Origin of the sequence: Microcoleus sp. PH2017_08_TRC_O_A, assembly GCF_020738665.1 — a bacterium.
Taxonomy (GTDB): Bacteria; Cyanobacteriota; Cyanobacteriia; order Cyanobacteriales; family Microcoleaceae; genus Microcoleus.
In genome coordinates this window covers 57,672-103,766 of the sequence record NZ_JAEQCE010000003.1, presented here as the reverse complement: position 1 = coordinate 103,766, position 46,095 = coordinate 57,672, and the positions used below count along the sequence as shown (strand labels likewise).

The 46,095-nt window shown below is 46.5% G+C and carries 43 protein-coding genes and 1 tRNA gene (1 of these 44 cut by a window edge); 18 read left to right on the top strand and 26 right to left on the bottom strand.

The window, feature by feature from the left end; translation table 11 throughout:
- Positions 1–119: 119 nt before the first annotated feature.
- The 3 genes from bioD to JGK22_RS01740 form a co-directional block, all read right to left on the bottom strand.
- Entirely contained in the window at positions 120–827 is a 708-nt protein-coding gene (bioD, locus tag JGK22_RS01750) for a dethiobiotin synthase (RefSeq protein ID WP_293312212.1), read from the bottom strand.
- Positions 828–884: 57 nt separating this feature from the next.
- Complete coding sequence (locus JGK22_RS01745; protein WP_293312210.1) at positions 885–2,558, bottom strand: serine/threonine-protein kinase; 1,674 nt, start codon at positions 2,556–2,558, stop codon at positions 885–887.
- 383 nt (positions 2,559–2,941) lie between these two features.
- On the bottom strand, positions 2,942–3,400 hold the full coding sequence (locus tag JGK22_RS01740) for a GatB/YqeY domain-containing protein (protein ID WP_293175804.1): 459 nt from the start codon (positions 3,398–3,400) through the stop codon (positions 2,942–2,944).
- 529 nt (positions 3,401–3,929) lie between these two features.
- Between JGK22_RS01740 and JGK22_RS01735 the strand changes: the two genes are divergently transcribed.
- Together JGK22_RS01735 and JGK22_RS01730 are read left to right on the top strand one after the other, a co-directional pair.
- On the top strand, positions 3,930–4,922 hold the full coding sequence (locus JGK22_RS01735; RefSeq protein ID WP_293175802.1) for a ribose-phosphate pyrophosphokinase: 993 nt from the start codon (positions 3,930–3,932) through the stop codon (positions 4,920–4,922).
- A 439-nt stretch (positions 4,923–5,361) separates the two neighbouring features.
- Positions 5,362–6,618, top strand: coding sequence for a DUF3747 domain-containing protein (locus JGK22_RS01730; RefSeq protein WP_293175800.1), 1,257 nt, complete (start codon positions 5,362–5,364; stop codon positions 6,616–6,618).
- A gap of 246 nt (positions 6,619–6,864) precedes the next feature.
- Here JGK22_RS01730 and JGK22_RS01725 read toward each other — a convergent pair whose 3' ends face one another.
- The 4 genes from JGK22_RS01725 to JGK22_RS01710 all read right to left on the bottom strand — a co-directional run bounded on the left by JGK22_RS01725 (position 6,865) and on the right by JGK22_RS01710 (position 12,939).
- Positions 6,865–7,200 carry a XisI protein gene (locus tag JGK22_RS01725; RefSeq protein ID WP_293175798.1) on the bottom strand — a complete coding sequence of 112 codons (336 nt, stop codon included), beginning with the start codon at positions 7,198–7,200 and terminating at the stop codon, positions 6,865–6,867.
- Between the two features lie 195 nt (positions 7,201–7,395).
- Positions 7,396–8,331 (bottom strand): hypothetical protein, encoded by a 936-nt coding sequence (locus tag JGK22_RS01720; protein ID WP_293175796.1) that lies wholly within the window; start codon positions 8,329–8,331, stop codon positions 7,396–7,398.
- On the bottom strand, positions 8,309–12,637 hold the full coding sequence (locus JGK22_RS01715; protein WP_293312208.1) for an AAA domain-containing protein: 4,329 nt from the start codon (positions 12,635–12,637) through the stop codon (positions 8,309–8,311). Before JGK22_RS01715 ends, JGK22_RS01720 begins: the two co-directional genes overlap by 23 nt.
- A 229-nt stretch (positions 12,638–12,866) precedes the next feature.
- Positions 12,867–12,939 (bottom strand) — tRNA-His (locus JGK22_RS01710).
- 624 nt (positions 12,940–13,563) lie between these two features.
- On the opposite strand from JGK22_RS01710, the gene JGK22_RS01705 reads away from it, so the two are divergent.
- The 4 genes from JGK22_RS01705 (at position 13,564) to cobA (ending at position 17,826) form a co-directional block, all read left to right on the top strand.
- On the top strand, positions 13,564–15,075 hold the full coding sequence (locus JGK22_RS01705; RefSeq protein WP_293175792.1) for a serine/threonine-protein kinase: 1,512 nt from the start codon (positions 13,564–13,566) through the stop codon (positions 15,073–15,075).
- Between the two features lie 347 nt (positions 15,076–15,422).
- Positions 15,423–16,106 carry a manganese catalase family protein gene (locus JGK22_RS01700; RefSeq protein WP_293175790.1) on the top strand — a complete coding sequence of 228 codons (684 nt, stop codon included), beginning with the start codon at positions 15,423–15,425 and terminating at the stop codon, positions 16,104–16,106.
- 143 nt (positions 16,107–16,249) lie between these two features.
- Positions 16,250–16,984: a sirohydrochlorin chelatase gene (locus JGK22_RS01695; protein WP_293211129.1), complete on the top strand. Its 735-nt coding sequence runs from the start codon at positions 16,250–16,252 to the stop codon at positions 16,982–16,984.
- On the top strand, positions 16,981–17,826 hold the full coding sequence (gene cobA, locus JGK22_RS01690; RefSeq protein WP_293175788.1) for a uroporphyrinogen-III C-methyltransferase: 846 nt from the start codon (positions 16,981–16,983) through the stop codon (positions 17,824–17,826). Before JGK22_RS01695 ends, cobA begins: the two co-directional genes overlap by 4 nt.
- A gap of 104 nt (positions 17,827–17,930) precedes the next feature.
- On the opposite strand, the gene JGK22_RS01685 is transcribed toward cobA, so the two are convergent.
- The 7 genes from JGK22_RS01685 to JGK22_RS01655 all read right to left on the bottom strand — a co-directional run bounded on the left by JGK22_RS01685 (position 17,931) and on the right by JGK22_RS01655 (position 22,942).
- Positions 17,931–20,183, bottom strand: coding sequence for a transglycosylase domain-containing protein (locus tag JGK22_RS01685; protein WP_293175786.1), 2,253 nt, complete (start codon positions 20,181–20,183; stop codon positions 17,931–17,933).
- A gap of 636 nt (positions 20,184–20,819) precedes the next feature.
- Positions 20,820–20,942, bottom strand: coding sequence for a photosystem II reaction center protein J (locus JGK22_RS01680; RefSeq protein ID WP_293175784.1), 123 nt, complete (start codon positions 20,940–20,942; stop codon positions 20,820–20,822).
- A gap of 69 nt (positions 20,943–21,011) precedes the next feature.
- A complete protein-coding gene (locus JGK22_RS01675) occupies positions 21,012–21,134 on the bottom strand; it encodes a photosystem II reaction center protein L (RefSeq protein WP_293175782.1) in 123 nt (40 codons plus the stop codon).
- Between the two features lie 9 nt (positions 21,135–21,143).
- Positions 21,144–21,281: a cytochrome b559 subunit beta gene (gene psbF / locus JGK22_RS01670; RefSeq protein WP_006635504.1), complete on the bottom strand. Its 138-nt coding sequence runs from the start codon at positions 21,279–21,281 to the stop codon at positions 21,144–21,146.
- A gap of 20 nt (positions 21,282–21,301) precedes the next feature.
- Positions 21,302–21,550, bottom strand: coding sequence for a cytochrome b559 subunit alpha (psbE, locus tag JGK22_RS01665; RefSeq protein ID WP_293144446.1), 249 nt, complete (start codon positions 21,548–21,550; stop codon positions 21,302–21,304).
- 56 nt (positions 21,551–21,606) lie between these two features.
- Positions 21,607–22,620: a photosynthesis system II assembly factor Ycf48 gene (locus JGK22_RS01660; protein WP_293175780.1), complete on the bottom strand. Its 1,014-nt coding sequence runs from the start codon at positions 22,618–22,620 to the stop codon at positions 21,607–21,609.
- Positions 22,607–22,942: a rubredoxin gene (locus JGK22_RS01655; RefSeq protein ID WP_293175778.1), complete on the bottom strand. Its 336-nt coding sequence runs from the start codon at positions 22,940–22,942 to the stop codon at positions 22,607–22,609. Before JGK22_RS01655 ends, JGK22_RS01660 begins: the two co-directional genes overlap by 14 nt.
- 522 nt (positions 22,943–23,464) lie before the next feature.
- On the opposite strand from JGK22_RS01655, the gene JGK22_RS01650 reads away from it, so the two are divergent.
- The 8 genes from JGK22_RS01650 (at position 23,465) to JGK22_RS01615 (ending at position 28,618) form a co-directional block, all read left to right on the top strand.
- Entirely contained in the window at positions 23,465–23,614 is a 150-nt protein-coding gene (locus tag JGK22_RS01650; protein ID WP_293175776.1) for a hypothetical protein, read from the top strand.
- A 277-nt stretch (positions 23,615–23,891) separates the two neighbouring features.
- Complete coding sequence (gene ndhC / locus JGK22_RS01645; RefSeq protein WP_006635500.1) at positions 23,892–24,254, top strand: photosynthetic/respiratory NAD(P)H-quinone oxidoreductase subunit C; 363 nt, start codon at positions 23,892–23,894, stop codon at positions 24,252–24,254.
- Positions 24,245–24,970, top strand: a complete 726-nt coding sequence (gene ndhK, locus JGK22_RS01640) for a photosynthetic/respiratory NAD(P)H-quinone oxidoreductase subunit K (RefSeq protein ID WP_265233759.1) — start codon at positions 24,245–24,247, stop codon at positions 24,968–24,970. The genes ndhC and ndhK overlap by 10 nt, the downstream gene beginning before the upstream one ends.
- Entirely contained in the window at positions 24,963–25,466 is a 504-nt protein-coding gene (locus JGK22_RS01635) for an NAD(P)H-quinone oxidoreductase subunit J (protein WP_293175773.1), read from the top strand. Before ndhK ends, JGK22_RS01635 begins: the two co-directional genes overlap by 8 nt.
- Positions 25,467–25,571: 105 nt before the next feature.
- A complete protein-coding gene (locus JGK22_RS01630) occupies positions 25,572–25,904 on the top strand; it encodes a DUF6883 domain-containing protein (protein WP_293197849.1) in 333 nt (110 codons plus the stop codon).
- 18 nt (positions 25,905–25,922) lie between these two features.
- A complete protein-coding gene (locus tag JGK22_RS01625; protein ID WP_293197847.1) occupies positions 25,923–26,171 on the top strand; it encodes a DUF4926 domain-containing protein in 249 nt (82 codons plus the stop codon).
- 160 nt (positions 26,172–26,331) lie between these two features.
- Positions 26,332–27,030 (top strand): hypothetical protein, encoded by a 699-nt coding sequence (locus JGK22_RS01620; protein WP_293197844.1) that lies wholly within the window; start codon positions 26,332–26,334, stop codon positions 27,028–27,030.
- Between the two features lie 124 nt (positions 27,031–27,154).
- Positions 27,155–28,618, top strand: coding sequence for a class I SAM-dependent methyltransferase (locus JGK22_RS01615; RefSeq protein ID WP_293312206.1), 1,464 nt, complete (start codon positions 27,155–27,157; stop codon positions 28,616–28,618).
- An 11-nt stretch (positions 28,619–28,629) separates the two neighbouring features.
- Here JGK22_RS01615 and JGK22_RS01610 read toward each other — a convergent pair whose 3' ends face one another.
- The 6 genes from JGK22_RS01610 to JGK22_RS01585 all read right to left on the bottom strand — a co-directional run bounded on the left by JGK22_RS01610 (position 28,630) and on the right by JGK22_RS01585 (position 33,903).
- Positions 28,630–29,457: a methyltransferase domain-containing protein gene (locus JGK22_RS01610; RefSeq protein WP_293312204.1), complete on the bottom strand. Its 828-nt coding sequence runs from the start codon at positions 29,455–29,457 to the stop codon at positions 28,630–28,632.
- Positions 29,454–29,750 carry a DUF2442 domain-containing protein gene (locus tag JGK22_RS01605; RefSeq protein ID WP_293312202.1) on the bottom strand — a complete coding sequence of 99 codons (297 nt, stop codon included), beginning with the start codon at positions 29,748–29,750 and terminating at the stop codon, positions 29,454–29,456. The genes JGK22_RS01610 and JGK22_RS01605 overlap by 4 nt, the downstream gene beginning before the upstream one ends.
- 56 nt (positions 29,751–29,806) lie before the next feature.
- A complete protein-coding gene (locus JGK22_RS01600; protein WP_293197840.1) occupies positions 29,807–31,072 on the bottom strand; it encodes an ABC transporter permease in 1,266 nt (421 codons plus the stop codon).
- A 286-nt stretch (positions 31,073–31,358) separates the two neighbouring features.
- Positions 31,359–33,179: an efflux RND transporter periplasmic adaptor subunit gene (locus JGK22_RS01595; protein WP_293204544.1), complete on the bottom strand. Its 1,821-nt coding sequence runs from the start codon at positions 33,177–33,179 to the stop codon at positions 31,359–31,361.
- A gap of 409 nt (positions 33,180–33,588) precedes the next feature.
- A complete protein-coding gene (locus JGK22_RS01590) occupies positions 33,589–33,753 on the bottom strand; it encodes a helix-turn-helix transcriptional regulator (protein ID WP_293175755.1) in 165 nt (54 codons plus the stop codon).
- A 15-nt stretch (positions 33,754–33,768) separates the two neighbouring features.
- Positions 33,769–33,903, bottom strand: a complete 135-nt coding sequence (locus tag JGK22_RS01585) for a hypothetical protein (protein WP_293175753.1) — start codon at positions 33,901–33,903, stop codon at positions 33,769–33,771.
- An 84-nt stretch (positions 33,904–33,987) separates the two neighbouring features.
- Here JGK22_RS01585 and JGK22_RS01580 point away from each other — a divergent pair, with 84 nt between their 5' ends.
- Together JGK22_RS01580 and JGK22_RS01575 are read left to right on the top strand one after the other, a co-directional pair.
- Positions 33,988–34,368 (top strand): hypothetical protein, encoded by a 381-nt coding sequence (locus JGK22_RS01580; RefSeq protein WP_293175751.1) that lies wholly within the window; start codon positions 33,988–33,990, stop codon positions 34,366–34,368.
- 35 nt (positions 34,369–34,403) lie between these two features.
- Positions 34,404–34,715, top strand: a complete 312-nt coding sequence (locus tag JGK22_RS01575; protein ID WP_293175749.1) for a DUF1272 domain-containing protein — start codon at positions 34,404–34,406, stop codon at positions 34,713–34,715.
- A gap of 14 nt (positions 34,716–34,729) precedes the next feature.
- On the opposite strand, the gene JGK22_RS01570 is transcribed toward JGK22_RS01575, so the two are convergent.
- The 4 genes from JGK22_RS01570 to JGK22_RS01555 form a co-directional block, all read right to left on the bottom strand.
- Entirely contained in the window at positions 34,730–35,356 is a 627-nt protein-coding gene (locus tag JGK22_RS01570; protein ID WP_293175747.1) for a Uma2 family endonuclease, read from the bottom strand.
- A gap of 96 nt (positions 35,357–35,452) precedes the next feature.
- Entirely contained in the window at positions 35,453–36,721 is a 1,269-nt protein-coding gene (locus tag JGK22_RS01565; RefSeq protein WP_293175853.1) for a pitrilysin family protein, read from the bottom strand.
- A gap of 7 nt (positions 36,722–36,728) precedes the next feature.
- A complete protein-coding gene (locus tag JGK22_RS01560) occupies positions 36,729–36,860 on the bottom strand; it encodes a hypothetical protein (RefSeq protein ID WP_293175745.1) in 132 nt (43 codons plus the stop codon).
- A gap of 243 nt (positions 36,861–37,103) precedes the next feature.
- Complete coding sequence (locus JGK22_RS01555) at positions 37,104–38,369, bottom strand: pitrilysin family protein (RefSeq protein WP_293175744.1); 1,266 nt, start codon at positions 38,367–38,369, stop codon at positions 37,104–37,106.
- Positions 38,370–38,688: 319 nt separating this feature from the next.
- Here JGK22_RS01555 and JGK22_RS01550 point away from each other — a divergent pair, with 319 nt between their 5' ends.
- On the top strand, positions 38,689–39,717 hold the full coding sequence (locus tag JGK22_RS01550; protein ID WP_293175742.1) for a hemerythrin domain-containing protein: 1,029 nt from the start codon (positions 38,689–38,691) through the stop codon (positions 39,715–39,717).
- Between the two features lie 582 nt (positions 39,718–40,299).
- On the opposite strand, the gene JGK22_RS01545 is transcribed toward JGK22_RS01550, so the two are convergent.
- The gene (locus JGK22_RS01545) at positions 40,300–42,819 is read right to left on the bottom strand and encodes an SdrD B-like domain-containing protein (protein ID WP_293197834.1); all 2,520 of its coding nucleotides are present in this window, start codon (positions 42,817–42,819) and stop codon (positions 40,300–40,302) included.
- A 1,054-nt stretch (positions 42,820–43,873) separates the two neighbouring features.
- The gene (locus tag JGK22_RS01540) at positions 43,874–45,793 is read right to left on the bottom strand and encodes an SdrD B-like domain-containing protein (protein ID WP_293175738.1); all 1,920 of its coding nucleotides are present in this window, start codon (positions 45,791–45,793) and stop codon (positions 43,874–43,876) included.
- Positions 45,794–45,921: 128 nt separating this feature from the next.
- On the opposite strand from JGK22_RS01540, the gene JGK22_RS01535 reads away from it, so the two are divergent.
- Positions 45,922–46,095, top strand: partial view of a peptidoglycan-binding protein gene (locus tag JGK22_RS01535; RefSeq protein ID WP_293312200.1) — the start only. It continues 651 nt past the right edge of the window; the window shows 174 of its 825 coding nt (coding positions 1–174); its start codon is at positions 45,922–45,924; its stop codon lies off the right edge, out of view.

Here is a 46,095-nt window from a genome sequence, read left to right as displayed (position 1 = left end):
CCTTCTCTGCGCTCTCTGCGCTCTCTGCGGTTAAAATAAAATCTAAGATGTTTTACCACAGAGGGCGCAGAGTACACAGAGAAAGAGAAGATTGAGCAAGAGAGGTGTTGAGAATGGGGTTATTTAGCAGTCTGAGGAAGCAAATTAACTCCATGTAACAACCGCTCTAAATCTAATTCTGATGCTGATGCCGCTAATTTTATCAGGTCATTTGGATCGTCTAAATGTGGCAAAGTACCCAACACTGGAATTTGAGTCAGAGACTCGATTAAATCGATCGGCGCAAAATCGGCAATTTCTTGTTCGGAACAAGCTTGAGGGCAATTAAGGACAATGCCTCTAAGCTGAAAGCCCGTGTGTCTGGCGAGGGCAACATTCGCTACAGCTTGCCCGATCGCACCTAACCTCACAGGTACCACCAAAACGCCCCTCAGCCGCCAATCTCGGGCAATATCCGCCACCGTCAGTTCCCGCGTTACAGGGGAACCCAGCCCTCCCAAAGCCTCCACCAGCACAAAATTCTTGCGCTCAGTGAGGCTTTGCAGCGCCGTCCAGACCTTTTCGAGTTCGATCGCTCTCCCCTCGCGTTCGGCAGAAATCGGTGGTGCTAGAGGCGCGCTAAAGTGCAGCGGATTGAGTTCTTCGGGGGATTGGTCGAGGCTAAATAAACGGGTGTAGAGTTCTCGATCGCCCGTGCCGGTTTGCAACAGCTTCATAATTCCCAAACTGCGATCGGGAAAATACATTTGCCAATAAGCAGCCAGAGCACTGGTCAAAACAGTTTTGCCCGCGTCAGTATCAGTTCCAGCAATCAGCAGCGAGTTCATTGGCAAAAGCTAGTAAGTAATTGGCTTCAACTTAAGTCTAGAGGAATTTTGCCAGAACTAGGGTGAAGGCGCAGGAGTCGGTGCGGGTTCCGGTGAAGGCGCAGGAGTCGGTGCGGGTTCCGGCGCAGGAGTTGGTTCCGGCGCAGGAGTTGGTGACGGCGCAGGAGTTGGTGACGGCGCAGGAGTTGGTGCAGGAGTTGGTGCGGGAGTTGGTGCGGGAGTCGGTTTGGGTGCGGGAGTCGGTGCGGGAGTCGGTTTGGGTGCGGGAGTCGGCGCGGGTGTCGGTTTCGGCGCGGGAGTTGGCGCGGGTGTCGGTTTCGGCGCGGGAGTTGGCGCAGGTGTCGATTCAGGTGTTGGCGTGGGTTCTGGCGCTGGCGTTGGTTCAGGTGGTAGCGATGGTGTGATTTCCGGCGAAGGTTCTGGGGTGATTTCCGGCGAAGGTTCTGGTGTGATTTCCGGCGAAGGTTCTGGAGTTGGGCTTGGCGAAGGTTCTGGAGTTGGGCTTGGTAAAGGTTCCGGGGTTGGAGTTGGCAAAGGTTCCGGGGTTGGAAGCGGAGTTAGTCTCGGCGTCGGAGTTATGACTGATGGCGCTGTCGGAGTGGCTGTGGGCTTCGGTTTGCTGTTGAGAAATGAGCCTACTAATGCCCAGGAACCGAAGCCTGTCAAGATGACTAAGCCTGTTAGCAGTCCGATCGCAGCAACCGGATTATCCCACAAAGAGCCACCAGCAGGCTCAATTAGCGGATCTGGCTGGTTTTGCGGGCCGGGACTTAGGGGCACCACCGGCTCGGATTCGAGTGGTCTCCCCACGGCTACCGTTGCGATTAGCGAAGGATTTGACTGGACGACTGCTGATGCTGGTGGTGCAGTTGGCGCGTTAGATTGAGGGTTAGAATTAGTTTGGGTGTCGAGTGCTTGAGCGACTTCGCTGACAGATTGATATCGATCGCCCGGAGAGCGATTTAACATCCGATTCAGCACCACAGCCAAACCAGCGCTCACCTGTACTTGCTGCTGCCAATTCCACTGTAGCGTTGTTTGATCCAGCAATTCCTGCGGTTCTTTGCCCGTCAGCAGGACGATCGCCGTTACAGCTAAAGCATACAGGTCACTGCTGGCCGTTGCGCGCCCGCTTTGCAATTGTTCCATCGGCGCGTAGCCAATTTTACCCACAGTTGTCGCGTGGGCTGTTCCTTCGGGAGACTGAACTTTGGTAGCGAGTTCTTTCACCACTCCAAAGTCAATCAGTACCGGCAACTTATCGTTTTCACGGAGGATGATATTTTCTGGCGAGATGTCGCGGTGGATGATGCCCCGGGCGTGAATATGAGCCAGTACCGGCAGCATTTGTCGGATAAATACTAAGACTTCTGCTTCACTGAAAGTGCGGCTTGTAGAAGGATCTAGCAACAATTCGCGGTAAGTCATCCCTTCCACGTAATCCTGCACTAAAAACAAACGTTGATTCTCTTCAAATATTGCCCGAAACTGGGGAATTTGCGGGTGGGCAATTTGGTAAAGTATTGCCGCCTCTCTTTGAAACAATTCCTTCGATTTTTCCAAAACGTAAGGCCCGCTTTGCATCGGAATCAATTCCTTGAGGGCGCAGCGTTCTTTAAACCGCCCCTCGTCTTCTACTAAATAAGTCCGGCCAAATCCCCCTTGACCTAAAATATTCACCAAGCGGTAGCGGTTTTGTAGGAGAGTTCCAATAGAAATAGGTGGCTGCATAAGTTTTAAGTAGAAATTGTTAAAAAATAGACGATCGCTGGCAGACTTAGAATGTTAAATCTTTAATGCTCAAGATCGTACTTCACTGTCTGTAGTTCCCAGTCCCGATGAAAGTTAGCATTTTACTTCTTTTTGAGCAACTTTGAGAAATTAGGCGCAAGCGGGCGATCGAAAATCAGGGGTTCCCCCGGAGGGGTTTGCCCCATAGTTGCGGTTTTTTTGGGCGATCGCAAAGGCGAAAAATTAGCAGGCTGCTACATTCTTCCTAATGACCGCTGACCGCTGACTGTTGACTGTTGACTGTTGACTGTTGACTGCTGACTGCTGACTGCTGACTGTTGACTAATGACTTCTACCAACTGTCAACTGTCCACTGTCAACTGTCAACTGTTAAGCTTTGCTTTTACCATCTCTTGAATTCTGTTACCGTCTGCTTTGCCTTTAAGCTGCTGCATAGCCTTGCCCATCACCTTGCCCATATCTTTGGCAGAAGTAGCGCCCACCGAAGCAATCACCTCGTCAACCACTTGACTTACCTCTTCGTCAGACATCTGCGCCGGCAAATACTCTTCCAGAATTGCCAACTCCGCCTCCTCTTGTGCCACTAAGTCCTCGCGGCCACCTTTGCGGTATTGGTCGATCGAATCCCGGCGCTGTTTCGCTATCTGCATCAAAATTTCCAATTCTTGAGCTTCTGTCAGCGTCTCTTGCCCCGAGGGACGGAGGCTGACTTCTTTTTCCAGAATAACTTTCTTGATGCCACGAACAGTTTCCAAGCGAACTTTGTCCTTGGACTTCATCGCTGCTTTGATTTCTGCGTCAATCCGTTCTCTTAAGCTCATCGATTTTTACCTTGCTTTGCTATATCAAAAATCAGGAGTATGCTTCCGATTCTTAACTTTTTTTACAGTATTTTGCAAGTTTATTGCCTGTTGGTGGCATTTTTATCACCTTGAAGCCGGTGGCTTTCGGCCTTTGACCGAATTTTGAGCGGCTGCACTTCAAGTCTGGGCCCCAAATAGACTGTCGGCACAATTTTGAGACGCACAGACAGAAGTCAATACGGTTCACTGATAGTCCACGGGGAAAAAGAATGTGACAAACAGACGCGCTCGTTTGCGTCGCGAGGACAGCAATGACAAACAAACCTTAAGTGAACCGTATTGAGACAGAAGTGCGATCGCGCTTCTGCCTGCACACAGCCAGCCATAAACCCTGTTTATCCGACATATTTGTGCAACTTCTATTCAGTTCGCCTAAGTTAACACTTGCGGCCGCCCCGAAAGTTAAATCTCTCCAAATATTGGCTGAACATTTCTAATTTCCGATGGTAAGATGGCGGTTAAATAAACGTCTTGCAAGAGGCCTGCTGTGATCCGTTCTGCTACTTTACCGCTTCCGTTTCCCGAGCCGCCGGTTTCCGCTCACGACCGTCTGCGGCTGTTCTCCGGTTCTGCTAATGTTCCCCTCGCCCAAGAGGTGGCTCGCTATTTGGGGATCGATTTGGGGCCGATGGTTCGCAAGCGGTTCGCTGATGGGGAACTCTACGTTCAAATTCAAGAATCGATTCGGGGTTGCGATGTTTACTTGATTCAGCCTACTTGCTGTCCGGTGAACGATCGACTCATGGAATTATTAATTATGATCGATGCTTGTCGCCGCGCTTCAGCAAGACAAGTTACTGCTGTGATTCCTTACTACGGCTATGCTAGAGCCGATCGCAAAACAGCCGGCAGAGAGTCAATTACTGCAAAGTTGGTAGCTAATTTGATTACTGAAGCTGGAGCAAATCGCATTTTAGGGATGGATTTGCACTCAGCTCAGATTCAAGGTTATTTTGACATTCCTTTCGATCATGTTTACGGTTCGCCAGTGCTGTTGGATTATCTCGCGAGCAAGAAGTTGACAGATATTGTCGTCGTTTCGCCGGATGTGGGCGGAGTCGCCAGGGCGAGATCTTTTGCGAAAAAGCTTGGCGATGCTCCCCTAGCAATTATTGACAAGCGCCGCCAAGCTCACAACGTCGCTGAAGTGATGAACGTCATCGGGGATGTCAAAGGCAAAACTGCCGTGTTGGTGGACGACATGATCGATACTGCGGGGACGATTACCGAAGGCGCGAGATTGTTGCGCCGCCAGGGTGCGAGACAGGTATATGCTTGTGCTACTCATGCGGTTTTTTCACCTCCGGCGATCGAGCGTTTGTCTAGCGGAGTTTTGGAAGAGGTAATTGTTACAAATACAATTCCCGTACCTGAAGAGAACCGATTCAAGCAGTTGACGGTGCTTTCGGTAGCGAATTTGCTGGGCGAAACTATTTGGCGGATTCACGAAGATAGTTCTGTTAGCAGTATGTTCCGCTAGCTAGAGAAAGCACGTTTTCAATATTTGTTTTAGGGTGCGTTACAGGCTTGTTAACGCACCGTTTTTTTTGTATGTTGCGCTCTTTCTGGCAATAAATATCGTTTCCACAGGCATCCGAATAATAATATGTTTCCTATAGTGCGAGCTTAAGAGCTCGCGATCGTAACACCGCATTAACGATCGCATTGCAGTATCATATCAAATCCGGTAGCATCGTCCTGTATTAATCTCTCTATTCTCTCTCTGTGCCCTCTGCGCCCTCTGCGGTTAAATCATTCCGATGCAACCGGAAACGATATCATCCGATCTAACCGGAGTCGATCGCACTTGAGATCGCTGGAACAACAAATGGTAAAATTCTATCTTGTTGTCTTAAGACCGCGACCTTTTCATCTTCTAGAGATGTCTGACCAAAATAAGGGGTAAATAGGGAAAAACTATGAAACATTCACTGGTACGAGCAGCGGCCGCCTTTGTCGGTTCAGCAATTTTAACACTCGGGGCGATCGCTCCGGCGAAAGCATATACTTTTGACGAAACCGAAATTAACCAAGATCGAGTAATTGCGATCGCCCAACCGGGCGGTTTGACCGGCTACCAATTGCTTATTGTAGAACAAGTCACAGACAGACGGAAGTGCTGGAGCGAAAGCGGTTCTAATCCCGTGACAGTCGATCCGTTATTAGCTACTTTTGACTTCACCGGCATTTGCGGCCGCGCCACAGACAGCAACGGCTTTTCCATTCGCATGGCCGGCACCGATTTAGCATTAAAATACAGCCTAATATTGCAAAATGTTGATGGCAATGTGGTATTAATGGGAATTCCCAGCGATCCTAACGCTCAACCGATAATTATCGGCCGCACCAACGGCAATACTAACGGCTTTATGAAAATCACTCTCGATCCCGCTTGGCGCTTTAGTAAAAGAACTTATCAAGGGAAAGTATTAGGTCACTTTTATTTCACTAGCAGTCAAGCCGCACCGGGACAAATCGGAAATACTGGCGGAAATACTGGCGGAAATACTGGCGGAAATACCGGAGGTAATACTGGCGGAAATACCGGAGGAAATACCGGAGGCAATACTGGCTCTTCTACATTCGGAGATATTGCTAGCGATATCTACGCTTCCGAAATTAAAGAAGCTGTGGGCCTTGGGTTTGTCGCCGGCTTTGCTCAAGATAATACATTTCGGCCGCAGCTTGCCGTTACGCGAGAGCAATTGGTATCTTTAGTATTGGAATCATTGAAAGGAATCCAAGGTGCTAACATCACATTTCCTAACAATGTTTCTACTCGTCCTTATAGCGACGTTGATAGCACGCGCTGGAGTGCCGGAAAAGTGCAATTTGCGCGGGACAATAAAATAGTTAGTGGCTATCAAGATGGAACTTTTAAACCCATGCAGTCAGTGACTCGCGCTGAATTGATGGCGGTGCTGCGGAGAGCATCAGAATTTGGTTTGTCGGCGCGGGGAATGCAGCCAAATTTAGTTGGAAAAGAACCGCCTAAAACTTTTTCAGACACTCAAAATCATTGGGCTGCTGCGATTATTACTCAAATGTCTGCTTATTGTTCTGTTGCTTCCGCTGTTAACGAAGTTGGAACTCGTTTTGCTCCCGATGATTCTGCAAAGCGCAATTACGCAGCCGCGGCTACTTTGCGGATGCTGAAATGCGTTAAGGCTCAATAAACAGTTGACAGTTGACAGTTGACAGTTGACAGCGAATTGATAAGAATGGAGATTTAAACTCCGTTCTTATCACAATCTGCCTTCATGCTGGTGCTTCAAACCCCTGCTATTCGGTCAGTAGGGAAACCCTAAGTTTTTTTAGTAATCTTAAGACTGGCGCACCATAAGAATAGACTGTCAACTGCTGTGCCCTGAGCGTAGTCGAAGGGGTCAACTGTCAACTGTCAACTGTCAACTGTCAACTATTTACGCTACACCGTAGTCAGTATACGGTCGTTTGTATGGGGGTTGCAATCCCAAAACAATATCCTCTCTTGGCACTCCCATTGCAACTAATTCCTCCGCTGGATTTTGGTCGGTTAAATTTTGCTGAAGCCAGATTTTTCCATCTTTGATGTCAATGTGAATGATGCTTCGATAAATTCGGTTAAGGTGTTCCCAGCCGACATTCATCCACTGATAATGATCTCGTTCTGTGTCGCAGATAAGTTGCACTTCGACTTCATCATCGGAAACATCATCTTCGGCATAACGGGTGATTAATGTCTGAACGTATTGACGGTATTGAGCTAGTTTATCCATTGCACAATTACCTCATTTGTTGGTTAATCAGGACTAATATCAATTCGGGTTACATCGGAATTAATATTACCCAAAATCAGGAGACGGCAGTGCCGTTTCCCTACAATTAATCTGGCGTAGGGACACGGCACTGCCGTCTCCTCGCTTGTCATTCCGGCGCAGCCGGAATTGATATAAAGTCTTTTTTAGTCCCGATCATATCGTTTCCTTGCCTTTCTTCTTAGCTGCCGATTTCCGAGTTTTTGGAGTAGCAATTATTTCTGGTTCTTCCAAAATAACATCTTCTTCGGTTAATTTACACAAGTCGTTTAAGGAAAATTTTTGTTGGGATTCGAGTTCGTTTAGCAAGTTTGAGGCTGTTTCTAATATGTGCTTTCCCTGTCGGAGTTGGATGGTAGTTTTATTTTCGATCGCATCCTGCAACACAAAAACTGATACAATTTGCCAAATATCTAAATCATCACCGATGACATCGCACTGAGAGACGATTTTGCCGTTTTCGGGGACGTGAATCCCTAAGCCGGAAGCTTGGATCAGCGGCTGGATTTCTGTTATGCTTAAATCCGCAAGGTCGGTAATTTTATGTTCGAGGGATACGAAGTCTGCTAAATCTGGTAAGTTGATTGATTCTGCTGCTACAGCGTCGAATTTGAAGGTGAGAGTTTGGTTTAATGGATCGGAAATGGCGTAAATTGATTGGATTTGCGATCGACTAACTGCACCTTTATCAAAAAAATCTTCGCCTAGAGGTGCGATCGTCTTCGTTGGCGTAGCCCCCGTAAGGGCGGGATTCGCGATCGCAATTTTACCATTTTCCGCCACCTCCAAAATCTCCAAATTAACCAAATTCGTCGCCGCAGTCTTCACAAAAACCCGATCCAACCCCAACAAATCCGCCAACTCCTGCAAAGTTGGCGCAGGATCGAACTCCACACCCGCCCGCAAAATGAACTCTTCCAATACATTAAACTCGCGAGGTTCGCTAATCGTCACCTCCAGCGGAGTTTGGCGAATTGCAAAGCGGAATTCACGCGCCACCAACACCGACAAATCAGGGTTTTGTTGCTCAATTTGTGCCGCTAGCGAACTTAAATTCGCATCAATTTGTTTAGCTGAGGATGCTAGCAACATCTACAAAACCTCCGCAGTGACGCACCGTTTTTGAAACTTCCTGATACATTTTTCCGACAGTACCTGTTTGTTGCGTAAATAAATCGTGACAGCCGACAACTATTAACAATTCTTGAGCGCGAGAAAAAGCCACATTCACCCGTTCCGGTTCCTTAGCAAATCCAATATCGCCTCTAATATTATTGCACACAGTGCTGACAATAATCACAGGTCTTTCCATTCCTTGAAAGATGTCAACCGTACCTGTGCGGATACTCAAAGATGGGAATCTTTCGGCGGCGATTCTATCTTTAATTGCATTCAATTGAGCACCGTAAAAAGTGATAATCCCGATTTCCTTCGGCGGTTCACCCTCTACCATTTTAGGCCGCCAAGCGGTTTCCATCTGTTCGCACAAAAGCTCGATCGCGTCAATCTCCCTGACATTCAACCGCGAAGTACCCTGTTTCCCCTCCTCAAACCCTTGTCCCACCGGCGTTTTCACCCACAGGATGTGATTGTTTTCTTTGATGGTGTCACCTGCGAGATGGTGCGCGCGCCTCGTGTCTGCTTCCAAAATCCCGCAGTTGAGCTTTTGCTGATAAAACTGATTGATTGCGCCCATGATTTGCGGGTGCATTCGGTACTGAGTTGTCAGCATTTTTTTAATACCGTCGTCAGCTTTTTCAAACAATATTTTGAACAGCGATTCTTTGATAAAGCTAAGTTCGTCTCCGGTACAACCGATGTCTTCGGCAATATCATCGATCGTACTTTGATTAAACATCGGCGGCAATTGCCTGTGATCGCCCACTAATACTAATTTTCTGCCCTTCAAGGCGGGGATTAATAACTCTGGCGGAGTGCATTTACTAACTTCGTCAATGATGACTGCATCAAAGCTGGGAAAGTTTTTGCTAAAATCAAAGCTGGCAGCTTGCACGCAGGTAATGCCGATGACGTTCGCGTTGTCAATATAAATTTGCTTTAAATCTTGACGGTCTTTTTCTGACGGATTGCGGAGTTTTTCAATCCAATCTGTGACGAAGTTTTGAGAACGATTGAGGGCAGTTTCTTCTCGTTCTAATTCCCGCTGCCAATGCTTGAATAAACGCTTGATTTTGCTTAAAAAATCTACGCTGAATAATCCGGTACTGGGAACTTCTATTTGGTATTTAGTCGGGATATTTTGCCATGCTGATTCCCACCAACTTCTCTCTACGATTAATTCTGCTGTGGGCTGCTGTTGTTGCAGTTGAGTCGTAATTTCGTTCAATTCTGTTTGAAGTGTCGCGAGTTCCTCCTGTGCAGTTGTAGCGGCAATTTGCAGTGGGGATAATTGCTCGTCAAGAGTAGTTTTGACAACTTCCAAAATCCCGAATGGATCTAAGTCAGCCAGGGATTTTTTAAGCTGAATCACACTGGTTTTCCAAGTTTCAACTTGCTTGAAAAACTGCTGCGGTTGTTCCCAAATATTCGACTTTTGCGCGAGATATTGTTGGGCGAGAATCCGCAACTTGTCTGGAACCTTTGACTGTTCTACAATTGCTTGCAATTGATTCGTAACTTCGCTAATTTTTAAGTTCGCTTCTTGCTGCGCGGCTTCTACTTGAACTTGGGCGGCGGATATTTGCTGCTGGCTGACGGTTTGACCGATTTTATCTAATAACTGTTGCTGCTTAATTAGTTGTTGTTCGGTTTCGGTTTTCAGAGGAACTATGCACTGGCGGGCGTTTCCGAGAATAGTATGCAGCAATTCTTTGACTAGCCGATCGAAGGTTTCTTGAATTTGATTTGGCTGCAATGATTGACTGTAAAATTGTTGGATGTTAGCTAAGAAAGTGTCAGCTTTTTCGAGGATGAATTTGCGCTGGCTTTGACTGACTTGGGAATAGCTGGCGAAGTCTTTGGCTAGTTGTTGCCATTGCGCTCGATCGCCCGCAGCGAGCACGATCGGCATTTGAGTCAAATTTAGGTGCAAAAACTCGCTAAACCGGAACTGCTGCCCTTGAATGTCCTTAAAACCCGCGCTGGCTTCATGGGCGATCGCCTTTTGCAGTCTTTCCAAATCGGGCAAACTGACTTTACACTTCGGCGGGACGATCGGCAATTTGAGCGATCGGGCAATTTTCAAAAGTCCTGCGGGCAATTCTACCATATCATCCGTCAGCATTGCGCCCGTTTCCCAGCAAGCTTTCACAACAGTATAAAGTCGCGTATCCGCCGTCTCAATCCACTCTGCAACGGCGACAACCACGGCGGCAATTTCCGCTTTTCGCAGTTCCAAATTACTGATTTTCTGTTCGAGATTGTGGCGGTGTGTCTGATTTTGCTTGTCGCCCAACTCGAGTTGATTCACCGCATCCGACAACTGCCGCGACGCCCGCAGCGACTCCGCAACTCCTGACATCGCGTGACAAACTTCCTGGGCGCGATCGCCCGCCGTCTCAAATTCGGATAATTGCGGTGCTACAGTTTCCCGCAGCCAAACCGCAATCCCAAATGCACCGCAACTAGGGCGATCCAATCCTATTTGAATAGTATGGTTGACGCAAATCCGCACATTTGCCATAAAGTTTTCCACTAAAACATTACCTTCAGAATAAGGTTTTAGTTTCGGCATAAACTCGGAAACTTCTGAAGATTCCCAGTTAATCTCCGGCGCAGCTAGTAAATTTGCCAGCCCATCAACCAAAGATGCAATCTCGCTTTTAGCAGTTAAACTTAATTGATACGCTGCTGATTGCGCGGTCAACTTTTCCTCAACCTCCGCCTTCCCGTCGTGCAGGTATTTTTGTTCCTTAAAAAAAGCTCTCTCGGCGGCCGAGTAGGCATTAAATCTGTCGAAATCTGCCAGCAACCGCTGTAAAGATGTGACATTAATCTGACGCTGCGACAGTTTTTGTTCGCAATCAGTCGCCGTATTTTGCAGCCAAGTGCCGATCGCATTTTCCTCTAAAAACGGCTGGCCTTCCTCCTGTACCTTATGGGCTTTTCCCTTTCGCAAAGCCCGAATCGCCGGATTGTGAACCAACCGACTCAAAGCATTATCAACGGCTAAATTAGCTTGGGAAGCAATCAAAGTTTTCCCGCCTTGACGCGCAATTTGATAGCAAATTTCCGCAATCACCGTCGTTTTCCCGGTTCCTGGCGGCCCTTGAATCAAAATTAAATCCCGCGCCGAAAGCACCATTTCTACGGCAGCGAGTTGATCGTCGTTAGCATTGCGATTTAATAAATTTTCCCGATCCAATTTTACCAGCTTGTCGGGAATTCTCGCCTCGGAAGAGTCAAATAAAAACTCGCTTAAATAGGGATTTTGAGCGCGGCCATCCGCCAGCATCTTTAAAGCTTTCTTTTTGCGATCGATCTGACTGATATCGCCCGCCGCCTCGAAATACAAAAATCCTTGTTTGGGAAGTTGATATCTACCGCCCGCCATGCGATCGCCCAAATCAACATCCAACTTAATCCGTAACATACCACGTTCAAATTCAATTTCCGCAATGCTACCCAAAGTCTCGCCATCGCGGCTGCTTCTGCTTCCCGGCGGCGAATCAAACAAAATAATGTCTTCATTTCTGGCTTGTTTCAGCCTTTCGCGAAAGTCGCCGACTTGTAAGGGATTCTCCTCGTAGCCGTCAAGAGTTGCCGAATTGCGATCGATTTCAAAAGTAACGATTTTGAAGCCGGAACCATAGTTATGCGCGCGGAAAGGTACACAAAATTGACGCGCTTCGGCGATGCGTTTTTCGACATTTAAGAAAGTGTGCCAAACTTTTAATTGTTCGGTTGTTGGTATGTGTCTCTCGTCCCAAAATGGCATTTGTTGGACGCGGGCGATCGACTTTGCAGGAATTGGCGATCTACTTTTCGGCAAAAGTCGCAACTGTACCGGCAAAGCATAGCCATCTTTTCTACCTCTAGGAAGCGCCACCAAACCAGCATCCAGCAGTTTTAAGCCGCCGATTCCGTCTTCTATCCGTACAGTTGCTAACAAGCGTAAAGTGCGATTCCCTTCGGGATAGCTTCGCTTCACGGCTTTTTGCAACAATTCCGGTAATTTAAAATCATCTCGATCCGTAGCAAGAATCAACTCCCAGATTTCCTCTTCAGAAAATCTCTCATTTACCTTTTGGCGCCGCACGTAGAAAAGACTGGGGGATTTACCGGCTATTTCCGACATCACAACTTCCGCCCGATCTCTGCATTCCCAATCGCAATATTTCGCTAAAGCCGCTTCTCCTTCAACTTGACCAATAAATTTACTAATTGTGCGATCGCCACTAAATTTATATCCCCAATCTTCTGCTACTAAAGATGGCATATTTTGATTTTAGATTTTGGATTTTAGATTTGAGATTGGATTTAAGATTAGCATATTGGAAGACTGGGCGGTTAGAAACCGCGTCTATACAGGCGAAACCCAAGGTGGTTTTACAGTCATCAGAGAATTAGGTACGTTGTTGGGATGCGAGCCCTCTTTATATATACGCCTAAAGAGGGCTGAAGCCCAACAACGTACCTTTGTTAATTCTGCACAATAAAATCAAAAGGGCGAATGATGGGAATTGAACCCACGAATGGTGGTACCACAAACCACTGCCTTAACCACTTGGCTACACTCGCCATAACGTTTTCAACTATAACATAACATCTCAGCACAAGTCTAGGGGTAAAGCAAAAAAATTTCAAAATATTTTTCAGCCTCCCTAAACCGATCGGCATCAATTGTGCCTGAAATTCCGCGCACCGCCTGAGTTTAGCACAATTTTCGATTTGGGCGATCGCACAATAAAATTGGTTCGTAGTGCGGACTTCAGTCCGCATTATGCGGACTGAAGTCCGCTTTTGCGAACTTTCATTACTGGAGATGAGATAAGTCCTCGACGCAAGTGTGACAATAGTTAAAGATTTTTTGAGGTAGATTGTGGCGCCAAGAGTGAAGACAGCGCAACCGCATACCTTTGGTTAATGTGCCAGTTGCGTCTCGGAATGTAAATGAAACGCCCGCGCAGCAAGCTGTCGCGCGCCCGGATCTGTGTCAGCTTGGGGCGCCGTGCACATTGTATAACATCGCGATCGGGCCCAGCGGAATAGAATAGCCTTATATCCATGTGTGCGTCTATTGTCAACTAATTTTCTTCTCTTATCTCTCTTCCTTCGCCCCGCGAAGCAAGGAGACTATGAAAGCGGTGCATTTAAAAAACTTCTTCACAATCCAAAATCTCAAATATAAAATCTCAAATCCCTATGAGCTACTGTATTAACCCAGAATGTCAAAATCCCGAAAATTCACTCACAGAAAAACTTTGCTTGAACTGCGGCTTTAACCTATTGTTGAGACAGCGGTATCGCCCGATTAAACTCTTAGGAAGAGGTGGATTTGGCAAAACTTTCCTCGCCATTGATGAAGACATCCCCTCGCAACCGCGCTGTGCCCTCAAGCAATTTTATTTTCGCGATCGCGATCCAGTAATTTTCAACAAAGCCCTTGAATTATTCCACCAAGAAGCAGTCCGTTTAGACGAACTGGGAAAACACGCGCAAATTCCCACTTTATTAGCTGCATTTGAACAAGAAGGTCATATTTATTTAGTTCAAGAGTTTATAGACGGGCCGACTCTCAAAGAAGAATTAGACCAAAGTGTCTGCGATGAAAATCAAATTTGGCAACTGCTGCAAGACTTATTACCCGTGCTGCAATTCATCCACGACAACCGCGTCATTCACCGCGACATCAAACCTGAAAATATTATCCGCCGCCAGTCGGACAACAAACTCGTATTGATCGATTTCGGCATTGCCAAACTGCTGACTGATTCAGCTATACTCCGTTCAGCAACGCTGATCGGGAGTCAAGATTATATAGCTCCCGAACAAATGCGCGGTAAAGTATTTCCTGCTAGCGACCTTTACAGTTTAGGTGTTACTTGCATTCGCCTGATGACGCAAGTTCCGCCGTTGGATATGTACGACTGTAAAACCGAGCGCTGGTGGTGGCGCGAGTTTCTCCCCAAAGGCACGAGTATTAGCGCCGAGTTAGGTGAGATTTTAGATAAATTGCTACAAACTCATCTTTGTCAGCGCTACAGTTTTGCGGCGGAAGTTTTGGAAGATATCAATGCAGTTTTAGATAAACGCCAGCAAAATTTGGTTGTGCCGAAAAAGCCGATCGCCCAAACTCTCATTAATACCGACAACTCGCCTTATTTCAAAGCCCTGCCAACTTCTGAGCCTCCGATTTCACCGACCAAAACTACCGCCAATTCCGCAGAAACTTTGTCCTTATCAAGGATTTCAAATCTCGATTCTACCATGATTTCAGCAGCGGGAGTTGATTATACCAAACTGCGGGATTGTTTGTCAACTAAAAAGTGGAAAGAAGCCGATCGCGAAACTTGGGCCGTGATGTGTCAATCTCTATCGCTGACACCGGGAATTCAGCTAGAAATCAGCCAAATTTACAAGTTACCATGCGAAGATTTGCAAATAGTCGATCGCCTGTGGCTGCACTACAGTCAAGGTCGGTTTGGCTTCAGCGTCCAAAAGGAAATCTATGAAAGCGTCAAGGGAGATTATGTCAGATTTTGCGATCGGGTAAACTGGCAAACCTACAATTCTGCTACTGCTTCGGGACAACTTAAATTTACTCAAAAAGCACCAATCGGACACCTCCCCTCTCGCAGTTGGGTTGGTGGCATTCAGTGGCTGCGACACCTCGATGCCTTGTCAGCAAAGCTAACCGAATGCAACAACAATTGACTATTGATATTTGTTATTTGTTATTTGTTATTTGTTATTTGTTATTTTTGAATATTTCGCAATAATTAATAACCAATAACTAATGACTAATAGCGTTCGCGAGCAGGGACAGCACTAATGACTAATGACTAATGCCCAATGACCTGTTTGGCCACTGCCCTGTTTGCCCAATTCCCGATGCCCAATTCCCGATGCCCAATAACTTAACTCTACCTGAAAGCAGAGCAATGGCTCCCGCTAGATGTATCCAACGAGCGAGGTTCAGTGCGATCGCTTGTCGCACAATATATTCTGAAGCATAAACACAGATACAAGTCTGCAACCGAACTAAAGAGAGGTATCGATCGATGTTTTTTCACAAAAAGCCACTAATGTCTGCGGTAACAGTAGACGAAGCCAACCCCCGTTTTGCCCAACTGCTGCTAGAACAGTTTGGCGGAGCAACCGGAGAACTGACAGCAGCTTTGCAATACTGGGTGCAGTCCTTTCACTGTGAAAATGCAGAGATTAAGGATATGCTCCAAGATATTGCGATCGAAGAATTCAGCCACTTAGAAATGGTTGGCAAACTGATCGAAGCTCACACCAAAAACGTTGACCAAACAGAAGCTTACAAAAGCACTTTGTTTGCAGTCAGAGGTGTAGGCCCGCACTTGTTGGATAGCCAAGGTCAAGCTTGGAGTGCTGCTTACGTCAACGAAGGCGGCGATGTTGTCCGCGATTTGCGCGCTAATATCGGTGCGGAAGCAGGAGCTCGCCAAACCTACGAAGCATTGATTGAACTAGCGCCGGATGCGGGAACGAAAAAGACGCTGCACTTCTTGCTGACTCGGGAAATTTCCCACACTCAAATGTTCATGAAAGCTTTGGAAGCGATGGGCAAACTTACCGATCCGTTCTTCGGAAATATCGCGCCAGATTCAACAGTAGATTTGTTCTTTAATTTGTCTAGTGATGGCAAAGACCAACCAACTGCTTTGAACTCTGAACCTACTTTCAAGTACGTCGCCGAGCCTACTCCTCAAGGTTAATCAGAATATTCGGCAACTGTTATCCCCGACTTCTTAAAGAAGTCGGGGATTTCGGCGTTCGGTTTTTTTTAGGAGTTGCGGCTCCCTGATGTTAGAATTATTCAACATCCCGATCGACCATTAACATCAAATCCCTATTGAAATTGCGATCGACTTACCTATTAGTTTCTCACGGCAGCCGCGACCCCAGACCGCAAGTAGCTTTGGAAAACCTGGCTCAACTGCTGTCTGATAATTTGGCCCACTCCTTCCCCGCAGTCGCCACCGCCACCCTAGAACTCGGCCCCGCGCCACTCCACGAACAAATTTGCAGTTTTGGCGAACGTACCCTCTCCCTCGGACTGACTCATTTGCAAATCCTGCCCGTATTTTTATTACCCGGAGTTCACGTCGCCGACGACATACCCGCAGAGGTGGAAATTGCCCAGAAAACTTTTGGTTCCCGGTTAAACATAGAAGTGCGCCCGCATTTAGGTTCCCAAGTAGCAGGCTTAACAAACTTGCTCAAAACTCAGATGCAAGAGCTAGCTTTTGTCCCCAATTTGCTATCCCCAAAATGGATTGTACTATCTCACGGCAGCCGCCGCCCCGGAGGTAACTCGACATTTGAAGAAATCGCCAGCCAACTCGGCGCAGAGACTGCTTATTGGTCAGTAAAGCCGAGTTTGGAAGAACGAATTGACAGTTTAGTTCGTGATGGACAGCAGCAAATAGGAATTGTGCCATACTTCTTATTTAATGGAGGAATTACAGATGCGATCGCCAAAAATGTCGAGCAGCTACAGCAGCAATTTCCCACGGCAGAACTTCATCTCGCAAATCCTCTAGGCGCCAGTGTAGAATTAGCAGACTTAATTCGGGATTTAATTCAAAAATGAATCGCAAAGACACAGAAGAGGTCAAGGAAGCAAGAAAAATGTCTTTAGGTAAAGTGTATTTAGTAGGTGCAGGCCCCGGAGATCCGGGTTTGATGACTTTGAAGGGAAAAGCGCTGTTAGAGTGCGCGGATGTGGTGATTTACGATGCTTTAGTCAGCCCTCAAATTTTGGCAGTCATCAACCCCCAAGCAGAACGAATTGATGCCGGGAAACGCAAAGGCCGTCACTCGTTAATGCAGGACGAAACTACTCAGTTAATGATAGACAAAGCTCAAGATAATGCGATCGTAGTTCGTCTCAAAGGCGGCGATCCGTTTATTTTTGGGCGCGGCGGCGAAGAAATGGAAGATTTGGTAAAAGCTGGAGTCTCGGTAGAAGTTGTACCCGGTGTCACTTCGGGAATTGCGGCCCCGGCTTATGCGGGAATTCCTCTGACACATCGATCGTACAGTTCGTCAGTCACTTTTGTCACCGGCCACGAATCAGCCGGAAAATATCGGCCGGAGGTTAATTGGCAGGCGATCGCCCGCGGCTCCGAAACTATTGTAGTATACATGGGAATCCACAATTTGCCTTATATCATCGGCCAGTTAACAGCAGCCGAATTGAGCGCAGAAACGCCCGTAGCCTTAGTGCGCTGGGGAACGCGGCCGGAACAAGAGGAATTGATTGGCACTTTGAGTACAATTGTAGAGCAAGTTGAGGCGACTGGATTTTCCGCACCTGCGATCGCCGTAATCGGAAATGTCGTTAATTTGCACTCTATATTGTCTGGCTGTCGGCCACATCAGACGGTGGTTGAAACCGCACCTACACAAACGATTTCTGCCTCCGCAGACTGAACAAAACAAATTAAATTTAACAATCTTTGTCTTCAACCCGCGGAGGCGGGTTTTGTCTGTGTAGACGCGGTTTTAACCGCCGTGTCTTTTCTACAAACCTATGTTCAACGCGCCACCTGCCGCATATATTCCCCCCACAACTGAGCCGCATTTGCACTACCTCCGCCAGTCGGAGAATTATCATCATTTCCCAACCAAACTCCTGTCACCAGTTGCTGGCTGGGAATATAACCGACAAACCACAAATCTTTATTATCATTAGTCGTGCCTGTTTTTCCAGCTTCTCCCAAGCCCAAAGCAGCACTGCTACCCGTACCTCCCCGAACAACTCCTTGCAGCATATCAGTCATCGTATCCGCGACGCCTTCAGAAACTAACTGTCGATTGGCAACGCCATCTTTTTGATAGTCATAAATCACCCGACAACTTTTAAAATCATTTCGATCTTTGCAGTCGCTGCTGTCAATAATTCGCTTGATTACGTGGGGGCGATTCCCCAAACCCCGGTTCGCCAAAACCCCGAACGCACCCGTTAATTGCAATACGTTAACTTCACTTTCACCTAACACTAAACCGGGGGAAGAACGCAGGGGAGATGTAATCCCCAAACGTCTGGCCATGCCCACTACATTGTCTAAACCGACATCTTGCGCGACTCTCAAAGCAATGGGATTTTCCGACTGTGCTAAACCCCGATACATATCAGTGCTACCGCTGGTTCTGGCGCAGCCATTGTAACTTTGTCCTCCCCAAGAAAGCGGCTCGCAAGAATAAGTCTTACTGGGTGGGATTCCGCGTTCTAGGGCGGCGGCATAGGTGAAAATCTTAAATGTAGAACCGGGCTGTCTCAATGCTTGGGTAGCCCGATTAAACTGACTTTGCAAGTAATCTACACCCCCAACTAATGCTAAGACTTCCCCGGTTGTAGAATTGAGAGTTACTACAGCTCCTTGAGAAAAACCTGCATTCGCTCCGGCATTTTCTACGGCATTTTTGAGGGAAGATTCAGCTACTTTTTGCAGACCTGGATTTAAGCCTGTTTCTACAATAAAATTGCCTTCTCTGGCTAACTGCTCCCCCAACAAAAACTCCAATTCGTCAAATACATAATTGTAGAAATAAGGCGCGATCGTACTTTGCAGGTATTGGCGGGCTTTGGGATTGATGTCAATTCGCGATCGCCTCGCGCGATCGGCTTCTTCCTGAGAAACCGTCCCCATTGCTCGCATCCGTTCGATTACTCGATCGCGATACTGCACCGCCAACTGATAATTTTGAATCGGATTAAAACTGTTTGGCCCAGGCAAAATCCCCGCCAAAGTCGCCGCCTCCGATAAAGTCAAATCCTTCGCCGACTTGGCAAAATAAAATCGAGACGCATCCTCAAAACCGTAGAGGTCAATTCCCAAAAACACGCGATTTAAATAAGTCAGCAACAGCTCATCTTTGCTGTAATAACTCTCTAGTTTCAAAGCAACTACTGCTTCCCGGAATTTGCGTCCGCCCGAATCTTGAGTACCTACATAATCTCGAAACAAACTCCGCGCTAACTGCTGCGTCAGAGTGCTACCGCCTTCGCGAATTCCTCCCCCGCGCACATTGGTCAACAGCGCCCGCAAAACGCCGATCGGATCTACGCCCAAATGCCAATTGTAGCGGCTGTCTTCCGAAGCAAGTACCGCCTTGGATAAATAAGGCGAAAAATCCTGCAATTGCTTCAATTCTAAGTGAGCGTTATTCTGAGGGGGACGCAGCGGAGTTTGTCCGTCGCGGGCGTAAACAATCACAGGGCCGTTGATACTTCTCGGTAGAGGCCGCACTTGAAACTTGGTCGATTCAACACCAACCAAAATAGCTATCAGAGTGGTGATTCCGCTAACACCGTAAAAGCTGTAACGCAAAAATTCTAAATACCAAGGTGGCGGATCTACGTACTGAACTCTGACGGCGGCGGCGAGTTCCGGCGGCCCTAATGTGAACACGTCTCCGTGACGGAGGGACATACTTTTAATTCGTCTTTTCCCTCTGTAAATGCCGTTGGTAGAGTCTTCGTCTTTAATTACAAAAGGTGTTCGCCGTCGAGTATCCCGCGACAGGGATAGGTGTACGTGACTGACAACGGGATTGCGAACTACAATATCTGAAGCTTTGGACGATCGACCTAACAGATATCGATCGCCCAATAGCGGATAAACCTCAGCTTTAGCCGCACCTGCATCCTGTACCCACAGTTCGGGTACTTTGGCATTTGGTTTCAGGGCTAGCTGGTTAAAATTAACCTTGGCAATTGTCTGGACTGCTTGGGTAATCGCACCCAAGACGGTTTGAGGTTTGCGGGGCGGCTGCGGTGGGGTCATATTTCGCTATGGACTACGATCGAGCGATCGGCTCTTGAATCATTCTACTCGCAACTTTTGGCTATTTTCAGGATCTGTCCCATACTTTGGGCGATCGACCGTCGATGTTAGATTTTAGATTTTAGATTTTAGATTTTAGATTTATACCGTGTCCTGTCAATTACCTAAAATTAAAAAGGTTCGATCGTTCGGACTTTAGTCCTACTAGCGATTCCCAGCAAAATATTATAATTTTCCTAAACAATGAACTGTTTATCTAACATTTATCCTCGATTTATATCATTTATCAAAACTTTTGCTACAAAACAATTGTTCGGATTGTTTGATCGACCTCGATCGAGGCTAATTCTTAGGTACGTAGTTGCGCTCTTTGCGCTCCGATCTTAATATATATAGCCATCCTAAATCATTATCACGGGCGGCGAACATAAATGTGATTTCGCCTAAATCAATCAGGGACACGGCTTGACCTAAGTCCCTACAGGTACTCATGAAAATCCTGCGAGGATTGCGATAAGAGCGCAAAGAGCGCAACTACGTACCTTTATTTAGTGTGACGGTTGCGTCTAAGACTGAATTAATTAAAACCCCCCTTTTTCAAGGGAGGTTTTAGGCGTAAAATACGCAATATTGTCCTTACATCGAAGAACCCAAACCGGCATAAGCACCGTAGAAGAAAAGGCTCAAAATGCTCAGAGCACCGAGACCTGCGACAGTAGCTACCAGCCACAAAGGAATTCTGCCACTTTCACTAAACATAGCGATCACCTCACTAATTCACAGCTAAACAAATTGGATTGAATCACAGAGATTGAACTGAACCACCAGTTAGTTAAAGAAATAACTGGAGAACAAAATCCCCAACACAAAAATCAGCAATAAACCCAAATAAAGAGAAGTCCGGTTTAACTCGACTGGCTGCTCGTTGGGATTAGGGGCGCGTTCAGGCATTATAAACTCCTATCGTTGAATAAATTGCATTGCTGCGATCGCGCCCAAAAAGAAAATCGTTGGGACACCTAAAGTATGAACGGCCAACCAGCGTACCGTAAAAATCGGATACGAAATTGGCTCATTGTTTGGCGTTCTGCTCGTCATTTTTCCAAATCCTTGTAAAATTACTTGCCAATGAACTGATCTACTTGTTTCTTAGCTTCAAAGCGATCCGAGATAATCGGAACTTCTTCGCGCTGCTCTGTGAAATACTGGTTAGGGCGAGGAGTTCCGAAAGCATCGTAAGCCAAACCAGTTTGCACAAACAGCCATCCAGCAATAAACAAAGCTGGAATGGTGAGGCTGTGAATTACCCAATAACGGATGCTTGTAATAATGTCCCCAAACGGACGTTCTCCAGTTGTACCGGCCATTTAGAATCCTCCTTTCAACAACAAATCGACAGACAATCTCTATTACTATTCTACTATCAAGCAGCTTGCGCTGAACCTTGATATTTAAGTAGAGTACCGCTCGCACCAATCACGAATCCGCGATCGGGGCCCATAAAGACAATCCTGTAAAAATTAGCAGGAACGTCCTCAACTTCGCGGTCTTTTTGCCAAGTTTTCCCGCCATCCAAACTGCACAGCAAATTGCCGCCGCCGCCGGCTACCCAAACTTCATTATCAGTCCGGTAAGCCATGTCTAGCAAACCCCAACTCGCTTTGCGATCGGGAAAAAACGGTTTTCCCCAACCTTCAGGATTGGACGGATCGCTAAACTGAATCTGACCGCCGCGGGCGAGCATCCACAAACGCCCGTCCTTGGTAAAGCCCATGTTTTGCAAGCGGCGAGAACTATTGCGGTTGTGGGGTTCCCAAGCTTGTTGTCCTGGTCTCCACACGGAGTAGAAATTACCTTTCGAGGATACCGCAACATACTGCCCGTCTTCCGAGCGGTTGATATTGCGAACTACCCCAAAAGAATCTTGCACGATCGCTTTCCAATTTTTGCCACCGTCAGAAGTCCGGTAAATCGCCCCGACATCCGTCGTCATATCAGCCGTATTTGGGCCAATAGCGGCGATCGTACTCGGAGAACCTGGTAACTGAGAGCTTAAAGCAATCCGCGTCCAAGACTTGCCCTCATCTTCTGTGTGGAGCAAAACCGAAGGCTGACCGACAATCCAGCCTTCGGAACCGGAAAAACTCACCGACGCAAAACGCGATCTCGGCTCGTCTATATCCAGTGCTACTGGCTTCCAGTTAGTCCCGCCGTCGATCGTTTCAAACAGAGTCGCCTCAGAACCAACAACCCAGCCGTGCTGGGCATTTCCCGTAAAGGCAATATCCTGTAAATTAGCTTCTGTTGGCAAGGAAATCACTTGCCAAGGGTTGTAACTCACAGAACCGATCGTGCTGCAACTCGTACAGATGAGTGCAGCCGCCAATAACATTACAATTCGTTGCCAAAATCTCACAATCGTTTTACTGCAAACCATACATACTAAGTAACAACAAGAAACCAACGACCAAGCCGCCAAAAATCAGCAAACTTTTTTGACCTTCGGTCATGCCGTTGACGCCGACACCGTAGCGCTGATTTGCTTTAAATCCCGATACTCCTTCCATCTGACCCAGATTTTGAAAGACCGACTTGCGGCCCGCGCAAACGGGACAAACCCAAGTAGCGGGCAAATCTTCAAAAGCTGTGCCAGGGGCAATGTCATTTTTAGGATTCCCTTTTTTCGGATCGTAGACGTAGCCGCAGGCGCGGCACTCGTGCCGATCGAGGGTCTTAGTCTCAGTGGCTCGATCGCTCATAGTTCCAAAAAGAGTAGGTCAGTTGACACTCTCCGGGCTTTAGCCACGGAGATTCTTAAGACCACAATTTGAGTCTTAAAGGCGCTGACAAATCGCCTCTACACGCTCAAAACAACTACTAACACCAGAAGTATTGCAATTGCGCTTACTTTGATCTTTTTATACTTTCAGAGTCCATCACGCCCGCCAGTTAGGTACGCTCAACAATTCACTATTGCTTGTTTAACTCTCGCTACGATCGAGTCGAGGCGAGCTAAATCAGGAGTTACACCTTTTGATATTGTTTCAACACGTAGATGGTTGTTCTTACTTGCCTTTCTAGATCTTCTAACGCGAAGCCGTCCTAGAAGGACGGGGCTTCAGACCCATTTTGTTGGTGAAGTACCTCAACTAAGCTTCGTTATAGTTGGGGCTGCCAACCAACACTCAGATTAGGACGGTCTTATTCGTCTTCGAGGTTTCCCGTCTCAACCGCCGATACCACGTTAGGGACACCACAAGGGTGTTCGACACAAAGCGTCGATGATGGTCTTACTCAGCGTCCACAGGCAGCCGCCCGTCTTCCACAGGCAGTTAGAATATCGTTTACCCAATCCTGAGATTGCGGTTTTATTAAAATATACATTAAAAATTATTGCAGAAGATGGACAATTAATCTCGATCGACCAGTAATTTCTGTTACCGAAAAATTGGGCCTAAAGCCCCGTGTCCCGATCAGACGGCTTTTATGATAAGTTATGTATTTATGTATTGTTGATTCGCGAGATGTAAAAATCCGGTCTCAACTGTATAAATCCAAAAAATCTCAAATAAGTTGGGGCATCAACTATCGTGCTAGGCAATATCAGACAAGCCGTGCTTGCTTTTGCTGTTTAAATCCACAATCCCCATGCCTTTAGGTTGGGGAGTATGTCAAATAACCCTTTCACAGAGGCAGTAATTATTCACCGTGTTTGCACTTAGCGGCTACGAGTATTTTTTAGGCTTCCTGTTAATTTCGAGCCTAGTGCCTATCCTCGCCCTCACGGCGTCTAAGGTACTGCGGCCCAAAAGTCGTCCCTACGACCGACGCACTACCTACGAATCTGGCGTTGAGCCGATCGGCGGAGCCTGGATTCAGTTCAACATCCGATATTATATGTTCGCCCTGGTCTTCGTCATCTTCGACGTAGAGACCGTATTCCTCTACCCTTGGGCGGTTGCTTTCAACCAGCTAGGACTCTTGGCTTTCATCGAAGCCTTGTTTTTCATCACGATCCTCGTTATTGCTCTTGTATATGCATGGCGCAAAGGAGCCTTAGAATGGTCTTAAGTTCTGATACATCACAAAAATCCCTAATTGTCAATCCGGCAGAGCGGCCGCAAGTCACATCCGAATTATCAGAGAACGTCATCCTAACCACGGTTGATGACATCTATAACTGGGCGAGACTTTCCAGCCTGTGGCCGTTGCTTTACGGCACGGCTTGCTGCTTCATCGAATTTGCAGCTTTGATTGGTTCGCGCTTTGACTTCGACAGATTCGGCTTAGTACCGCGATCGAGCCCCAGACAAGCTGACCTGTTAATCACCGCAGGTACAATTACCATGAAGTACGCCCCCATCTTGGTGCGGCTGTACGAACAAATGCCCGAACCCAAGTACGTGATCGCCATGGGCGCGTGCACGATCACCGGTGGAATGTTCAGCGTAGACTCCCCCACAGCAGTCAGAGGCGTTGACAAACTTATCCCCGTAGATGTGTACATCCCCGGCTGTCCCCCGCGTCCCGAAGCGATTATTGACGCAATTATCAAACTGCGGAAAAAAATCGCCAACGACTCAATGCAAGAAAGGGCTAACTTGTTACCGACTCACCGCTACTACACCAGACCCCACAAAATGAAAGTAGTAGACGACATTTTGGATGGCAAATATTTGTCAATTCCCGGGCGGATAGCCCCACCGAAGGAGTTGACGGAAGCAATGGGAATGCCCGTACCGCCCGCCCTGCTTGCAGGACAAAAACAGGAGGTACAACGTGGCTGAGACAGAATCTGCGATTGTTGAAGCTGGGAAGGTTTCTCAGTGGTTGACTCAGAATGGCTTCGATCACGAGGCTTTAGCTGCTGATAATTTGGGTGTGGAGATCTTAAAGGTCGATCGAGAATTCCTAATTCCGATGTCAACAGCACTGTACGCCTACGGGTTCAATTATATGCAGTACCAGTGCGCCTACGACCAAGGCCCTGGACAAGATTTAGTCAGCGTCTACCACTTGGCTAAATTGACGGACAACGCTTCGCACCCCGAAGAAGTCCGCGTCAAAGTATTTATTCCCCGCGAAGATCCGAGAGTTCCATCAGTTTACTGGATTTGGAAAGCAGCAGATTTCCAAGAGCGGGAATCCTACGATATGTACGGCATCGTCTACGAAGGACATCCGAATCTGAAACGGATTTTGATGAACGAAGATTGGGTGGGCTGGCCGCTGCGGAAAGATTATATTTCGCCTGATTTTTACGAATTGCAAGACGCTTATTAAGCGAGTTTTGCGAGGGCGGGTTTAGAGTATAAAATTTGACTTTTGCAGTCAAGTTTTATGCAAAACTCGCCCTCTGTTTTTTTCATTAACTGGTTCCTATTTTCTATGCTCATTCCAAATGCAGGAAATGCAGTTGTTGATATTCGTAAACTTCGTGACTACTGCCTAAATCCAGAACACGATGATGGTAAACACAAAGCGCGGCTGTTTTCGTCAATTCTGGGGATGATGCCTGACAATGCGGAGGAATTGCGCCAAATTTTGCTTGAAGTAATTCAAAGTCATGAAGCTCAGTTAGGGAGGCGGGATGGGTTCGGGCAACGGTACACCCTAGATTTCACGATTGAATGGCAAAATAGAAGTGCAACCCTTCGGAGTGGCTGGATTATTGAGCATGATTCGGAAATTCCGAGATTAACAACCTGCTATCCTTTGTAGTGCCGGGAGGTAATAAAAGTGGTAAATAATACAATTAAATTACTAGATGTTGTTGCCTTGACCGTTGATATTCCTGAATACAATCTCTGGCGCGGACAAGTTGGGACAGTGGTTGAACTGTTGGCTGATGGTGCAGCGTTTGAGGTTGAATTTTGCGATCGCAACGGACGCACTTATGAATCTGTCGGACTGAATCCAGAGCAAATCATGGTTTTGTACTTCGAGCCAGCATCACCTAATATCAAACCCGAAATGGTTACAGCATAAGTGGTACAACAACACCCATGGACCCGCAGTCTGGCAAATTGTCGTAGGCCATGTCAGCGCAGTGCACGAGCAGTAGCAGAGATCGCCTGCATCGGAAAGTTGTCAATAAGACATCTAGAATAGGGATAGTAGCTCAAATGAAAAATGCTTAACGAAAACAATGCTTACACTGAAGAAACAGGGAAATAAATGGCTTCCAAAGTCAGTATCGGATTTGGAAAATTATCTTAAACAATTCATGGTTCCAATACCACACTATGAAGAGAAAGAGTGTAGAGGGCTGCAAAAGAATATTGCTTACTCGCTTCAACACCTCGAATTTATACATCGCTGTGGCGAAGACTTAAATCTTACTTCCGTTCTTTGGAATCAAAACGCGAAAACGTTCATCATAGTAGCGTGTTCAATTATTGAGGCTCTATTTTTTTACCTACTTCGCGCACGCGGTAAAGCTGCAACTACTTCATGGAAATCCTATCGCAAGTTATCAGGGCAGGAGTTTGAAGATTCTGATGGGAAGAAGAAAAAAATTAATATGGAAATCTTTGAAAAGGTTAAGCCAGAAATTTACCAAGAAATGAGTTTTGATAAAATGTGCCAGCGCGTCGAGTCAAAAAAGCTTGTTGCATTGGGAAATGACGAATTCTTTAAGAACCTTCCATATCTCCGTCAGATTAGAAATCGTGTTCATGTTCACATTGTGAAAGATGACACCGACACTGATTATCTAAAAATCCAGCAAAAGGAATACAATTTAGCAAGAAAAGTTCTTTTCACCCTACTAACTTCCGAGCTTTTTCCTAATGTTAGAGAAGACTTGTTTGATTATCTTAAGGTAGATGAGACGACGAAATACTGAGAAATCCACCATTGCAAGGATTTTTGACTATTTCTAATGCGTTGCAGTGGCGACTTCAGTATGGAAGAGTCATTGAGCGCGCTGGACAACAGGAAGGCGTTATCGCAGTTTATAAATCTAACCGATGAGTTCCAACGATCGCAAAACAAGACTAGAATACGGCGATTTTCAGACACCGCCGGCATTAGCCGAGATGGTATGTCGAAAATTAGTAGAACTTAATGTCAATCCAAACACTATCATTGAGCCGACGTGCGGAGTCGGTAATTTTATTGAAGCTGCTGCACGTTCGTTTCCATCCGCAGCGAAGATTATCGGGGTTGAAATAAATCAAAATTACTTAACAGAAATCAGACTAAATAAGCAATTATTTCAGGATGAGAGATGCGATATTTTTCATGGAGATTTCTTTCGATTTAATTGGAAATCGTTAGTTGATCAATACACAAATAGACTGCTTGTACTCGGCAATTTTCCTTGGGTGACAAACTCACAACAAGGAACTTTTGGTAGCGAAAATTTACCTAAAAAAAACAACTTTCAAAATCACAAAGGCTTAGATGCTCTCACAGGTAAGAGTAACTTTGATATCTCAGAATGGATGCTGATTCAGGCGGTGCAATGGCTGCAAAAGCGCGATGCTTATCTGGCCATGCTTTGCAAGACTTCTACTGCTAGAAAGTTATTGAATTACATTCACTCTCAAAAACTCTATCTCGCTGACTGTGCAACTTACACAATAGATGCCAAAAAATATTTTGATGCAAATGTTGATGCTTGTTTGTTAGTTTGCAAATTTGACAGTTATTCGCGAAACTACTTCTGTGATGTATTTAGCAGTTTAGAAACTTCGGACTGTCACCGAATTGGATATCATAATAATCTCTTGGTTAAGGATATCGATGCTTTCAGTAAATTGAGTAATTTATATGCGGTGGATTCAGGGACAAAATGGCGATCGGGTGTAAAGCATGACTGTGCGAATGTGATGGAGTTTCGGAAAATTGACAATTATTTTGTAAATACCTTGGGAGAAGTTGCCGATATTGAGGAAACTTATCTGTTTCCACTGCTCAAAGGATCTGGTGTTGCTCAAAATCGAATTAATGCTACCGATCGCTATATGCTAATTACTCAAAAATTCATCGGAGAATCAACAGAAAATATCCAAAAAATTGCCCCTAAAACGGGGCGATATCTGGAGTCTCGCGGGCAATATCTAGATAATCGAAAAAGCAAAATTTATGAAAATAACCCTAGATTTGCGATTTTTGGAGTGGGCGATTATACCTTCAAACCTTGGAAAATTGCGATCGGCGGGCTTTATAAAAAATTGGAGTTTAGGTTAATCGGCGAAATCGCTAATAAACCTGTAGTTTTTGATGATACTGTTTACTTCCTAAGTTTTGATGATGAGGGAGTTGCACGTCAAACTTTTGAGCTTTTGAATTCATCGGCTGCAATTAAGTTTTATTCTGCGATCGTATTTTGGGATGAAAAGCGTCCGATCAAATCGAGTGTCTTAAATTGTCTGAATCTGTCATTGCTGGCAGATTCGGAGTTTGTAACCGCAGATGCACGCGGATGAGTATAGTTCTGCTATTTTTGACCGAATACGTAAAAAGTGGTGATATCGTTCCAAATTCCTTGCTGGGTTTGCAATGCTTCTATTTCTGCTTCAAATTCGGCCTTGGCTTGTGCTAATTGCTCAGTTGAAAGTGTTGATAACGGCGGGGGATATTGTCCAGGGGCGGGATGAGAATTTCCGGCCCACATTGCTTTTGCTTTTTCTAAACTGATATAGCTGCCATCTTGTTCAATCTTAATTTCTATTTCCTTAAATCCTGCTTCTTCGAGTAGTCTGTGGCACTTTTCAACAGTGCCTGTGGGTTTGCTCATATTGAAGGAAATACCGTGTTTTTCGGCTACTTGCTGCGTCACAACTCCGCCTACAAAAGCGGTGTCGGCAAAGGCATGAAAGCCAATTATTCCTCCTGGTTTGAGGAATGTGTACCAATGCGTGAGGGCGACGTGCAGATCCGACATCCAGATGAAGGCAGAGGCACAAAAAATGCGATCGCAAACATTACGTGGTAAGTCGATATTTTCGGCATCCCTTAGCAAAAATTCTGTATTATTAAGCTTTAATTCGAGAGCTTTTTTTCTGGCTACATCGAGCATTCCATGCGAAATATCTACGCCAATAACTAGACCTTCAGTACCGACAATTTGAGCGGCTGCGATCGCCACATGACCCGTTCCCGTTGCAATGTCTAAAACCGTTTGTCCGCGACTCACTCGTCCGTATTCAACGAGACGCTGAGCAATCTGCAAATGCCAATCGCTATTGTCATAACTTTGACTTCTGCGGGTGTACAAATCTGCGATTTCTTGTTTGTATTTGTCTAATTTAGGTTGGTTGTTCATAGAGCAAAATGATGAATAGATTCAATGTACCACTCAATTTCCGCATCCGTGCAAGTAATTCCATTCTGCCAAATTTCATATTCACTCAGATCGATATCTTCATTCCAAACCAGTGCATAACCACCAGGCTCAATTTTAAAGTTTCTGAAAAATCTAGGATTACCTAACGTCGCAAACATCGGATTCTCTAATAACTTAGAGATGTCATATTTTTTGATTTCAAGATTAGTAAACTTAACCATCAAGGTATTATCGTCAATAACTTTAGCAGAAACAATGCGCTCAGGTTTCATAATGAGGATTATTGTAGTAGAAATAATAGCACAATGACAGACCATCGCCACTAACTTCAATCATTCCGCAAAGCTGCGATCGGATCTAACCTAGCAGCATTCCGTGCCGGCAAGACTCCAGCCAATAAGCCTACTGTAAAGGATAGTCCAAAACCGGCTGCGATCGACCATACTGAAATTACAAACGGAAAACTAAATGCTGTCGCGGCCCCAAAGGCGATCGCAATTCCCAACCCAATACCAGCCGTACCGCCCACAGTCGAAACTAAAATCGATTCAGCCATGAATTGAATCAAAATAGCTGCATTGGTAGCACCTACAGCTTTGCGAATCCCGATTTCCTTAGTGCGCTCCACAACTGACACCAACATAATATTAGCAATCCCGATGCCGCCAACTACCAGGGAAATTCCGGCGATTGCCACTACCATCACTGTAAACAAACCTACCACATTGCTGAAAGTATTCACAATATCAACTTGATTAATCACTCGAAAATCATCCGGTTGTGGCGGATAGATATTGTGGCGCAAACGCATGATATTTTCTACTTGAAATTGAGCATCAGCTAAATCCGATTCCCCCGTAGTTTGTAACCAAAAACCAGAGATGGCAATTCCAGCCAAAGAATTTCTACCCACAATTCGAGCCGACATATTTTTCAGGGGAATATACACGCGATCGTCCTGATCCGTACCCCCTACCGAACCCTTGGGTTCCATCACTCCTATTACCTTGTAGCGCCCTCCCTGAATGCGAACATCGGCTGATAGGGCATTAGCACCAACTCCAAAAAGCTCGTCTCGCACCTTAGAACCAAGGACAACAACTGGTTCAGCAGCATTCAATTCATCCTCATTAAAAAACCGTCCTGCTTGAGGTTGAATGTTCTTGACATCGGGATAATTTAAATCAGTTCCTAATATAGAAGTAGATGAATTTTGTCCGCCATAAACAACTTGCACTTGGCGCTGCAAAAACGCCGAAATCGCCTTAACTGCCGGTGCTTGTTTGCCGATCGCCCTAGCGTCATCCCATGTCACAGTAGAAGCAGAACCACTACCCTGACTAACACCGCCCGATCGCGAAGCACCAGATAAAACCAACAGCACATTAGTACCCAAAGCCTTCAACTGTTCCTCAGTAGACTTTTGTACTCCCTGGCCCACCGAAGTAATCGCAATCACCGAAGATATGCCAATAATCACGCCCAGCATCGTCAAACTGGTACGCAACTTATTATTCCACAGCGCCTCAGTCGCCATGAACATAATTTGAACATTTGAGATTTTGTTAATAACTGGGGGAGTTTTTAATTTCATGTTATCGGTTATTTGTTATTTGTTATTTGTTATTGAGCGGGCAAATTTCTACTACTCAAATCTTGTACTTTTTCATGAACAGGCAAGATGCCTGTTCCACAAAAATTCAATTTTCTTGTGGGGTGGGCTTCTAGCCCGCCCAGAAAAGATTATTGCAAATAGTGCAAAATATCTCTTTTTATGAACAGGCAAGATGCCTGTTCCACAATAGATCAATTTTCTGCTTGTGGGGTGGGCTTCTAGCCCGCCCAGAAAAGATTATTCCAAATAGTGCAAAATATCCGATCTAACGCAAACGACTTCCACCACCCGGCTGCAAACCTGGAATTCCGCCCGATGATGGAGTTTGAGATTTAGGCCGCAAGCCAGGGGGGAAACTAATAAAAACCTTTTCATTTCCCTTCAAGCCCGATCGCACTTCCGTCTTATCATCAACCGTCATCCCCGTCTTAATCGGCACAAACAAAGGCTTCCCATCTTCACCACCAGTCACAAACACTCCCGTTTCCTTTTTTTGACGAACAATCGCCGCAGTCGGGACAACTAAAACATCCTTCAACTCACCCGCCTTAAACTCCACATTCACATTCATTCCCGATCGCAATAGTTTTTTAGCATCATCAAGAATTGAAGCTTTTACCTCAAAACTGGTAACATTTTGCTGGACAATTGACTGAGGTGAAATTTGATTAACTTTCCCAGTAAAAGTCTTTCCCGTATAAGCATCAGCTTGAATAGACGCATTTAAGCCGAGGCGGATTTGAGCAATATTACTTTCTGCCACATTCGCCACAACCTGATTTTTTGAAGCTAAAGACAAAATCGAAGAAGAAGTTGCCGATGTCACCGCACTACCTGCTGTTGTCGGTGTCACAAAAGCTCCTGGATCGGCATATTTGCGGGTGACAGTACCGCTGAAAGGAGCGCGAATTTTCGTATCATTAATCAACGCTTGGACTGTTTGAAGACTACCTTTAGCCGAGAGAACTTGAGCCCGGGCGATCGCAATTTCTTCCGGCCGAGCACCACCTTGAATTAGTGCCAAAGCTTGCTGTTTTTGCTCCACTGCGGCTTCGGAAGCGGCGATGTCTTCGGATCGCGCCCCCGATCGCACTCCTGCCAAAACTTGCCGTTTTTGCTCGACTGCTGCTGCGGAAGCCGCAATATCTTCCGGGCGAGCACCAGCTTGAATTAGCGCCAAAGCTTGCTGTTTTTGTTCAACTGCGGCCCGCGCAGCAGCGATGTCTTCCGGGCGCGAACCAGCTTGCAACAAAGCTACAGCTTGTTGAGCTTGTCTGACTTGAGTTTGAGCTCGATCGCGCGCGGTGCGAGAAGTATTCACAATTTGAAGAGAAATGGCCCCCGATGTGTAGAGTTCCTGATTTCTTTGAAAGTCTTCTTCTGCTTGTTTTTTGGCATATTCAGCATCCCTAAGTTTCGCGCTTGCTTGGGCAATATCTTCAGGGCGATTGCCCTTGAGCAATTTTTGAAGAGTTGCTTGTTGTTCTGCTAATTGGGCCTTTGCTGCTGCAATATCTTGACTGCGATTCCCATTGAGCAATTTTTGCAGGTTTGCTTGTTGTTCATTTACTTGGGCTTGGGCGGCGGCAATATCCTGAGTGCGATTACCGTTAAGTAATTTTTCCAAACTGGCTTGTTGTTCAGCTAATTGAGCCTTTGCTACTGCAATATCTTCGACTCGATTACCATTGAGTAATTTTTGCAAGTTGGCTTCGGCTGAGGCGAGTTGTCCGCGATTTTGAGTCAATTGTCCTTGCAGGTTGGAGTCATCCATTTGGGCGAGAATCTGCCCTGTTTTAACAGTGTCTCCTTCTTTAACCAGTAAAGTTTTGAGCACTCCTGAAGTTTTGGGGCTGACGTTAACACTCCTTTCGGGTACTATTGTGCCATTTGCGGAAATGGCGATCGGCAAATTCACCCTTTCTACAGCAACGGTTTTTTCCTTGCGTCTGCTTTCACGGCGCGATTTGACTGCGAGTTGGCTGTAAGCTGTGTAGCCGACTCCGGCGAGTAGGGAGGCAGCGAGGAGTCCGCTTAACCAGGGAGTCAGCCCTTTTTTAATCTGAAACTGCTTTAGGAAGTACATATAAGTTAGACCGATCGGGCGTCTGCTTCATTTTGACCGATCGGGAACCGAAAAGGTTCAATTTAAGTCTGGCTAATTTTTTTTGGTTGTGGTGTTGTGTCGGATTATTTTGGATAATAATGAAATCAGCTACGATCAATTGAGAATCTCGATCGATGAGGAACGCAGACATGAGCATTCAATTAGAGTTACCGCCGGAGTTAGAAAGTCAACTATCTACTGAAGCCTTACGACTAAACCTACCTTTATCTGAGTACATACTACGTGTTTTATCGATCAGAGAAGTTCTGAGTAACCCACCTAAAACTGGAGCAGAACTTGTTGCTTACTGGCAAAGTGAAGGAGTCATCAACTCACGACCTGATATTACCGATAGTCAATTATATGCTCGAAACCTGCGCCATCATTTCTATCCTGCTTGAGCAATAATTTTCCCTATATCTTGAGGCGTTGCACCTGTTGCCAGGATTGCGCGTATTAACAGTTCAATAGAAACCGAATCTTCGCCATTTTCAGCCTTGGCAATACGAGGTTGACTGGAGTTGATTTTATCGGCTAACTCTGCCTGTGTCATCAATTTTTGCCGACCTTAATTGAGATTAAGACTGAGGGCTAACTTAATCTCAATTAAGGTCGATTCCTCTGGTGAAAGTTCTAAGAATTCCGAGGCAGATCCGATTTTCCAGCCTCGATCTTCTAGACGCTTCTTTTTCGCTTGATCCATAACATTAGTCCTCTATATCCGTGTCATATTATATCATATCTGATATAATTATGGCGAAGATCGTCATTCGAGGTAACAGTTGCTATGACTTACCCTAAGAAGAAAAAAGGTTTCCGCACCATCAATGTTGAAGGGCAAGAATTCCGTTGGCATTTCCGCCCTTCTTTTGACGACGACTACTTGACTTTGCAAGGGAGTGTTTCATCTGGCGAGCAGTTAATTGTTATCATGCGTTATCCGTGGTTGCCAATCAACGGTTTCCATTTAACCGATGGCGGTAATGTGTTCCATTTGCACAAAGCAGCCTGGATCGTCACTAGCAAATTTGCTCGGACAGCTATCTTGCATGGTATTGCTAACGGCTGGAAACCAAACGATCGCCGTCCACCCCTGTTCTGCGTTTATAGTGAAGGAACCTTTTCATCTATGACACCGCAACGCGAAACATCGGTTACATATTCCTAGAAAGAGTTATAAAGCCGTCACAAATAGGAGAAAATATGCTCGAACTCAGACCAACCTGTGAGCATTGCAACAAGGCGTTGCCACCAGACTCGCTTGATGCACGCATCTGTACCTATGAATGCACTTTTTGCGCTACCTGTGTGGAGAGCATTTTGGGTAAAAATATTTGTCCGAATTGTGGTGGTGGCTTTGTTCTGAGACCAATCAGGCCATCAAAAAACTGGAGAGACAACAACTATCTTAGCAACGATCCGGCGATCGCCAAAGTCAAATACAGGCCAGTGGATCTAGAGGCTTATGCAAAGCTTGTGGCGGTAATTGGCAGCTTAGCTCCGGAAAAGCGGTAAGGCATTTAATGATTTTACCTGCCAGCCATCAAAACCTGTTCAGCAGTCAGTTTTAAGTCTGGGAAAGTTAGAGAGACGATGGTCTGATTGCCCCGAATCTGTTGAATTTGATATTCCCCATTCACTAAAGTGCAAATAGAAAGGGTGGGTTTTTTAGGCTTTCCAATGTGTTGAGTACCACCTAATCCTGCGTAGTCCGCAATCCAATATTCAGGAATACCTAAAACTGCGTAGTCTTCAACTTTACGAGAATAGTCATTTTGCCAGTTACTACTAACAACTTCCGCCACAAATTTAATCGAACTGCCCAGTGTTAGAATCGACTCACCAGACCAAAGCAGTTCTTTAGTAAGTTCATTTCGATCGACAACTGCAACATCAGGTCGAAATGCTGTCATACCAATATTTGAAGGGCGCAATAGTCCCCGCTGAAGGACAAACCAAGGTAAGCCTGTTCCGTCGATCTGGACACATATTTTTGTGGTAATGAAGGCTGCAACCTCCTCATGGGGGCCTGTGGGTTCCAAGTCGAATACCTCTCCATCGATCAGCTCATAGCGATTATCGCCACCATAACGGGCGATAAACTCGTCAAAGCTGAGTGGTTTCTGTTGTATTGGTTGGTCGATCGCAATGGTCATAGCTCAACTTAGCCCAATCAATTCCTTTAGTCTATCAGATGGACAAACTGGTTAGATCGATCGAACTTGTGAAAAGTTCGATCGCCCATTTCCTCCTTAACAAACAGCAGCCACGCCCAACTCTGTAATCGCCGCCTCCGGGCCCACCAAAGAAATATACGGTTCGACGAAGTATTTGTGAGCAGCTTCCCTAGCTTCAGCAGCAGTAACTGCCGCAATTTCTGCTTGAAACTGCTCGTCAAATTTAATTCCCAATTCCAGGATTTCGTACCAACCTAAAACTTGGGCAATTTGCGAATTGGTTTGTTTTCCTAAAGCATATTGACCGAGCATTTTATTCTTGCAAGCTTGCAATTCTTCTTCGCTTAGTTGGGTGTTGGCGAGTCGATCGACTTCTGTACGCAATCCTTCAAAAGCAGTCACCGTATTTTCGGGTGCTGTACCCATGTACGCTACAAACTGAGCCGTGTCCAGGCGCGTCGCGTAGAGTGCCGAAACATCGTAAGCTAAGCCCCGCTTTTCCCGCAATTCCACAAACAACCGACTCGACAAACCGTTACCCAAATAGGTATTCAGTAACTTAATCGCTGCATAGTCGGGATTTTTGACCGAGGGCGCGAGGTAGCCCAGCATAATCACTGATTGCTGGGTATCTTGCGCCTTAGCCACGGATTGCGGGGAGGCTTTGAGGGGGGGAACGGTTAAAGTTGGGAGGGGTGTTAAAGGCGCTTTCCAGTCACCAAATGTACGATCGATCAGGGCGATCGCATCTTCGGTAGATATTCTGCCGGCTACCGAAATAACCACATTATCGGGACGGAAATAGGTTTTGTGGAACTGTTCGAGCTCGTTTCTGGTGAGCTTTGACATCGTAGCTTCCGTGCCCAAGGTGGAGAAAGCATAGGGATGTTCCTGATACATGGCGTGTCGCAATTGCTCGAAGGCGATCGCAAATGGTTGTTCTTGTTGCGATCGAATTGCCGATATCGCAATGCGGCGTTCGAGTTCGACTTCAGCTTCCGGGAAAGTGGGCGATCGCATCAATTCCGCAGCCAACTCCAAAATGTCCTGAAAATCGGCAACAACCGTCTTCAAACTCACTAAAAAATAGTCTGTAGTCGAGTCGGTACTCAATCTCGCTCCTACCGATTCTACACGTTCGGCAATTTCTAGCGAAGACAGGCGATCGGTTCCCTTAGTCATTACCGCCGACAGCAAGTGACACAATCCTGCTTGTTCCGGCTGTACGCAGCGGCTACCGGCGCGCAGGAATATCCTAGCTGCAATAATATCTGCTGCTGGATTTTCTGATGCTAAGACAACCATACCGTTGTCTAAAACCGTGCGCTGAATTTCATTTTTCATCATTAATTTAGTTAGTAATTGGGAATCGGTAATGGGGAATCGGTAATGGGTAATTGGTAATGGGTAATTGGTAATTACCAGAAATAATTGGTTGAAAGCCGGAACCTTGATTGGGAGAAATTAAAATCAGACTATTCATTACTCCAATCTTCTTCCTTCGTCAAGTGCTGTCAACTGTCAACTGTCAACTGTCAACTGAATCGATCGCCATTTTGCTATTTTCCATTTGCATTTTGTATGCTGTCAGACCGAGCAGAGCTTGATGCACGATCATACTAAATGTAACAAAATCTATCCGTAGGGTGCGGGCCAAACAGAGAAAACACCGGACAAACCAAGATTTATCCGGTATCAAAGATATTCATATTCTGTCCCTTTACCATCAGACTGGTTTGATCGCCACAGCCGCGTAGCGTTGGGGTGAGAGATATTGTTGAGCTAGGCGCTGGAGGTCTGATGGCTTAAATGACTGAATCCTGGTAGGATAGCTGAGCGCTAATTCGGCAGTGGCGATCGTACTGTAATATCCGTAAAGACCAGCTAACTGTCCCGGCGTTTCGAGGGAGAAAGCAAAGTCGTTGCACAGCAAACGCTTGCAGCGCATCAGTTCTGCCTCCGAAACCAGCTCAGATTGCAATTCCCAAAGCCGATCGCAAATTCGAGATTCCACCTCTTCTAGATCCTCGGCTTCCAAGACAGCACTAATCGTAAACAAACTCGATTCCCGTTGTAGCGAGAAAGAGCTTTCGATCGCGTGTACCAATTGTAATTCTTCCCGCAGTTCCCGGACTAAACGCGAACTCCGCCCATCTGCGAGCAACACAGAGATCAAATCCAAGCCGCAAGCACTTTGCAAGTGATCAACTCCCGGCCCACTCCACGCCATCATCAGTCGCGCTTGTTCCAATCGAGGAAGACAGAGTTCCTGACGGCGAATTTCTACTAACGGCGGTTCGGCTTCGGCGACAAATTTAGGACAATCCCACCTGTCAGAAAACCGATCGAATGCTTTCCCTGTGATATCTCTGGCTTCTTCTTCCTCAATTCCCCCGACTATCACCACAGTCATATTTTCCGGCTGATAGTGCGATCGATGAAAACAGCGCATTTCGTGGGGAGTTCGCGACATCAGCAACTCTTCCGTACCGAGTACCGATCGCCTGTAGGGATGTCGCTGGTAGACTGTTTCCATCATTGCTTGGAAACCCAGCCAATCGGGATCGTCTTGAGATTGTCGGATTTCTTCGAGTACCACATCTCGTTCGCGATCGAATTCCGCATCGGGAATCCCAGCACGCAACAGCAATTCTGCCAGTGGCTGCGCCGTTTCTGCTAAATAATCTGCCCCAGCGTTGACATAAAAATGGGCGTAGTCGTGACTTGTAGCTGCGTTGGCGACACCGCCGCGATTTTCGATTACTTGGTCAAATTCTCCAGGGGCGATCGCATCCGTCCCTTTAAATATCATGTGTTCTAGAAAATGAGCCATTCCCGACCAAGAATCCGGCTCCTTCGTAGCGCCAGCCCTCACCCACACGTCTAGCGCAACCACCGGTGTGGCCGAAATCCGCTGGTGAATGACCGTTAACCCATTGTGCAGCTTCCAGACCTTGGCTGGGAACTCTAAAGCAGTGAGCAGTTGAGACAAGCTAGTTATTCTTAAACTTCAGTTAACTTCGGCTTCAACTATAGTAGCGCTTTACTGATGTGCGATCGGGATTAATTGATACAAAAGTCAGTTGTCAGTTGTCAGTGGGCTGTTGTCTGTGGGTTGTGGTCATTCAGGAAGTAATTTTTGCTTTTTTTAAAACGACCTTAGCCTTAATTACTTACCATTTCTTGGTTTAAAAGTCAATAGGTTGCGCGGGATATTAATGAATCAGTCGGGAGAAAGAGGGAGTAATCAGAATATTTCCATAAATTAAAAGATGTAAGAACACTAAAGACATCGAGAGGAGAAACGACAGATGGTAGCTACCCTTGAAGATACCAAGCGCCAAGCGATCGCGATGAAATTAGCAGACATGAAAGCACTGCAAAACCTGCTGATCGCCAACGAGCAATTGTTCATCAATTCCTGCAACGACTCCGAACTGTGCGATCGCTTCCGGGATATGCTGGAGGACGATCGCAAAAACATGGGCGTATTGGAAACCACGATCGTCCAATACGGGATTCAATCCGAACCCAAAGAAACCACCACAAAAATGATCGAAGAAATTCAGAAACTCATGGAAGGTTCTGAACTCACAATGTTTGAAAAAGTCGGTCAGCACGAACTGCTCAAACACAAACAAACAATGGCCGGCTTGTTAATTCACAAAGCCGCTCAAGTAGTTGGCGCCGACATCGAAGCCGCCATTACTCCCCTCAACACAGTTAACTTTGAAAACCGCGCCCACCAAGAACAACTCAAAGGAGTTCTCGAAATTTTAGGAGTGCGCGAACTCACCGGAAAAGACCCCGATCAAGGCGTTTGGGCCCGCGTCCAAGACGCAATGGCTGCGATGACCGGCATCATCGGCGGTGCAGTTACCCGCACCAAAGAGGAGATGAACATCACCGAAATCATCTCCATGGATCACCGCAAAGTCGATACCATATTCATGGAAATCGAAAAAACCGACAATCCTCAAAAACTGCAAGAATTCTTCGGTCAACTTTACAAAGACTTAAGCGTTCATGCAGAAGCCGAAGAACAAATTGTCTATCCCGCAGTTCGCAGCTACTACAGCGATACCCAAGAACTGTACGACGAGCAAGCAGCAATGAAGCAAATGCTCGCCCAAATCAAGGCTCTCAACCCCAGTTCTTCTGATTTCAAAGCTCAAATCCAACAGCTAAAAAAAGCGGTTCAGGATCACGTTAAGGAAGAAGAAAACGATATGTTCCCTCAAATTCGCCGCAACCTGAGCGAAGCACAAATGGAACAAATGGCTACTCAATTCAAAGAAGCCAAGAGTACAATTCAGCAAGAAATGGCTGGCATTAGCTAATTGAGCAGCGAGCTAATTTCAATTCTAGCTAAAGCTAGAAAACAGCTCAACTGCAACCTATCAATCCCGCCACCAAGATGGCGGGATTACTATTTTAAAAAGCAGGAAAAAAGAAATATGAGGACTAAAGTCCTCAGTACAAACTTAAAAACAAGGTTTGTAGTAAGGAATTTAGTCCTTCTTAAAAACAAGGTTTGTAGTAAGGAATTTAGTCCTTCCTAACCATTAACTACAGATCCGCCGTTGGGATGCAAAATTTTACCTGTGATATAAATAAAGGTTTTGTGGCGGCGGGGAATCGTTCTTTTTGCCGATCGCAGTCTACTATAGCAATCCTAAATCATTTGTGTAATTCTTGTAGGGGCAATCCGACCCCTACTCCCCGTGGTTGCCCAATCTCAGAGGGCGGGCACTCTTGGCACCGCCCCTACATATCTGTATTAATCATTTAGGATTGCTATACTAAAGACAGTTTGTGCGATCGGCAAAAAAGTAAACTGCACCCCAAAACAATGTTTGACGTGCAGTTTAAACTAGCTAATTACTAATAGTTGAGTTTCAAACTAGAAACCCAACTTCAGATTAGAACACTTGGATTGGAGCAGGAGCAGCCAACAGCCAATCCTCAGACTTATCTTGTGTAGTTGCAAAAGTCAGCGAACTCGCTGTTTTCAAGGCCTCAAGATCGTCAAAGTTGGTAACAACTCCACTCGATGCGACGAATTCAGCGATACTGCTGGCTGTCACTGTAGCATCGGCACTGCCACCGTTAGTCAAAGGATCGTTGCTAACTGTAGCATCCATATCCGTACCGCCGGTCACTAGATCCAAGCTAGAAGCAGTTCTTGCTGGAGTCGCTACTGGCGCCGAAGGCGTAGTATTGGGTCCCGGCACGTTAAAGGTAACAGGATTAGGCCCTGTCCGGATCGGGAACGGGTTGGGCACGTTCGGATCGTCGAAAACTTCCAAAACCGAGTAAGTAGCCGGGAACAAATTCGGGAATAGAGCAATCCCTTGTGCGTTCGTTCTCACCAAAGGCTCAGTGGCGGCATCGTAACGATTGTTCCGGTTCAAATCCAAAGTAAATGGAACATTAGCCAGACGAGGTTCGGTTCCGTCTTGTACGCCGTTGCGGTTGTCGTCTCGGAATTTGGGAACTAACAAATCATAGCGGCGAGAGTTACCAATCAAAGCGCAAGTAAAGGTTTGATTGGGGCCCAAAACGATATTGAGCGGTTGAGTCGTCTGGAAGAAACCAGGAGGAGGTACTTCTCGCAGGTTGTAAGTACCGGGACGCAAATTTCTGAAAGCAAAAGTACCAAACTGATCGCTAGTGGTAGTTGCTTCCCCTGCATCCAGGGCGCCGTTGTTATTGGTATCGAGAAAAACAGTAACGCCGCTAATCGCCGGTTCGTTTCCGTCTCGATAGCCATTCAAGTTAAAGTCCTCGAATTTGCAACCAGTGATGTTGCTATTCGGTGTATTGGCAAAAGTAACGTTAGCGTCCTGAGTGCCTAGAGTTACCGGAACACCAGCAGTTGTCGAAGCCGAGAAACCAGCCGGTACGACTTCCCGCACCGTGTAATTGCCCAGTTGCAAGTTGGTAAATGCTCCTCTTCCTTGAGCATTCGTCTGTATTTGTTGTTCTCCGGCCTCAGGAGTGCCATTATTGTTGGTGTCTAGGAAGACAGTGACACCGCTAATTGGTGCTTCACCCTGAATAGGCTCGAAGCGACCGTTTCCGTTCAGGTCATTGTATTTGAATACAGTGATGTTAGGTAGAGTGTTTCCCACACCAGAATTACTTCCATTCCCAGTATTAGCTCCCACAGGAGTAAAGATAACTGCTGGTGAGGGGTTAGTCGCTGGGAAAGGTAAAGGGGTGTTGGCAAAAATCGGCCGCTCGCCTGTGGCCGCGATCGATCTTTCCCCAGCCTGTTGAACGCCGTCGCGGTTGGTATCTACGAATTTAGGGTCGTTTGGTTTCAGTGTATAGGTTGAATCTGTTACCAAGATCGGTTGCTCTCTGCTGATCGTACCCTGGAACCGTGCTTGCGGGCCTGGTGCCGAAACCAGAGCGGGGTTAGGAGTAGTTGCCACTGGAGCATTGAGGTTGCCTGGGGCGCCACCACCGGGCAGTGTCGCTGGAAAAATTTCCAAGACAGAGTAATTGGCAGCTCTCAAATCCCTGAAGGTAGCAACTCCGTTTACATCGGTGATAGCGATGGGTTCTGAGGCTTGATCCCAGCGACCGTTCCCGTTCAAATCTAAAATGAAGGGTACGTTAGCAATGGGGGGTTCAAAAACTCCATTGACCACATTTCGCGTGCCACTGCGGTCATTGTCCCGAAATTTGTTAATTTCAATTTGATAGAGGGGAGTGTCGCCAACTTGAGCGCAGGCAAAGGTTTGACCGGGGGCTACCGTTACGTCCAGTACAGGGATGTTGTTGGGTGGGGTGCTTTGGGGGAAATCTCTTTCTAGGGGTTCTCCGTTGATACCGTTGACTCGTTCTTCCCGAACTCTGTATGTTCCAGGTGTTACATTAAACGACCACGAACCATTTTTGTCTGATAATGTGTTAAGTTCCCCTGCATCTAATCGGCCGTTGGGGACGCTGCCGTTGCTGCCATCAAGATATATCCTGACATTTTTAATCCCCGGTTCATTCCCGTCTCGAAAGCCGTCGGCATCTATGTCTAAGTATTTGCATCCAACAATCCGGCTGCCCACAAGCTGGGTGTTGCCAAAGAAAACGTTGGTGTTTGTGTTTCCAACAGTGACAGCGAGGGGATTCGGAGTCGTGGTACGGAAACCAGCCGGTACTGTTGTTTCTGTGACTACGTAGTTGCCGGGAACCAGATTTATGAACGAGAACCCTCCGTTAGCGTCTGTAAGGACGGAGATATCGCCTGTATCTAATCGGCCGTTGCTGCCGATCGCAGGTTCGAGGAGAATGGGAATGTTTGCCAGACCTGGTTCATTTGCCTGTCTGATCCCATCCGCGTTCAAGTCATTGAACTTGATACCTAAAATTGCCGGGCCTGTATTCCCAACCTGTAATTGCTGGGCAATCCGCTCTTCGCTAGTTAAATTTGCCATGATTTCTCTCCTTCACACCTAAATCCACGTAAATTACAGACTACTGTATGGGTTTGTCAATAGCTGAGTAGTTTTTGCTAGTCGCTGACAATTGCCACTCGATTTTACATACGTCTGTGCTTGAGGTAATGTTCCCCATCTCACACAACAATGCCTCAAGCTTTGTCGCTGGCCAGTATATCAGGTTTTGAAGAGCCCTGGCAATTTGAGGGCAACATCTTTAAGATTTGCACGCCTTCTCTCTCCGTACATACTTGCTGGTTTGAGCTCTAAAAAGGCCTTGATTGAGTGCTCCAGCCGATCGCAAGTCGGGCGGCATCGTTCAGGTTTGTCATGGTTTGCTGTAAACAGACGATCGCAGGCTCTGGGATTGCCTCTTCACAACAAGCTCTTCACAACAAGCTTTAGACCGATCGAGCTACCGGACTGGATATGATTTGCTTTCCCTGAAAATATGCCGATCGGGGTTAGGGGAACTGTCTGATAGTTTCTGACTTACGCTCAATGCTACAGATACATTTAACCCGGCAAATCCAGGACTAAGCCTGATACTACCGTGTATGGCAAGACAGAAAAAGCTGCAAGCTCTCCTGTCAAGGAGGTATCTCTCAAAGCTTTCAACAAGATATTGAAAGCGCCATTTGAATTTATGTCCACACTTTGAACGGGTTTTTGATATGTATTCTTCCGTTATGCCTACTACAAAACTGCCATATTTAACAGCTTGATGCTTCAACATTTCCTGGAAACGATAATGACTCAAAGTGACCATGCTCTTAGCTGTTTTAGTCGCTAAAGCATTTTTTTTCTCAATCTACACTACCAGCTTTTACCTAATTATTCAAGAAGTTTCTAGAAAATCATTTACTTTGTATCAACAGCCTCTGAAATATTTCACCCAATATACAACAAGCCAGCTTCGGGGTTCCCGGAACTTACGCTTGAGTCTTGGACGCTGCCAAGAATAGGGTATCACGCGATCGCCCTTTAATCTGTTCCTGATTTTTATTTGCAGTTTGGCATTCCGGGCGATCGAGCTTTATTCAAAACTAAATCACCTACCCGAACGAGTTTCCAGATCCCAATTAATTAATTCATTGGTCTTGACAAATCCGGCGATTTGTGGACTAGGCTCCCAAATGACATTTTGTTGCCCAAAGTTAGGAATATTGCCTACATTCGCGGCAGGTCGATCGAGCAAAAGATCGCTAATTTGATAACTATCGCGACCCGCGATCGCCAGCGAGGTATCCGCCCCCATATTGCCTACAGGTTCGCCCCCATAGCTAGCATCCGTCAGCGGGTCGCCTTTCAAGGATTTAGCCGATGGCTTACGCCCCGCTACGCTACGACTTTCAGGATCTCCAGTCAGCAAATCGATGCTGCTAGCCCGAACATCTGCCGAGACAACCACCAGCGCAGGCGGAGTTGTTTGAATGAAACCGGGCGGCGGAACTTCCCTAATGATGTAACTACCTACCGGAACATTGCGGAAACTGTAATTGCCCTGACTGTCGCTAAAGTTACTGGCTTCGCCCGGATCTAAACGGCTGTTGTTATTGAGGTCAATGTAAATTTGGGTATTGGCGATCGGCGGTTCCCCGGGGTCTAGGCGGCCGTTGGCATTAAAATCGTTAAATTTCACACCGCTAATCGTACCAGTCACCAACACGTTACCAAAGCTGAGATTGGTGGCATTTGTGCCGTTACCCACGGCGATCGGAGTCGGATTTGGCGTAGTTTGTCGGAAACCGGGCTGCGGGACTTCTCTCACCGAATAAATGCCTTGGGGCAAATTGATAAAAGAGAAATTACCTTGGGGGTTTGTTAAAGTCGAAGGTTCGTTGGGATCTCGGACATTGTTGTTGTTGGTGTCGAGGTAAATCGGCCAGTTGGCAACTCTCGGTTCCGTCGGTTCGTTGACACCGTTAGCGTTGAGGTCGTTGAACTTAAAGCCGCTGATGCTGCCGGTGGGGAAATTGTTGCCGAAATTGACCCCGACAGCGTTGGTATTGCCCGTAATGTCGATCGACCCTGGATTTGGCGTAGTCTGTATCCATCCCGGTTGCTGAACTTCCCTCACCAAATACCGGCCCGGGGAAACATTGGCAAAAGTGTAGTTGCCTTGGGGGTTTGTGATGGTATTGGGTTCCCCCGGATCTAACCTGTTGTTGGCGTTGAGGTCGAGGTAAATTTGCCAGTTAACCAGAGGCGGATCTGTCGCGTCTCGGACACTGTTGGCATTGAGGTCATTGTATTTGAGACCGCTGATGCTGCCGACAAAAAACACATTGCCAAAGTTAATATCTGTGGTGGTCACATTGGAAGTAACGTTAACCGGGCCCGGGTCGGGGGTAGTTTGGCGAAAACCCGGTTGCTGGACTTCTCTCACCAAATATGTATTTGCAGGAATATTGACAAAAGCGTAATTCCCTTGAAGGTTTGTAATAGTAGAAGGTTCGCCACCGTCTAGCCGATTGTTGCGGTTGAGGTCGAGGTAAATCTGCCAGTTAGCTAGGGGCGGTTCCCCCGGATCGAGGCGAGCATTGCTGTTGATGTCGTTGAATTTTGTACCTGCGATCGTCCCAGCGTTGAAATTATTGCCAAAATTAATATTGCTAGCATTTGTCCCGCTGGTTATTGTTATGGGTGCGGGATTCGGGGTAGTTTGGCGAAAGTTCGGCTGCTGGACTTCCCTAACTTGATAAGTTCCCGGTGGCAGGTTGGCAAAGATGTAGTTGCCTTGGGCGTTGGTGAGGGTCGAAGGTTCACCGCCGTCGATCCGGTTGTTGTTGTTGAGGTCGAGGTAGATTTGCCAGTTGGGAATTGGCACATCACTGCCGTCGGGCCGCCCGTTGGCGTTGAAGTCGTTGTATTTGTTGCCGCTGATGCTGCCGACTTGGAAGTTGCCGATGTTGACATTGCCGATGTCTATTTGGCTAGCGGTTCTGGTGGGGTTGCTGGATTCGGTCATGGTGTTGAAGAAGGCCCAATGAACGCGGTTTAATCTTTAGCTCTACGGCAATCTAGCAGTTTTTTTGCCAATTGCAGCTATTTTAGGGGATTAATTTTTTTATCAAAGGGAAGGACTGGGAATCAAAAATGCCCTGTTTGGCCGATGCCCTGTTTGGCCGATGCCCTGTTTGGCCGATGCCCTGTTTGGCCGATGCCCTGTTTGCCCAATGCCCAATTTTTTCCAGATTTGATGTACGATCGCTACCAAGTTTTGTATCGGTCGAATTTCCCATGTCCCAAAACCTGACAGCAAGCTGGAAT

Coding starts and splice junctions, on each gene's coding strand:
- JGK22_RS01620 (WP_293197844.1), top strand. CDS start 26,332: ATGCTTACACTGAAGAAACAGGGAAATAAATGGCTTCCAAAGTCAGTA.
- JGK22_RS01585 (WP_293175753.1), bottom strand. CDS start 33,903: ATGGATCAAGCGAAAAAGAAGCGTCTAGAAGATCGAGGCTGGAAAATC.
- JGK22_RS01730 (WP_293175800.1), top strand. CDS start 5,362: ATGAAACATTCACTGGTACGAGCAGCGGCCGCCTTTGTCGGTTCAGCA.
- cobA (WP_293175788.1), top strand. CDS start 16,981: ATGAATCGCAAAGACACAGAAGAGGTCAAGGAAGCAAGAAAAATGTCT.
- JGK22_RS01745 (WP_293312210.1), bottom strand. CDS start 2,558: ATGCAGCCACCTATTTCTATTGGAACTCTCCTACAAAACCGCTACCGC.
- JGK22_RS01580 (WP_293175751.1), top strand. CDS start 33,988: ATGACTTACCCTAAGAAGAAAAAAGGTTTCCGCACCATCAATGTTGAA.
- ndhK (WP_265233759.1), top strand. CDS start 24,245: ATGGTCTTAAGTTCTGATACATCACAAAAATCCCTAATTGTCAATCCG.
- JGK22_RS01615 (WP_293312206.1), top strand. CDS start 27,155: ATGAGTTCCAACGATCGCAAAACAAGACTAGAATACGGCGATTTTCAG.
- JGK22_RS01655 (WP_293175778.1), bottom strand. CDS start 22,942: ATGAGCGATCGAGCCACTGAGACTAAGACCCTCGATCGGCACGAGTGC.
- JGK22_RS01605 (WP_293312202.1), bottom strand. CDS start 29,750: ATGAAACCTGAGCGCATTGTTTCTGCTAAAGTTATTGACGATAATACC.
- JGK22_RS01680 (WP_293175784.1), bottom strand. CDS start 20,942: ATGTTTAGTGAAAGTGGCAGAATTCCTTTGTGGCTGGTAGCTACTGTC.
- JGK22_RS01570 (WP_293175747.1), bottom strand. CDS start 35,356: ATGACCATTGCGATCGACCAACCAATACAACAGAAACCACTCAGCTTT.
- JGK22_RS01540 (WP_293175738.1), bottom strand. CDS start 45,793: ATGACCGAATCCAGCAACCCCACCAGAACCGCTAGCCAAATAGACATC.
- JGK22_RS01630 (WP_293197849.1), top strand. CDS start 25,572: ATGCTCATTCCAAATGCAGGAAATGCAGTTGTTGATATTCGTAAACTT.
- JGK22_RS01720 (WP_293175796.1), bottom strand. CDS start 8,331: ATGTTGCTAGCATCCTCAGCTAAACAAATTGATGCGAATTTAAGTTCG.
- JGK22_RS01550 (WP_293175742.1), top strand. CDS start 38,689: ATGGTAGCTACCCTTGAAGATACCAAGCGCCAAGCGATCGCGATGAAA.
- JGK22_RS01675 (WP_293175782.1), bottom strand. CDS start 21,134: ATGCCTGAACGCGCCCCTAATCCCAACGAGCAGCCAGTCGAGTTAAAC.
- JGK22_RS01700 (WP_293175790.1), top strand. CDS start 15,423: ATGTTTTTTCACAAAAAGCCACTAATGTCTGCGGTAACAGTAGACGAA.
- JGK22_RS01560 (WP_293175745.1), bottom strand. CDS start 36,860: ATGAATAGTCTGATTTTAATTTCTCCCAATCAAGGTTCCGGCTTTCAA.
- JGK22_RS01600 (WP_293197840.1), bottom strand. CDS start 31,072: ATGAAATTAAAAACTCCCCCAGTTATTAACAAAATCTCAAATGTTCAA.
- JGK22_RS01715 (WP_293312208.1), bottom strand. CDS start 12,637: ATGCCATCTTTAGTAGCAGAAGATTGGGGATATAAATTTAGTGGCGAT.
- bioD (WP_293312212.1), bottom strand. CDS start 827: ATGAACTCGCTGCTGATTGCTGGAACTGATACTGACGCGGGCAAAACT.
- JGK22_RS01595 (WP_293204544.1), bottom strand. CDS start 33,179: ATGTACTTCCTAAAGCAGTTTCAGATTAAAAAAGGGCTGACTCCCTGG.
- JGK22_RS01565 (WP_293175853.1), bottom strand. CDS start 36,721: ATGAAAAATGAAATTCAGCGCACGGTTTTAGACAACGGTATGGTTGTC.
- JGK22_RS01685 (WP_293175786.1), bottom strand. CDS start 20,183: ATGACCCCACCGCAGCCGCCCCGCAAACCTCAAACCGTCTTGGGTGCG.
- JGK22_RS01740 (WP_293175804.1), bottom strand. CDS start 3,400: ATGAGCTTAAGAGAACGGATTGACGCAGAAATCAAAGCAGCGATGAAG.
- psbF (WP_006635504.1), bottom strand. CDS start 21,281: ATGACGAGCAGAACGCCAAACAATGAGCCAATTTCGTATCCGATTTTT.
- JGK22_RS01590 (WP_293175755.1), bottom strand. CDS start 33,753: ATGACACAGGCAGAGTTAGCCGATAAAATCAACTCCAGTCAACCTCGT.
- JGK22_RS01610 (WP_293312204.1), bottom strand. CDS start 29,457: ATGAACAACCAACCTAAATTAGACAAATACAAACAAGAAATCGCAGAT.
- JGK22_RS01545 (WP_293197834.1), bottom strand. CDS start 42,819: ATGGCAAATTTAACTAGCGAAGAGCGGATTGCCCAGCAATTACAGGTT.
- JGK22_RS01725 (WP_293175798.1), bottom strand. CDS start 7,200: ATGGATAAACTAGCTCAATACCGTCAATACGTTCAGACATTAATCACC.
- JGK22_RS01705 (WP_293175792.1), top strand. CDS start 13,564: ATGAGCTACTGTATTAACCCAGAATGTCAAAATCCCGAAAATTCACTC.
- psbE (WP_293144446.1), bottom strand. CDS start 21,550: ATGGCCGGTACAACTGGAGAACGTCCGTTTGGGGACATTATTACAAGC.
- JGK22_RS01650 (WP_293175776.1), top strand. CDS start 23,465: ATGATGGTCTTACTCAGCGTCCACAGGCAGCCGCCCGTCTTCCACAGG.
- JGK22_RS01660 (WP_293175780.1), bottom strand. CDS start 22,620: ATGGTTTGCAGTAAAACGATTGTGAGATTTTGGCAACGAATTGTAATG.
- JGK22_RS01575 (WP_293175749.1), top strand. CDS start 34,404: ATGCTCGAACTCAGACCAACCTGTGAGCATTGCAACAAGGCGTTGCCA.